We start from the raw sequence: 57671 nt of genomic DNA, 5'->3' as shown, positions 1-57671 counted from the left end.
GGAGGTTCGGAGGTGGATTCTTCAGGAGGAAGAAGGCCGTCAGACATCCAATCATGACAAAGGTCTGGGCCATCAGAGCCCCTGTGGCAAGGCCTGCGACGAGGAATGACATCAGCCTGACTCAACGTCGGGCCATGCTCTGGAGATGATCGACGGCCAGCCTTTGATCCTCTCCATGACAAGGTGGACTGCGGTTGCTACCTCCTTGCGTTCGACAGCGGCGTACACCGTTGGGCCACTGCCAGCTACGTGAATCTCACGTGCGCCTGCCGCGTACATATCTGACCAGCACCGCCCAACGTCCGGCTCAACTTCTCTTGCGACCGTGTCGAATGCGTTGAACAGGAACTGTGCGGGAATGTCCCCTTTGCTACGTATGCGGGCTTCCAGCTTCCTTGTAAGTCCACCTCGGGTGTAGTTCTCCTCTGTGATGGACTTGTACATGAAGGCAGTCTTATCCCGTCTCGTGGACGCAGGAAGTGCGAATACGAACCACGGTAAGGGAGCAGTGGGAAGCGACCGGATTCTCTCTCCCCGTCCGAGTGCAATCGCTGTTCCGCCGTCCACCAGGAATGGCACATCCGAGCCGAGTTCGGCCGCGAGAGCTCGTAATTGGTCGGGAGACAGCCCGAGGCCCCACAGCGAGTTAAGGCCCACCATAGTCGTCGCGGCGTCGGCGCTACCACCTCCCAGACCTGCTGACTCCGGGATATGCTTCTCAATGGAGATACGGGCGCCGGTTGCGACGCCATATTCCCGACGAAGAAGGTCTGCGGCTTTCCAGGACAGGTTGGACTCATTGTCGAGGTCGGGCGCCGAACACGTCACTATCAGACTGTCACAGGGCTCGACAGTTACTGTATCGGCCAGTTCGAGGGTCTGCACAATAGACGCTGTCTCGTGATAGCCGTCAGGTCTCTTACCGAGGACCTCAAGAGTGAGATTTAGCTTGGCTCTAGCCTGGAGGGTCAGCATTCGGGAATAACCGTGACGGCCTGTTCTTGCCAAGCCACATAGAGGTCTCCCCACTCGGGTAGGCTGAGGGTCGCTGGTCGTCTACTGCCCCCGATGCTGGCACTGGAGAGCGCACACGAAACGGTCTGAGTTTGCGCCTGTAGTCCCAGCTTCAAGCTGTTGTGTATCTGCTTTCGAGGAGCACGGAAGCCGGCGGCCACGAAAGAGATGAAGTCGTCTGCGTCATCCACGGGAACTGCGAGATCCATTCGGGGCTCCAGACTGACGACGGCCGAAGCGACCCTGGGTCGAGGGCGGAAGGCCTTCGGTGGCACTGAGAACAGGATCCTCGCTGAAACGTAGAGTTGCACCATGACGGAAAGCAGGCCCATCCGCCCGGGTCTGGCGGTCATATTGTCGGCTACTTCTCTCTGTACCATGACGATGAGTTCACTGGGCCTTTGTTGGAGGGCCAGAAATCGCCGGACAAGTGGCGTGGCTACGTAATAGGGAAGGTTTGCCACTAGCTTGAAGGGGCCGTGAAAGTGGAGCGACGGCTCGAATTCGAGAGCGTCCTGTTGCACGACTGTCAGCGCATCAGAGTTTCCGACTCGTGGGGGGAGCTCTCTTGCGAGAACATCGTCGAGCTCAACTGCAACGACCCGCGACGCCTTCTCAACGAGCAGTTTGGTGAGTGCACCACGGCCTGGGCCGATCTCCAGCACCTCATCATCGGGTTCGATTGCGGCTGCGGCAACTATACGTCGAGCGACATTGCGATCAGTAAGGAAATTCTGGCCCAATCGACTGTGGCCGTCTGATGCTCGTCTCAAAGTGTTGCGCTGAGTCGGCATAGAGAGCCTTCAGTGATGGCGTGAAGAATTGGTTTGAAGGGTCGTGCACCACCCGTCGATCCCTTCCGCCGACATATCGGGCGGGCCCGACTCAAGCCAGGTAGTCCCACGTCGCCCGGAGATTACCGCTTACCGCTGCTTTCTTCCGAATCTGACGGGGTTCACAGCTCTCCGCCGCATGGGGCCCAGCTCTCAACATCGAAGCTCGCCGACAGTGGCCGACGGTACAGAACCTCTGGGAGGAATTCAGCCTCGCTAGAGCGGATTGCGAGTACAGGGCACCGCTATCTCCCCGCCTAGCACGACCTCTATTTCATGTTAGGTGAGCCCACTGACCGTGTCAATTAAGGATAGAGGGCCAGCTGCTCAAGACCTGCGGTCTCATCGAACCCGCACATCACGTTCATGTTCTGAACGGCACCACCCGCCGCACCCTTCACGAGGTTGTCGAGGCACGCGATGACGATCAGACGATCGGCTCGCAGGTCGACTGTAGGGAAGATGACGCAGTCGTTATTCCCTGAAGTGTGCTTGGTCTGCGGCGCCTGTGGAACTACCTTGGCGAACGGCTCACCGTCGTAGAAATCGTTGTAGACGTCGCGTACAGCCGCCCTACCCTCTTCTCCTCCAGGTACGGCCCCGGACTTCAGGGGAGCGTAGCAACTGACGAGAATGCCGCGTGTCATGGGCACAAGGTGAGTCAGAAATGTAAGTCTAAGGTCCGAGCCACCATTCAGTTCACCGAGCTCCTGGGTGATTTCAGGGTGGTGACGATGACCGTCGAGGTTGTAGGCCTTGAAGTTCTCGTTGACCTCTGAGAAGTTGAGGTCGACCGAGCCGCCTCTGCCCGCTCCAGAAACCCCGGACTTGGCGTCTACGACGACATCCCCGTCTATGATGCCTGCTTCAACAGCAGGCGCCATGGCCAGGATTGCGGCGGACGGATAGCAGCCCGGATTGCCGACGAGATTGCTCTGTGCAATCTCATCACGGTGCAGTTCCGTCAGACCGTACACGGCAGTCTCGACGTACTCTGGGCACGGATGGGTAATCTTGTACCATCCAGTGTATTCTTCGAGGTCCTTCAACCGGAAATCGGCAGAGATGTCGACGGTCTTGACGCCTTCGTCTATGAACGGCTCCAGTCTCTCCGCGCTAGCAGCATGTGGAAGCGCAGAGAAGACGAAGTCAACACTCTCTGTGATATCCGGTGTTATCTCGACATCACAGGCGGACAGGTGCGGGAAGACCTCCCCGAGTCGCTTTCCAGCCTGGCTTCGACCGGTGGCAGCCGTGATCTCAACTTCGGGGTGGCGGTGCAGAATGCGCGCCAACTCCATGCCGGCGTATCCGGTCACGTTGATAATCCCTACCTTCACCGGTCAACCTCCTGGGTACTAAAATGGCCTAATCCTTCGCCACTAGAATTGAGGCAAAGGTCACTCCAAGTATAGGCATCGTGACAGAGGAGTAACAAGGCAAGCCACCTCGACCTGCCTCTCAGACAAATTGGAATCCTGCGACCCTAGTGGTGGCAGCCTCTTGCCAGTATTGGCCAGACGTCCTCGACGACTCCATTGCGAATCCCGATGAACTGGTCCCAACGGTTAACAAGGATGTCCTGCTGGGCACTCAGGAGAAGGAACTGGTCGCCCACATTCAGCGGCATCTGTCCGTCGGACTTCAGAACGATGTGATCAGGTGCGAGGGACTCGACAGAGACGCAAGGCTCGTTCTCAACCGACGGCAAGACGCCGTTTGGTGCTGCCAAAGCGCGATAGCCTACATCCCCGATAACTGTGTTGCCGTCTGGCCGGCTCACAACCGTAGACAGTACCTTTCCGGCGAATTGGAATTCTTCCATATAGGCGCTGGTTGTGTTCATAAGGGCGTAGGTACCGCCCTGCACCTCGTTAACCTCAGGCATCTCAGGGGCGACGTCGATAGTGTAGGTCTCTCCAGTCGACACGATCTCAACTGGGAAACCCGCGTCCTCAATTGCGCGCTTGGCATCTACGCACACCTGCATCCAGTGCCTACCATGGCTGAAACGAGTCTCTCGATCCGGCTCACCAGTGATGGACTGATGGCTCATGACACCCTTGAAGTTGACTCCAGGCAGGTCAGTGGCCATGCGGGCAAGGTTGATGCCTTCATCAGGGCCCCTTATGCCCGCTCTGTTCATCGAAGTATTAACCTCAATCACAAGCCCGACGTCTGTTCCAGACCGGCTTGAGATATCCGAAATCAACTGGACGTTACGAGGGTCGTCAATAGCCACCTTCACGTCAGCAGCGCGCGCCATAGAACAGATGCGAGCGATCTTGTCTTCAGTCACGGCTTGGCTCGTGATGAGAATGTCTGTGATGCCGCCTTCGACCATGACTTCAGCCTCGGACACCTTGGCCGCACAGACTCCACCAACGGTGCCACCAGCCTCGATCTGCTTGCGTAGAATCGCTGGAGTCTTCACGTTCTTGGCGTGCTCACGCATCTTGCACACGGTGTCAGCGTAGAGGCTCGCGATGTACTCGTAGTTGTGCTCAAGAGCATCGAGGTCAAGGACGAGCGCGGGTGTCTCAAGCTCGGAAATCGGAGTACCCAGTGTTGGAATGTACGAGGTCATGGTTTCACCCTGCTACTTTCGGTCAGGTGTCAGTTGTAGCGTCCCCTGGCAGAGACTTCCCAGATGGCCTCCAGTCGGCCATCTCTTGTTGCGTGAATGTAGTCGTAGACGTTGGCGGTGTTAGCGACGTCGTGAGGGACGAGCCAGACCTTGGAACCCACGTCCAGGTCCCAGCGATCCCCGGCTTCGTTCACGATGGCCCCGTGCTCGGCGCTCATCCTGGGCACTGCCACGCCGTCTACATTGTCCACCGCAGGCAGTCCGGTATCGATGCTTGTGGCCTTCTGACCAGCGTCCACCCACACCAGGCCATCGTCCTTGTTGCTGACGACGGTGGCAAGAATGCGAACGGCCTTCAGGAGCTCGGGTCGGCGCGAGGCGAGCGAATTGTCGTTGAGTGCGTACGAGCCTGCGAGAACGTCTGTGACTCCGCCAGATGCTGCATCTGAGTCGTAAGTTGCCGAACCCCCGGCAATTACCTTGGGTACGTTAATGCCGGACGCCCTGCAATTGTCGACTGCCTCAAGCAGGTGGTCGAGGTTGGAAGAGCCAACAAGCCCCGCCAGGTCCAAGTTTGGGGATCCAGAGATTTGAGCAGCCAATGGAGCGGCATCCGCGGGAGTCACTCCTAAAGTAGGGGCATCCGTCCTGACGGCCACGGCGACGCCCAGATTCGAACCTGCCGACGTTGCCGCTTCGGACAGTTCATCGACGCCATGCGAGCTATCCGCCAGAACGGCCAGTTTGATCCGACGCCCCAACGCCGCAGCCCGGGCCAACTTTGAACGAGTCACAACGAGATTCGTCACAAGAATGTCATTGAAGCCATGCTGACTGAACACTTCCGCCTGTCCAAGTGTGGACACCGCAACTCCACTCGTTCCCGCAGCACCAAGTTGAATGTGTCCAATTGCGGGACAGAGATGGTAGTCCAGCCTCGGCCTTATGCTGACGCCACTGTCCCTGATGGCACTGTGAACGAGTCTTACATTCGCGTCCAGGGCATCAAGATCAACGACCAGGGCGGGAGTATCGAGCTCCTCTGAAGGGGTGCCGATTGGCTTGAATGTCGGGCGTTCCATACGACTCCTCTAGCGTCCGCGCATGGCGGATTGTAACCAGCCTGAGACTATCACAGGACTGTCATATCGTCTATTGGAACTCCGACAGAACAATATAGGACGTCTGCTACCATACAGGTGAAACGACTGTACGCAGGAGGTCCTCGCTTGCAGCAGGACGAGAACCATTTTGAACAGCTTGAACTGATGGATGGAGAGAAGATCGAAAGATCCATCAGCGCCAGGTCCCAGAGGGGAAGAAACTCTGGCAGGGGCACCGATTCACTATTGCTCACGAACTACAGGATAATTCACGTCGCGGGCACCGGCAGTGGAACTGACGTCGTCATGGCCTCAGTGGAAGACATTGACACGGTCGAGTTCGTAGAAATGACCGAAGGTTACGGAGCCTTCCTGTGGGCGGGCCTCTCGGTGGTGCTCAGCGTCGCCCTCTACGGAATCCTTGAGAACCAGATAGCGCAAGTAATCGTACCCCTCTTGGTACTGGGAATGGGAGTCTACCTAGTCGTGAACCGGATCTTCTTCTCTGGCGGACCCGCAGCACTGTTCCGCACAGGGGGTTCGGCCATTGCCTGGTCGTTTAGGACGGCAGACGAGTCGGATGAAATCCGAGACTTGATCAACGAGTTATATCGACTGAAGTCCCTCAGGAATGCTGAAGGACAGGCGTCGTTTGCTCCCCGCTAGCCGAGGCGCAGGCTTGGGACCACATCGAGGTCCCACTGGTAAGAGACTCCGTTCCTGAGAGTGAAGTAGGCGGCAGCCCCTATCATGGCGCCGTTATCTGTGCACAGCCCTGGACGAGGAACGATGACCTCGATAGGCGACCGGGCAGTCATCTCCTTACGCAGCTGTGCATTGGCGGCGACTCCACCACCAAGAATAATGCCCTTGACGCTGTGCTGTTTCACTGCCTCCAGTGTCCGCGTCACCATGCTGTCCACGATGGCTTCCTGGAAGGCGTGTGCGACCTCTGAGACCTCGGTCGGGTCTAGGTCCTCGTCTTCTGGGGGCGGATACATGCCCTTTAGCTCGGCGCGTCTAAGTACGGCAGTCTTGAGACCACTGAAACTGAAGTCGAGGGAGTTCCTGATCCTGGGACGAGGCAGGTCGGGTTCGAGGCCGACAGCGCCTTCTGCAACTCGCTGGATTTCAGGCCCGCCGGGGAATCCGAGACCCAGGACCCTGGCAGCCTTGTCGAAGGCCTCTCCTGCCGCATCGTCTCTCGTACGCCCGATGAGACGGTACTGTCCGTGTCCCTCCATGAGGATCAGATCCGTGTGCCCACCCGAGGTGATAAGGCACAGGATCGGGAAGCCTGGTCTGGTTTCAGGATCGACAATGTCCTCGAGCCACGCGGCGTATACGTGCCCCTCGAGGTGGTTTACTCCAATGAACGGCAGGTCGTGCGACAGAGCCATCCCCTTTGCCGTGTTGACTCCCACAAGCAGAGCCCCCGCGAGACCGGGCCCGTGGGTTACGGCCACACCATCGAGTTGGTGCATTTCGAGTCCCGCTTCTTCAAGTGCGCGATCGACTACTGGAATGATCGTGCGCATGTGCTGCCGAGACGCAACTTCAGGCACAATTCCGCCATACTGGGCGTGCATTTTGACCTGGGTTGCGACGACGTTTGAGACTATGTTGCGACCGTCTTCGATGACGGCAGCCGCGGTCTCATCACAGGATGTTTCAATTCCGAGGATCTTCATGCGTCAGATGCCTCGCTCTCCGATTCCCAGTGGCATGTAGGGATGTGCGTCGGCGACCTCTTCGTTGAATGTTAGGCCAAGTCCTGGACCGGTGGGAAGATCAACGTACCCATCTCTCTGCCTGGGTAGGCCGTCGAATACCTCGAAGTAATGAGGCTCGTAGAACTCCGCGTGATACTCCTGGATGAGGAAGTTGGGAGTGGCTGCGTCCAGGTGGAAGCTGGCAACCGTGCCGACAGCGGCGTTGGTGTTGTGTGGCGCCATCAGTACATGACGAGGTTCAGCAATGGCGGCTATCTTCTTCAGCTCAGTGATTCCGCCAGCGTTGCACATGTCAGGCTGAAGGATGTCGACTGCGTCCGCCTTTACCAACTCATAGAATGGGAACTTCAGGTAGAGGCGCTCACCGGTCGCGATTGGGATGTTCACCTTCTGGCGCACCTGCGCCATTTCGCCAACGTTCTCCTGCGAGACTGGCTCTTCAAACCAGAAGGGCCTGTACTTTTCGAGTCGCTGTCCCAGGTGGACAGCTGTGTAGACGTTGAACTTGGCGTGTACTTCGACAAGTGTCTCTACGTTAGGGCCGACCGCCTCTCTGACCGCGGCGACACGATCCTCCGCTAGCTGGGCTTCTTCGGGGGAGATCGTGTAGTAGTTGTGCTGGCCGAAGGGATCGAACTTCATTGCTGTATAACCCATGTCGACGACCCGGAGGGCTTCCTCAGCGTTCTGCTCCGGCGTACCCGGGTTCGTATACCAGCCATTTGCGTATACACGTATCTTGTCCCGGATAGGACCTCCCAACAACTGGTATACGGGTACACCCAAGGCCTTGCCCTTGAGGTCCCAGAGAGCAATGTCGATGCCGGATAGCGCTGTCGAGAAGAGGCGCCCTCCCCTGCCTCCATTGTCCTGGTGCATTCGCATCCAGTGGAGCTCATGGGCCATTGGGTCTTTGCCTACAAGATAGGCTTCGGTCCAGCGTTCGAGCAGATCGGAGACCGTTGGGTCGTATGACAGCATCGACGCCTCGCCAATGCCTTCCAAACCCTCGTCAGTCTGCAGCCGGAGAATCAGCCAGTTTCGCTTGGCGTTATGGTGCCGCGAGGAAAATATGTTGGTCTTTATACCTGTAATCTTCATTGTCCAGACCACCTGTCCTTATGCACCGTAGGAGTTTACAGGTGGATTAGTGCACGGGCAACTTGGTGCCTTTCCCAGAATATGCGCCATAAGTTAGATAGATAGACCCGCATTCTTCCTTAATTCCGCGGACGAAGCCACAAATTGGTTGTGCACCTCCATTGGCTTAGCATATAATAATATTGCATAAGGCTATGTTTCGGATAAATGTTACTATATCTATGGCCTTATCGCGGGACGACAGACTTCTGGCGACCATCGGTTGAATTTCTACCGAATGTCATGAACGCGTACACGAACGCTTTTGGAGGAGAAGCAAAGTGGCCACGTATCAGATCAAGCAAGCAGGCACGCATGTTAACACCACTCATCACCATTCCGACCACGATCATGCCCACGATTTCAGACAGACAGGCAAGCGCAGTCTGTATGTAGTCCTTATGCTTCTCGGGTTTCATATGGTGGTGGAAGTGATCGGTGGGATTCTATCTGGGAGCCTTGGACTTCTTGCCCACGCCACCCACATGATGACCGATGTCGTTGCGATTGGACTTGCAATTTTCGCCATGTGGGTCGCTGAGAGACCAGCAACGGTATCTCGGACCTTCGGCTACCACAGAATGGAAGTCCTGGTGGTTATGGTCAACGCTGTTGCGCTGACATTGCTGGCGAGCTGGATTCTCTTCGAGGCCTATTACGGTTTCCGTGAGAGTGCCGAGGGGCATTCTCACGATGTCGAGGGATGGATCATGCTTGGCGTAGCCTGCCTGGGCTTGGCCATTAATACGATATCCGCCTGGATCCTGTACAAATCCTCTCGCCATAGCCTGAATGTAGAGGGCGCCTTCTGGCACATCATGGCTGACATGATGGGAAGCGTTGCCGTGCTACTGTCAGGGATCATCCTGTTGGTTTTCGACTGGGATGTAGTCGACTATGTCCTCAGTATTGCCCTGGCAGGTCTCATCCTGTTCAGCGCTGGGCGCCTTGCTCTTAAGGTGTTTCACGTACTCTTGGAAAGTGTGCCTGAGGGCCTAGATATGTACAGGCTTTGCAGCAGGATCGAAGATGTAGAGGGTGTGACGGTTGTTCATAATGTACATGCTTGGACGATCACGTCAGGCTACAACGCCCTGGCCGCCCATATTCTCGTCGACCCGGAATACCCCCGCGACAATAAAGTGCTAATGCGCGAAATTCGTAGGTTAGTCGAGGACGAATTTGGGATACACCATGCGACCCTGCAAGTGGAGCGGTCTGCGGGTGAGTGCTCTGAGTCCCATCACGTCGACCACTTGCATGCCAGGGCACTCACCGAGCTAGATTGAAGAGGTAGCGTCGCCGCGACGCTTTAGCATCCCAACGTAACTCTGGTTGGACAGCGGGTTGCTACACAGTTGCGTCGTTGCCCGTGAGTAGGGCCCGTGCTAGAATCTCACGAGTGTTCAGAGCCGTTTCTGGACGCTCCGTGGCCTGTCCAACTGACGCACACTGAAGGGATCCCTCATGGCTCTACCCGACCGCATGAAGTTCGGAATCTTCATGGCTCCGTTCCACTGGCAGAATGAGAACCCAACTGTCGCGTACGAGCGGGACTTTGAGCTCATCGAGTGGTTGGACTACCTCGACTTCGATGAGGCGTGGATAGGAGAGCACCACAGCGCAGGGTGGGAGACGATAGCCTCTCCTGAGCTGTTCATGGCGGCAGCGGCAGAGCGCACGAAGCACATCAAGCTCGGGACCGGTGTCATCAGCCTGCCATATCACCACCCCCTTATGGTTGCCAACAGGATGGTCCAGCTAGACCATATGACTCGCGGCAGGACTATGCTGGGGGTCGGCCCAGGGGCCCTTTCGACCGATGCATATATGCTTGGAATCGACCCTGTGGACCAGCGTCAGCGCATGGACGAGTCGATGGGAATCATCAAGCGGCTCCTGACCGAGCGCGATCCGATCACCTATGTGAGTTCCTGGTTCACCCTGCGTGAAGCACGACTGCATCTCAGACCATACACTCAGCCGCACTTCCCAATGGCAGTTGCGGCAGCACAATCGCCTTCTGGCATGGTGCTAGCTGGCAAATACGGACTGGGAGTACTATCAGTCAGCGTAGTACGCGGAGGTTCCTACGCGCGCGACATGAAGGACTTCTGGAAGATCGCCGAAGAGACTGCTGAGCAGTACGGAAACACAATGGACCGTAACGAGTGGCGGCTAGTTGTTGTCAGTTTCCTTGCCGATACTAAGAAAGAGGCGCTCGAGCAGGCACGAATCGGTGCTGGCCGTTTCCAGCGGGAATACTTCGAGCAGACTCTCGGGGCGCCTGTTACCGACTGCCCGCAGGATAAGATAGTAGACCTGATGGTTGAAAATGGAGCGTGGTGCGTCGGTACTCCGGATGACCTGATCGACTTCATATATCGCATGGACGAATCAACAGACGGATTCGGTGGTCTGCTGATTCAGGCGACCGAGTTCGGCACACGAGAGCAGGTGCTACACAGTTACGAGTTAATGTCACGCTACGTTATGCCACACTTCCAGGGTTCGATCGACAGCCTTAAGGCATCTCAGCAGTACGCAAAGGACGTCCGTGAGGAGCTTGCAGGCCGGCGGGACCAGGCCATGCAGCGCGCGGCCTCTGACTATGACAACCTCAGGGCCACACGCAATTAATCAGCTTCGTGACCACCTCTACAGGACTCGGCTTGCCTACAGAAACGACGGTTCAGGGCGACGTCTATCCCTTATCTTTGTCATGAAATAACACCGGTTGTTTAGTTTCTACTAATCAGATTTAACGCCAACACGAAATAGGAGACTGTAGAAAATATGCCTGTTATGACCGGGGGTGAAGCCCTCGCACGATCACTCTACAGGGAGGGCGTCCGCGTGATATTCGGGCTTCCCGGTGTACAGCTTTACCACGCGCTGGACGGACTTGCCCAGGAGCCAGGTATCAGGTTCATAACTACGAGGCACGAGCAGGCCACGGCCTACATGGCTGACGGCTATGCTCGCGCATCCGGTGGTGTTGGCACGGCGATGGTCGTTCCGGGTCCGGGCCTTCAGAATGCCAGCGCGGCGATCGGGACAGCATACTCGGCGTCGTCTCCCGTACTGGTCGTTGCCGGACAGGTACAGCGCGAACTCATCGGCGTCGACAGAGGAGCGCTTCACGAGATCAACGACCAGATTGATACGATCAAGCCGGTGACGAAGTGGGCGCACAGAATTCTGGATCCTGCCGAGATTCCGGCGGCCGTGCACGAGGCGTTCCGACATCTGAAGACGGGCCGTCCCCGGCCCGTAGAGATCGAGATTCCCCCTGAGACCCTCGAAGATCAAACCAACGTTGACCTGTTCGAACCCGAAGGGTACCCAGCGAGTCCGCCCTCCGACATGGACGTTAGCAGCGCGGTCAGACTGATCTCTCAGGCCAAGAATCCTCTCCTGTTTGCTGGTGGCGGGGTGATAGCTTCCAACGCCTCGGAGGAACTCACGGCAGTCGCCGAATACCTACAGGCGCCGGTGATGATGACCTCCGAAGGCAAGGGTGCGATCTCCGATCGGCACTACCTCGCGCTGGGTGGGATGGGCTTCCGCGGCGATCCCTACTCGGAAAGAATGGCTGAACACGACCTGGTGATCGCAGTCGGCACTCGAAATGCCTATCCGAACATCTTCTCTCAGAAAGTTCTGCAGATCGACATAGACCCAGAAGAAATAGGTCGCAACTACGAAGACACTGTCGGCGTCGTGGGAGACGCTAAGCGTACACTCGCAGAGCTGCTGAGGGCGCTGAACGCCGTATCTGATCCGAGGGAGAGTAGAAGAGACGAGTTGGAGGCTGCCAAGAATGCGCGTCTGGACGCGCTTCCCAAGATCGAGCCGCAGCACTCGTTTACACTGGCGATCAGGAACGCGGTCCCAGACGATGGAATTGTGATTTCAGGCATGACCCAAATCGGATACTACAGCCGGGTCAACTATCCTGTTTACGAGCCGCGAACGTATCTAACTAGCTCGTATTTCGGCAACCTGGGCTACGCTTATCCGGTCGCCCTGGGAGCCAAAGTGGCAATGCCAGACAAGGCCGTGGTTGCTATTTCGGGCGACGGCGGTTTCATGTTTGCGTCGCAGGAGATGTCCACAGCCGTCAAGTACGGCATCAATGCGGTGGCGGTGGTCTTCAACGACAATGCCTATGGGAATGTTCTTAGGGACCAGGTAACAAAGTTCGACGGCCGTTCTATAGGGGCGGACCTCCACAACCCAGACTTCATGAAGCTGGCAGATGCTTATGGCGTTAGGGGCGTCCGTGTACACGAAGCTGACGAGCTAGAGGCTGCTCTGGCGGAGTCGCTGACAATCGAGCGCCCGTCGTTAATCGAGGTCCCAGTCGGGATGATGCCAAACCCGTTTGGCTAGGGAGTCAGAGAGCGGGGAAGGCAGCGAACGGAATCGTCTTGACCGTCGACACGCGCACGCGGGAACCGGCGGGGAGAGTTGAGAAGGACCTTCGGCGGACCCGGATAGTCTCTCCTGAATTAAGCTGCACGCTGAGAATTACCTGATCGCCACGGAATTCTCGGGCTACAACCGTGCCCTGCCCGTCGGCATCAGGAATCACTTCGAGGTCGTCCGGCCGAATCAGTACTTCTGCTTCATCACCTGCCGGTAGTTTGTCCGTTGTCAGTCTACATCCCAGAGTGCCGATACCGGTGTCCACTTTACCGTCTCCAACCACGTGGCCAGGAATGAAATCGCACGGTCCCGTAAGCTGAGCAACCTCCTGGCTTGCGGGAAAATGGTAGATCCGTTCTGGAGTATCTATCTGCAGCAGCCTACCGTCGATCATGACCCCAACTCGGTCTGCGATCGCAAATGCCTCTTCCCGGTCGTGTGTCACCAGAACTGCTGAAGTTCTCTGTGAACGCAGGATGGCCTCTACCTCCTGTCTGAGCAGTTGACGCATGGAAGAGTCGAGGTTACTGAATGGTTCGTCCAGCAGAACCGTAACCGGACTAGGGGCGAGTGTGCGTGCCAAGGCGATCCTCTGCTGCTGCCCGCCCGAAAGTTCGTAAGGGTACCTTCCACCGAGTTCTTTCAGGTGGACCAGGCCCAGGACTTCGTCGACCCTCGCATCCCGGCTGTGACCATCCAATCCCCTGAGCCCGAACGACACATTGGAAACTGCAGTCATGTGGGGAAAGAGTGCGTACTCCTGCACCACCATTCCAAGGCCGCGTTGTTCCGGTGGACGGACGTATTCAGGTGAAGTGGCCTCCTCGCCCTCAATTTCTACAAAGCCCTCAGAAGGCGTTTCGAGTCCAGCTATCAGTCTGAGAAGAGTGGTTTTGCCACAGCCGCTCTGCCCCAGGATCGCAATGACCTCTCCCGGCCAGATCTCAAGATCAACTGAATCAACAGCAAGGACCGAGTCGAAGCGCTTGGTGAGTTCCCTGCACCGGATGACCGGAGCGCTCATTGGTCTACCTTACGCTCCCTGACTATCAGAAGCGCCATGGGAATGGACGATACCAGGATGATCATCAGCGCCGGTGCGGCGGCCTGGGCGAAGAAGGCCTCCTCGGATGCTGACCAGACTGCAGTCGCGAGTGTCTTGAAATTCAGGGGACTCAGGATCAGAGTAGCCGTCAGCTCCTTGACCGTGATTAAGAAAACCAGTGCACCGCCCATCAGGAGTCCAGGTCTCAACAAAGGACCAGTGACTGTCAGCATAGTACGCAGTTGACCGCTGCCGAGAATCCTGGCTGACTCTTCCAGCCTGGGGCTGATCTGGACAAGCGAGGAGCGAACTGCGCCCAGGGTCGCAGGCAGATGGAGTACCACGTAACCAAACAGCAGCAGCCAAAGCGTCTGGTACAACGGAGAAGCAAGGCGGCTTGCAAAGAACACCAGAGCGAGTGCGACTACAATTCCCGGCATTGCGTACCCTGTATGGCTGAACCGGTAAACGGCGGCAGCTACCAGACCGGGTTGCCTGACCGCTTTGGCTGCCACGGGGACTGCGAGTACGGTTGCCACGACGGCTGCCAATGTAGAGACACTGACAGCATTCCAGGTCGCGCTCCACAGTATGAAGAATGGCTCACCTGCAATTAGACCGTTGACCAACCAATAGCCCAGCATAGCTGCCGGCAGTCCAAGTGCAACGACCACTACAAGCCATGCATATGTTCCAAATGCGCCTCGCCACCGATTCAATGGGACCAGCGGCTGCCGGCGCTCTGACCCTGAAGACGAGCGATAGTATCGACTCTTGCCTCTGGCCAGGCCTTCAACAATCAGAACCAGGGAGGCCATCCCGACCAGACCGAGTGCGAGCATCGCGGCGACGGTCCTGTCGAACGAACCAAGGTACTGCTGATAAATAGCCCACGTGAAAGACTCGTATCTCATGAGGGAGACGGCCCCAAAGTCACTGAGTGTGTAGAGGGCGACCAGTAGTGAGCCCGAGACCATGGCCGGGCGGAGCTGTGGGAGAGTGAGTTTCAGGAATGTGCTGAGTGTCCCATGTCTAAGAAGGCGTGCCGACTCCTCCAGGCTAGGGTCCATTCGAAGAAGTGATGCCCTTACGGTCAGGTAAACATAAGGATAGCTGAGTAGAATCAATGTCAGCGCCGCACCGGGCAGTCCGTAGATCTCAGGCAGTCGTGTGACACCCAGTGGGGCGAGCGCTTCCTGAAGCAGACCTCTGGGGCCGAGCGCGGAGATGTAGAGGAATGCACCAACGTAGGTCGGAACCACAAGAGGCAGCGCACAGAGCACGGCCAGGAGGCGCCTGTTTGGCAAATCAGTCCTCGTGGTGAACCATGCAAGGGGAACACCAACGAGTAGACAGCCCGCCGTGACAACGAAAACCAACTGCACAGATCGCCACAGAATCTCTGCGGTCCTCGGACGGAGGAAGAGTTCCCAAGCGTCCGTCGACGCACCCAATCCCCTGATGGCAAGATAAACGAGTGGGAGAGCCATTGCTGAGCCGACCAACAAGGCGGCCGTCGTTAGCAAACTGGGAGGCTGAAGTCGCCCACCGGTCGACGCAAGGTTTGGGAGTCGGAGAGTTTCTAGCAAGACTGGTACTTGGGCCCCACTCGAGTCCCTACTGGATCGCTCCAAATTCATGCAGCAGCGCCATGGTTGCAGTTGTTTCGTCACGGTAGGCGGTCAGCGTGACTTCCGATGCACGGCGAGCCGCGATAAGGATGCCCACAGCGCGTGTTGCCACGTAGAACGGTACAGGTCGTGAACTCCTAGCACGGCACCCTACCAAGACTGACAACGTGAGTACTAACCCCATCATAGCTTCAGTGTGCGTTCGGTCTTAAAACCGCGATAAGTGTGACCTAATCAAATAGGTGTGTCAACACTAATACTGGATGTTAGACGCTTCTCAGCGATGCCGATCTGCACTCAGCATCAGGCGTCTGTTGCACCCGAGGACGGGTCAGAATAGAATTCGTTTTGCCAATTCGAAGAACAATTCACAAACTGGAGGACGCACATGCTAGAACATTTCAAGGTACCAGCGGATGAGGCGGTCCACGTTCAGGAAGCGCCGCTGAGAGAGACAGTAGCGAGCATCTTCAGGAAGATGGGAGTAAGCGAGTCAGACAGCGAGCTCGCAACAGACGTCCTGGTGATGGCCGACATGCGCGGAGTTGAGACTCATGGAGTCTCTAACATGCTCCGGTCATATGTATCCGGTTACGGCAGTGGGGAGTTGAACAATGATCCGAACTGGAGGATCACCAGAGAGACACCGGCTACCGCTAACGTCGACTCTGACCGCGGTCTGGGCATCATCGTCGTCCCCAAGGCAATGGAGATAGCGATCGAGAAGGCCAAGAACGTCGGAGTCGGGATGGTCACGATTCACAACTCAAGGCATCTGGGAATGGCGTCTTACCACGCTATGATGGCGCTCGAACACGACCAGATAGGTGTGTGCGTCACTTCCTGCCCTCCGGGCGTGCTGCCCACTTTTGGAGCTGAGCCACGGCTCGGGACCAACCCGATTGCCGTCGCGGCACCTGCGGACCAGGAGCCACCGTTCGTCTTCGACGCAGCGACTTCGACGGTTGCGGGCAACAAGCTGGGCCTGGCACGCAGGCTCGGCAACACGCTGCTCCCCGGCTGGGTTGGGGACCAGAACGGAGTGCCAATAATGGAAGAGGTGGACCCGCCAGTGCCCGGCTACGAGGGACGCGCTTCCTCATTCCTGCTTCCAGTTGGGGGCACGCGTGAGTCTGGTTCCCATAAGGGCTACGGGCTCGCCTGCATCGTCGACATACTCGGAGGAGTACTTTCAGGCGGTGGATTCGGAGCCGTACCAGGTCGTCCTAATTTCGGCCACATGGTCGCTGCCTACAACGTTGAAGCATTCATGGACACCGCCGAGTTCAAGCGGACGATGGACGACTTCCTCCGGATGTTGAGAGAGACTCCGCCCGCCCCTGGTCACGATCGCGTGCTGTTCCCTGGTCTTCCCGAGTCGGAAGAAGAGGAATTGAGGGCCGTACAGGGCATTCCATTCCACCCTGAAGTCATCGAGTGGTTCCAGGACATCACCAGCGAGTTGGACATCCCGTACAATCTGACCTAAGGACGAGTTTGCACCAAGTGCGATTGGAGACGCTCTCCGTTCCTAGGAGTGGCTGGGTGTCTCCAACGATCTAGGCAGCCCGTTCATGTAAGCGTCAGTCAAGTCTGCAACATCGGCGGAGACGGCGTCACCGATTACTAGCTCGGAACCGCCAACAACGCCGATTTTCACGTAGGGGACGCTCTCCGACTCGCACACAGTTCGCAGCGTATCGAGATTGGCAGGACTCACGCTCACTAGAATTCTGGACTGTCCCTCGCTGAACAGTGAGACATCCCATCTGTCTCCGACTCTCGCACTTATGTCGGCCCCCAGTTCACCGATGATGGCACTCTCTGCCAGAGCGACGGCAAGGCCGCCATCTGAGCAGTCGTGGGCTGATTTCGCGATGCCTGAACCGATCAACGAGCGGCAGGTCCTCTGAACGGCAACCTCAAGGCCTAGGTCAATACTGGGTCGACCGGCGACGGTCCCGTGAAACAGGCTCAGGTATTCGCTGCCAGCAAGCTCGGAAGCATCAGCATCTAACGAGTGCCTTCCTAACAGGACGATGACATCGCCCTCGTCTTTGAATCCAGCGGTCGTGTGCGAAGAAACATCTTCCGTCAAGCCAAGAGCGCCAACTACCGGTGTTGGGTAGATGCCCTCCCCTTGCGCTTCGTTGTACAGGCTGACGTTGCCGCTGACGACTGGGGCATCGAATCGCCTACTGGCTTCCGCCATGCCTGCAACCGCTTCGCGGAGCTGGAAGTAGATTTCGGGCTTTTCGGGGTTTCCAAAGTTCAGGCAGTCGGTCAGGGCAATAGGAGTTGCCCCTGCACAAGAGACGTTTCGGCATGCTTCTGCGACAGCTATCATGCCCCCAACGTAGGGATCCAGGTAGCAGAAACGGCCATTGCCGTCGGTTGAGACGGCCAGGCCCTTGGTCGTGTCCTTGACTCTGAGAAGCGCTGCATCGCCACCAGGAGCTACGACGGTGTTGGTCTGGACCTGGTGATCGTACTGTCTGTAGATCCACTGCCTCGATGCAATGTTGGATGAAGCAAGAAGAGCCTTCAGAACGTCTGATGGAGTGGCTTCTGGGCGTGGCAGAGATTCAAGGTCGAACGACTGGAGGTCATCAAGCCAGGAAGGTTTCATGGCAGGGGGTTCATAGAGCGGAGGGTCGGTCAGCAGCTCCACTGGGACAGCCGCTTCAACCCGGCCCGACTCAGAAATCGAGGCTAGCCCGTCGTCCATGACCTCCCCTATGACATCTGAACGAAGGTCCCAGCGGTCGAAGATGGCCTTAACTTCAGCCTCCCGGCCAGGCTTCACGACAACGAGCATACGCTCCTGTGACTCGCTCAGCATAACCTCGTACGGAGTCATGCCGGACTCGCGTCGGGGGACCGCGTCTATGTCGATGTGTATTCCGACTCCTGAATTGCTGGCGCACTCCACGCTCGAACTGGTTAGACCCGCAGCTCCGAGGTCCTGTATGCCTATGACCGCATCACTCTCGGCAGCTTCCAGGCACGCTTCGATCAGGACTTTCTCAAGGAACGGGTTTCCGACCTGGACGGTTGGACGAAGCTCCCTCTCTTCCTCGAAAGTTCGAGAAGCGAGCCCTGAGGCGCCGTGTATACCGTCGCGTCCCGTATCTGCGCCAACCAGCATTATCAAATTGCCAGGACTGCCTGCCGTTGCTCGCCGTAGATCTTCATGACGAAGTATTCCAACGCACATCGCATTGACGAGAGGGTTACCCGAGTAGCAGGGGGCAAACTGGACCTCACCACCGACGTCAGGTACTCCTATGCAGTTCCCGTAGCCGGAGATGCCGGAGACCACTCCCTGGAAGAGGTATCGGTTACGGCTTTCAGTGAGGGGTCCGAAACGAAGCGAGTTCAGCAGCGCGATCGGACGGGCGCCCATGGCGAAAATGTCTCGTACGATTCCGCCTACGCCAGTGGCCGCACCTTCGTAAGGTTCAATCGCTGACGGGTGGTTGTGAGACTCGACCTTCATGACTACGGCCAGGCCTTCTCCAATGTCCACCACCCCTGCGTTCTCACTTCCAGGAGCTACCAACATACGGCCGCTCGTTGTGTTGAATGACTTCAGCAGCGGCTTGGAGTGCTTGTAGCCGCAGTGTTCGCTCCACATTGAGCCAAACAGCCCGACCTCCAGGTGATTCGGCTCACGGCCCAATCGCTCGACTATGGCCTCATACTCGCCCTGAGATATGGCGAGTTGGTCAAGTACTTCCTGTGAGATGGGCACAGTGCTACAGACCTCCAGGGTCAAGAGCGCTAGACAGTTGAAGCACCTGCAATGGGCGACTTGGAAAGGGATTGTACGATCGACTGGAAAATCGTGAGACCGTCTGTTCCGCCCATGAGGGGATCGCAGCACCTTTCAGGATGGGGCATCATGCCCAGGACATTCCTTTCGGCGTTCGTGATTCCCGCGATGTTCCTCAGTGAGCCGTTTGGATTGGCTTCCGACGTTACATCGCCGGCGTCGTCACAGTATCTGAATACGATCTGCCCGCCGTTCTGCAAGGTTTCCAGTGTAGCGTCGTCGGCATAGAAGTTGCCCTCACCGTGGGAGATGGGAACGGCCAAGACATCCCCACTATGACTGGCGTTTGTGAAGGGGGTGACAGTCGTCTCAACGCGCAGATTCACCCATTGGCATCGGAATTGCAGGTGGTCGTTGCGCATCAGGACGCCTGGTAACAGACCGGCCTCGCACAGGATCTGAAACCCGTTGCAGATACCAATAACCAAGCCACCGCCTGAGGCGAATTCTTCGACGGATTTCATAATCGGCGAGAATCTGGCTATTGCCCCGGCACGAAGGTAATCGCCGTACGAGAAGCCGCCCGGAACGATCAGGCAGTCAACGCCGGAAACGTCGGTGTCTTTGTGCCAGATGTAACGTGCCTGCTCTCCCAGATTGTCGGTGACTGCTGTGTAGCAGTCGCCGTCGCTCCACGTGCCAGGGAACACGATAACGCCGAATTCCATCAGCCTGCCTCAGCGATCCCCAAGTTGTACAACTTTTCGACCAGTGCAGTCCTCATAGGCCGCGTAGGATCTCCATAACTATGGAACTCACCTCTCGGCCCTCGGCCCGGCCGCGAACCTGGGGCATAATCTGCGACATTACTTTGCCCATGTCGCCGGGGCCCGAAGCTCCGACTTCAGCGACGACCTCCTGGACCAAGGAGGTGATCTCATCGCTCGTCATCTGCTGGGGCATGTACTCCATGATGATCTCGAGTTCGGCCTGTTCCTTCTCGACAAGGTCACTGCGATTGGCTTCGGTGAAGGCCTCGATACTGTCCCGACGCTGCTGCGCCTGGCGCGACAGGACCTGGACCACACCGTCATCATCGAGATCTTCTTGGACCTTAATCTCCTGGTTCCTGATCTCGGACCGCAGGTATCTAATGACGTCACGCCGGGCCGCGTCACGGCTGCGCATCGCCTGTTTGAGATCGTCTTCGAGTCTTGTTTTCATAGTCATGATGTGTACCTGACAAGAGTTATTTACAGCTGCTCAGCGGCCTTTTCTATCAACTCAAGAGATCGATCTCTGCCAAGGACTTCAAGAGACTCGAATATTGGTGGAGACACCTTTTGTCCCGTCGTGGCAACCCTGAGGGTACCAAGCAATTGGCCCACCTTTACTCCAAGTTCGGCTGCCATCGGCCTGAGGACTGACTCAATGGGGCCCGTCTCGAAGCACTCCAAGTCGGCTAAGCTCTTGTGGGCCGCCTCCAGAATGCGTCGGGTTCCCTCAGGGTCCATTCCTCTCTGAACGACCTGCTCAGGGTCAAGGTGAATGTTTTTCGAGAAAACGAACTTGACCAGGGGCGCAGCGTCGTCGAGGGTCTTCAGACGCTCGACGATCAGTGGCACAACTTCGGCAACACTGTCGGCGTCTGGCTGGATGTCAAAGTCAGGTGGAGCCGCCTGCCAGTAGTGTGCCAGTGCCTCAGCGACTTTTCCTTCGGGGGAGTTTCTTATGTGCTGACCGTTGAGCCAGACCAACTTGTCGAAGTCGAAAACAGCGTCTGACCTGGATACGCGGTGGGGATCAAAGTTGCTTATCAACTCATCTGTAGTGAAGAACTCGGACTTGTCGTCGAGAGACCATCCCAGCAGGGTGAGGTAGTTCATCAGCGCCTCGGGCAGGACTCCCATATCGCGATAGTCCATAACCGACGCCGCGCCGTGGCGTTTGCTCAGCTTGGTCTTATCGGGAGCAAGGATGACAGGCAGGTGAGCGAACTCAGGCATGTCCCATCCGAGCGCAACGTAAAGTTGAACGTGGCGCGGGACGCTTGACAGCCACTCTTTACCGCGCATCACGTGGCTGATCCCCATGTGGTGATCATCGACAACTGACGCGAGATGATACGTTGGGAAACCGTCTGATTTGATAGCGACGAAGTCATCATACTGGCGGTTTTCGAATTCAACGTGGCCAAACACGATGTCGTCGAGTTCAGATACGCCATCATCGGGCATCTTGAAACGCACAACAGGCCTGTTGCCGGCAGACTCAAGGCGCGAGGCCTCTTCAGAAGACAGGCCCAGGCAGTGGCGGTCGTAGCCAATCGTGTCGACGCCAGCCTCTTCCTGTTCTTTCCTGATCCGATTGAGTCGGTCAGGCGTGCAATAGCATCGATAGGCTTGCCCAGATTCGATGAGCCCTTCGACCACGCTGTGGTAGAGCTCCAGGCGTTCAGATTGAACATACGGAGCGACCGGGCCACCGATGTCGGGGCCCTCGTCCCAGTCCAGTCCGATCCATCGGAGGGAGTCCAGCATGGCTTCGACAGCACCTTCAGTGCGACGGTCCTGATCCGTGTCTTCAACACGAATCATGAAGTCCCCGTGGTGCCTTCGTGCAAACAACCAGGCGAAAATAGCAGTCCTCACGTTTCCAATGTGAGGGTTGCCGGTGGGACTGGGGGCGAATCGGACCCTTACGTGATCAGTTCTGGTCATCAGTGTTCCCGTCAGCCGCCAGCCTGACGAGGCGATACTGACGCGCCCCTCGGCGGAGGACAATTACCCTGCCATCTACTGCGTGTTCCAGCTTGACCATGTGTCTACTGTTAGACACGCGTTCGCTGCCGACAACAATTCCGCCGCCTTCGATCAGCCTTCTTGCATCGCCTCGTGATGATGCTAGACCTGTATTTGCCACCAGGTCGCGCAGACCCACGCCCTCGCCTTCGAAGGCCTGCTTGGGCATGGTCATTGAGGGAACATCCTGGAAGATGTCTAGAAGCTCGTCAGCGCCGAAGCCTGCGATGTCGCCCCCGAACAGCACCTCCGTTGCGGCCAGTGCGGTCTGAAATGCGGATTCACCGTGCGTCATCCGAGTGACCTCTGAGGCGAGCAGCCGTTGGGTCTCACGAGCTTCGGGGCTGGTCGCTACTTCGTGCTCGTACTCCTCGATCTCGTCTGGAGACAGCAATGTGTAGTACTTCAGGAACCTGACAGCATCGGCATCAAGTGTATTGAGCCAGAACTGGTAGAACTGGAAGGGAGACGTCTTGTCAGCGTCGAGCCAGACTGCGCCACTTTCAGTCTTCCCAAACTTTGTTCCTGCTGCAGTAGTGATAAGCGGCGTTACGAGCGCGTGTGCAGGCTTCTGCCTTGCGCGTCTGATCAGGTCCACGCCGGCTGTAATGTTTCCCCACTGATCGCTTCCCCCCATCTGCAGGGCACAGCCATATCGATCGAATAGTGTCAGGTAGTCGTAAGCCTGCAGCAGCATGTAGCTAAACTCTGTGTAGGAGATCCCGTCAGCCATCCGACTCTGGACGGACTCCTTTGCAAGCATGTAATTGACTGTGAAGTGTTTGCCAACGTCGCGCATGAAGTCGATCGAACTGATCTCTTCGAGCCAATCGGCATTGTTCACGAGAAGTGCCGCGTTATCTGCGGCATCGAAATCCAGGAAACGTGCGAGCTGCCCTCTGATCCCTTCGAGATTGTGTTGAAGCTCGTCCCTAGTAAGCAGCGGGCGCTCTTCCGACTTTCCTCCGGGATCCCCAATCAGTCCAGTGCCGCCTCCTGCTATGGCAATCGGGCGATGCCCGCTGCGCTGCAACCGCACGAGCACCATGATTCCGAGCAGGTTGCCGATGTGGAGGCTGTCTGCAGAGGGATCGAAGCCGATATAGGCCGTGATCCTCTCTCTTCCCAAGAGGTCCTCGAGGCCGGGCGTGAGCAGTTCCTCTCCATCGTCAGTAACATGGATAAGTCCACGCCATCGAAGGTCATCAACGACCGACTGAGTCGCCTGCATGGTTCACGTTCTCCTATGGGAACACGGGACCGGTCAGGTATCAGCCTAGTAGACTCACAAGCAGCCGGTCAATGGGAAGCAAGAGTGCCGCGGCAGACCGGGATTCCAGTCTTAAGTCCTCATCTGGGGAAAGAGGACAACCTCGCGTATGGTGCGTTGCCCTGACAGGAGCATGGCTAGCCTGTCCATGCCCATGCCCAGTCCACCGGTGGGGGGCATGCCGTACTCGATCGCAGTGAGAAAGTCCTCATCGAGCCTGTCCCACTCTTCCTGAGGAAGGGCGGCCCGGAACTCCTCCTGTTCTTCGAACCGTCCGCGCTGATCGACTGGATCGTTCAGCTCTGTAAAGGCGTTGGCAATCTCCATACCTGCGGAGAACGCTTCGAATCGCTCTACCAGCCGGGGATCATCGGGAGTCCGCTTGGCGAGCGGCGACACTTGCACAGGGTAGTCGATCAGGAATGTAGGTTGTACCAGTGTCGGTTCCACGGCAGTCGAAATCAGCTTGTCCACCAGGCCCGCCCAGCTAACCTGGTTCTCGATCGGAATCCCCTTCGATGCCATGGCATTCTTCAGACCGTCGACGTTCTGATGTTCCAGAATGTCGATGCCGGTGCACTCCTTGATCTTGTCGACTAGTTTCACCCTCGGCCATGGTGGTGAGAAGTCTATAGTGTGATCACCGTACGCCACTGCGGAGCTTCCGGCCACCTCGTTGGCGACGGTACTGACAAGTTCTTCGACGAGCGCCATGATGTCGTTGTAGTCGGCGAAAGCTTCGTAGGACTCCATGGTGGTGAACTCTGGATTATGGTTGGCGTCGATGCCCTCGTTACGGAAGATTCTCCCGATCTCGTAGACCCTTTCAAGGCCTCCGACTATCAGGCGCTTCAGGTGGAGCTCAGTTGCAATTCTGAGGAAGAGATCGCGGCTCAGGGCGTTATGGTGTGTCTCAAACGGGTGGGCCATGCCCCCAGCGGCCACCGGCACCAGCACGGGTGTCTCAACTTCCATGTAGCCGCGCCCCTCCATGAATCGGCGTATCGCGCTCACCATGCGACTGCGTAGAACGGCGATGCGTCGGGCCTCCGGGTTGGAGATCAGGTCGAGGTACCGCTGACGGTAACGTATCTCGGTGTCAACAAGGCCATGCCACTTCTCTGGGAGGGGTCTCAGCGACTTGCAAAGGACCGTAAAGTCACTGGCCTGCACGGTGACCTCGCCGGTTCGGGTGCGGATCATCTGGCCGGTTACGCCAATCCAGTCTCCAATATCAAGGTCACGGAGAGTGGCGTAGTCATCTCCGAGGGTGTTGCTCCGGAACATCGTCTGGATGCTTCCGGTACCGTCTAGAATGTCGCAGAAAGTGACCCGGCCCATACCGCGCATTCCCGTGATACGCCCACCAATGGATACCTGGTCCAGGTCGAACTCGTGGTCGCCTGAGAATTCAGCCGACTCAAACTGCTGCACTGCGTCGGTCGCTGTGTGCGTCCGCTCATAGTTACGCGGATAGGGGTCTATGCCCTTACTTCGAAGGTTCTCGGTCTTCTCAAGCCGGACTCGCACCAACTCGTCTAAAGGAAGCGTCATATTTTCTGTCCTCCTCTTAGCGAGGCTTCGGTCGATGCTGGTGTGCTATTGGTGTAAATGGTGAGTCCGGTGTGGAAAACTGGGTCTTACTCTATGGCCACTATAGTAAGTTTCTGGACTCCTGAAGGGGTGGATACTTCAATCACATCCCCCACGCGACGATCGAAGAGAGCCTGTCCTACTGGAGACTCATTTGAGATCTTCCCCTCAAGGGGACGCGCCTCTGCACTTCCAACCAGTTGGTAGCTCCGGTTCTGGCCTCTTTCTGTCTTCACGGTTACGGCGGACCCGAACTGGACCTGGCCCTCCGACTCAGGACTTCGCTCGGCCACGATTGCGTTGTTCAATAACTGTTCGAGGTCCCTGATGCGCCCCTCGACAAATGCCTGTTCGTTCTTGACTTCCTCATACTCGGCGTTGTCAACGGTACCGCCGCTTTCAGTTGCCACGTGAATGCGGGCGGCGACATCAGGACGACGTACGGTACGGAGCTGGTGGAGTTCCTCCTGTAGTTGGTCGCGACCTTCTGGAGTGAGGAATTGCTGGCGCTGAGTCATTGGGACGCTCCGACATAACCAAAGCGACTGAGAGGCGATGCACAGATTAGACATCTCTCAGCCGCGTTCGTATATGGTAAAACACGGCGGGCATGTCGACAAGCTGTGATATATACTCACGCAACGAGGAACAGGACGAATGACGATCTCGATCTCACTCCGGGTGACCAGCATTCAGACGCGTGTTGTGACCGCGCGAAGAAACAGGGGTTGATTCATGGGCAACGGAGGCGAAAGACAGGATGTTGTAATCATAGGGGCCGGCGCTTCGGGCGCGGCGTTCGCCTGGAGCCTGGCGAAAGATGGGTTCAGCGTTCTGTGCCTGGAACAGGGAGGGTGGACAAATCCATCCAACTATCCGTCCAACCAGCAGGACTGGGAGATACATCGCCAGACTGACTTCAATCCTGACCCGAACTTCAGGAACCTTCCGGAAGACTACCCTGTCAATGACAAAGACTCTCCGATAGCGCCACTGATGTACAACGCTGTTGGAGGCAGCACAATCCACTGGAGTGCTCACTTCCCGAGGTTCCATCCGTCGGACTTCAAGACGAAATCTCTTGACGGCGTCGGGGACGACTGGCCGGTGACATATGCCGAGTTGGAGCCGTACTTCGACACCAACGACCGCATCATGGGCGTGGCCGGGATGACAGGTGACACAGCATACCCTCCTAAGTCCGAGCGGCAGACGCCTCCCATTCCACTCGGCGTTCTGGGCCAGACAATGGCGAACGGCTTCGACAAGCTGGGCTGGCACTGGTGGCCTTCGGATTCCGCAATTCTGACTGCCCCGTATGACGGACGTGCGGCGTGCAACAACTGCGGCCCCTGCGACATTGGGTGCAGCAGAAGAGCCAAGGCTTCCACTGACGTCACTTACTGGCCCAAGGCCCTCGCCATGGGCGCTCAACTCAGGACTCACTGCCGCGTGCGTGAGATCACGGTCAACAAGGACGGTCTTGCAGACGGGGTCGTCTACTACGACGCCGACGGACAGGTCCGGGAGCAGAAGGCGAGTGTAGTGGTGCTTGCCTGCAATGGGATCGGTACTCCGCGGCTGCTTTTGAATTCGGCCACTCCTGCCTTCCCTGATGGTCTCGCGAATTCGTCAGGTCTCGTTGGCAAGAACTTGATGTTCCATCCCTACTCGATGGTCACGGGGGTCTTCGACGAGATGCTTGAAGGCTATAAGGGTCCAATGGGAGCCAGCATTGTCAGCCAGGAACACTACGAGACAGACCTGTCCAGGGGGTTTGTACGCGGTTACGCCTTCCAGGTAGCTCGAAGTACTGGACCGGTAGCTGTCGCAAGAGGAGGAGCCGGTGGACAGAGACTGCCGTGGGGCAACGAGCATCACTCGGCGCTGGCCGAACGGCTAGGTCATACAGTCACAATTGCGGTCATCGGAGAGGACCTACCGGAGCTTCACAATGAGGTGACGCCCGACGACGAACTGACTGACAGCAATGGCATACCGGCGCCCAAGATTAGCTACACGTTGAGTGAAAACAGCCGCAAGATGATGGACCACGGCATAGGGTCCGCGACGGAAGTCCTAGAGGCGGCCGGTGCGCACACGGTGACGGCAAACCCCTTACTTCGTCCGGCAGGATGGCACCTGCTCGGGACCGCGAGGATGGGTGAGGACCCATCCGGCAGTGTGGTCGGTAGGTCGGGCCAAACTCACGACGTGAAGAACCTGTTCATCATCGACGGGAGCGTTTTCGTAACCGCGGGAGCAGTGAACCCAACGTCAACCATCCAGGCAGTGGCGCTGCTCATGGCGGATGAATTCAAGCAGAACGCAAGGCATCTTCTGGATTAGCCGGCAGGAGTCTGAATCATGGCAATTTTTCTCAGTGCCGATCAAAGGGCATTGCTCGACGTGGTACTTGACCGACTGATTCCGCCTTCAGGCACAATGCCGGGAGCTGGTCAGGTCGGCACCGCCGACTACCTTGACACCGTTGCGGGAGAGTCTCCTCGACTAGCCAGGCTGTTTGCGGCCGGACTACGCAGCATAGAGACTGCTGCAGTTCGACGCGACTCCAGTTTCGTACAAATGAGCGGCGATCAGCAGGACGACGTACTCAGGCACGTTGAATCCAGCAAGTCTGCTTTCTTCGAGATGCTACTCTTGCACACTTATAACGGGTACTACTCAAACCCCGAGATAGTTGAGGCGCTTGGACTTGAGCCGCGACCGCCGCAGCCTCGAGGTCATGAAGTCGAGTTTGGAGACTTCACTGCACTCGAGGCTGTGACTTCGAGAGGTCAGGCTTACAGAGAAGCGTAAACCTCTAGGTTGGACTTCTAGTAGCCCATCCGGCCTTCGCGAGCAAGCCACGCGAACTGCTGCGGTCGTCGGCTAGCGCCCGGGTCCATAATTACGTTTACGAGCGCTGCCTTCCCCGAGTTGAACGCCCGCTCAAGGGCCGGCCTGATCTCGTCCGGTTTTTCGACGTACTCCCCGTGGCCGCCAAACGCCACCATCATGAGATCGAACCTCATGCTGGGTGTGAAGTCATTCGGATTCTCTTCGCCATCAACGTATTCGCGGACCCATTTGTCGATGTTGGCGTTCTGGAACACTACCCAGACGACGGGCAGTTTGAAGCGGACGGCGGTCTCGATGTCCATACCGTTGAAGCCGAAGGCCCAGTCACCTTGCAGGCAGACGACGGGCTTGTCGGGATGGACTACCTTGGCGGCGATTGAGAACGGGACGCCGACGCCGACACATCCCGCAACCCCAGCGTCGACGCGCTGCCTGGGATTCCACACGGGAATTACCTGGCGAGAGATGTCCATCGTGGAAGCTCCGTCGGCAACCAGGATCGAGTCCTTTGGCATGTAGTCACGGATCTCTTTGAGGATCCGATAGTAGCCAAGGGGCATGGTATCGGTGTTCAGCATTGGTTCGATCGTCTCCCCATTCTGGGCCGCCTTCTCCTGCAGGCCTCCCAGCCAGGGGGTCTCGCCAAACTCGACTGGAGACGTCTCAAGCGCCTCTACCAGCTGCCCTACTACCATCTTGGCATCGCCCACAAGGCCCACGTCTGCCGCATGGTTGATGCCGATTTCCTCCGGTTCTATGTCGACCTGAATGAGCTTGTAGTCTTCAGCGAACCTTGGAGGCTGGCCGAAGTGGAAGATCCAGTTCAGTCTGGCTCCTACGAGTACCACAGTGTCGGCGCCCTGAAGCGCCTGGGTTCGTGCCGCAGAGACGTTCATGGGATGATCTGGGGGCAGGACGCCCGCTCCCATTGGTGAGGTCAGGAACGGGATCTGCGTCTCGTTGACGAATTGCAGGAGTTCATCCTCAGCCCATGACCATGCCGCACCTTTCCCTACAATCAGCAGCGGTCGCTCGGCCTCTCTGAGGATGTCCAGCGCTTCCTGTATCTTCTGGGGCTCGGCAAGGGGTCTTGCGGCTTCCGGAGCTGGGGTAGGAACGGGAACTTCCGAGTCGTCCACGGAGCCCGATATCATCTCGGCAGGCAGGTCGAGGTAGACGGGACCAGGCCGTCCGGCCAATGCCTTGCGAAGGGCTATGTTGATGAGAGTGGGGATTCTCTGAATGGACTCGGCGGCGTAGGCCCACTTGCAGAGGGGCTCGGTGGACTCCACCTGTGCCAATTCCTGGAAGTCGCCCATGTTTCGGCGGCGGAGCTCTGCAGAGCCACCGATCACCAGCATCGGCCAGCAGTTGACCTGCGCGTTGGCGATAGCTGTCAGAGTGTTAGTCTGTCCTACACCAGAGGCCGCTATGCACACGCCCACGCCCCTCGTGAAGTACGAGTGAGCCTGTGCGGCCATTGCCGCGGCCTGCTCATGGCGCACTGTGATCACTCGCAGGCCGGCCTCAGCACAGCCGTTGACTATCGGACCGACGGGGTCCCCCGGTAATGTGTAAACGGTATCGATGCCTTCTCTTTTGAGCGAGTCAACGACCAGTTCGGCCCCTGTCACGTCTGCCATTTCGTTTGCCTCCTTGTCCTACTATGGGACTGCGGCAATTGTATCTTCAGGCCAAGCACTGTCAAGTTGGGCTCCGGTGGTAGAATGGGCCCGCACTTCGCGAACAACCCCAGGAGGTTAAGAGTGGCAGATAACTTTGTACCGTCTTTCGTCTGGAGAAACACCACGCGCATCGTCTTTGGGACAGACACCCTCGATCAGCTGCCAAACGAAGTCCGGGATGTAGTTGGAGAAGGGTCCAAAATCCTGTTAGTTACAGGACGTTCGTTCCTGAGATCGAGGGGAATTCTCCAGAGAGTACTGAACCTCCTCGATGGCTTCGACGTGGTGCTGCACGACCGTGCGGACCCTTTCCCGACTCCAGCAGATGCAGATGAAGCAGCTGCCGTATGCAGAGAGTCCGGTGTGGACATCGTCGTCGGCATCGGAGGCGGGAGTGCGCTGGACCTCGCAAAGGCGGCGGCAGTCCTTGCCACACACGAGGGGCCTGCTAAGGACTATTCCAAAAGGATTGCCAAGCTCGAAAATGCGAGCCTGCCATTCATCGCCGTGCCCACTACATCGGGCAGCAGCAGCGAGGTGACCTCCGGGTCTGCTCTCTGGGACTGGGACTCACATTCTCAGTTCGGACTAGGGGACGTTCGGATGTTCCCAACTGTGGCAATTGTGGACCCGAAACTTGCCATGACGATGTCGCAGAGCCTGGTCGCAAACACGGGCATGGATGCATTCACCAGCGCCTTCGAAAGTTACTGGAACGTGAATTCGGAACCGATATCAGATGCCTACGCCCTAGAAGTTATGCGGCTGTACTCAGGGAACCTGGTGCGATCCGCAATCCAGGGAGACCTGGAGTCACGCGCGGCCTGTGCCCTTGCTGCGACGATGTCAGGAGTGGGGTACAGCAACAGCACACCAAATGCGTGTCATGGAGTGGGAAGTCCACTCACCCTCTACTGGAGGGCGGAGCATGGGCAGTCAGTGTCGATAACGCTGACTTCCTTCCTGAAGTGGTCAGCGCCCGCTATCGCAGACCGAATTCCGGCACTGCTGTCTGCCGTGGGTGTAAGCACCATTGAGGAAGCCTCCGACAAAATCGAACGAATCATGTCGGACTGCGGTCTTGAGACGCGGCTGTCAGGGCTCGGCATCCAGGAAGACGACATAGACAAGATTGTCGAAAATACGCGGTGGGACCGACTTGCACTGCTTCCCAAGCCAATGGAAAGGGATGACCTCAGAAAGATGCTGACGGAGATCCTCTAGGCACTCAATCTAGGGGAGGGGCCGCTAGGCTCTAGACATCGAGTGGAAACCCTTCCGGTTCGTATCACATCAGAGCCAAGCTCTAGGAGGCGTCAGGTTCGGACTCCTCCTCGAGCAGTTGGCGGAGCTTCTCCCTGGCCTCTCTAATGACACGAGTCTGCTCGGCTATCTTGTCATACAGGTCCGACCGCGCCTTTACGCCTTCGCCTATCAGGAAGGCAGCAGCTTCGGAGCGGCTGTTGGCAACACCGCAGTCGACGAGTTCGTCCAGCCTCTCCAGGCTGTCCCTGCTGAGCCTGACCATCACTACGCTGTCTCGGGTAGTGCGCACGGCCTTTATGGAGTCTCGAATCGAGTCGCCCACCGAGGTTGCGACGTCTCGGCCTTTCCCCAGCGCGTCGCGGACCACTTTATCTACGTCTTCGAGATCGTCCAGAGTGATCGTGATTGTCCTCGCCCGCTTCCGAGCCTCACCATCGTGACTGTCGCGTGTCTCTTCTTGGCGATCACCGTTCATTGACATTGCATTACCTTCCTGAATGTAACTTACTTACATGTAAGTATAACACAGAGACGGCATTGTGCTAGTTTCGGCTCGGATCTTCTGGGAAATGCCGGCTGGTCAGTCCGGCAGTTGTTTGGCGAGCGTGCCTAGACCTTGTAGCAGGCTGCGAACTGGCCTGCACCCTTGTCTTCAAGTGGGGGATGGACATTGTCCCGGCAGAAGTTGTCTGCAATGGGACACCGATCGTAGAAGCGACACCGAGGGGGTGGATCCACCGGCGTGGTCACGCCGCCCTTGATGTTGACTGGGTCCCGGGTTGAGGCAGGGTCGGGAACCGGCACTGCCGACAGCAGAGCCTTTGTGTATGGGTGCTGGGGGTTGCTAAGAAGCTGCTCAGTCTCTCCTACTTCCACGATCTTGCCCAGGTACATCACGGCGATGCGGTTGCACATGTATCTGGCAACGGCCAGGTCATGCGTAATGTACACGTAGGTGATGCCCAGCCGGTCGCCGAGGTCGTCCATAAGGCGCATGATGCCAGTGCGGACCGACACATCCAACATTGACGTCGGCTCGTCAGCGACCACAAAGGTAGGCTCGACCACCAGTGCCCTGGCAATTACTACACGCTGTCTCTGCCCACCTGAAAGCTCGTGCGGATACCGGAACAGAAATGTCGATGGCGGGGAGAGTCCGACCAGGACAAGCATGTCTGACACTCGCTCGATTCTCTCGGCTGGCCCGCCAATGTTCTGTACCCTGAGCGGCTCCGAGACCGCATCGAAGACGGTCTGCCGTGGGTTCAGGGACTCGTACGGGTCCTGGAAGACCATCTGGGCCTTCTTTCTGAACGCCTTGAGAGAGGCCCCTTTGAGGATCGCAATGTCCTCTGAATTTCCGGTCCCATCATCAAACTGGATGTGACCCGCAGTAGGTTCTATCAGTCGGACGAGCAGCTTGCCGGTGGTGGTCTTGCCGCAACCGGATTCTCCTACGAGTCCGAGACTCTCGCCGCCCATCAGGTCGAAAGAAATATCGTCAACAGCGTGCACGAAGCTCTTCTGCCCGCCCAACCATGAGTGCGAGACTGGGAACAGCTTGGTTAAGGCCTGGGCACTAACCACAGGACGGCTCCCAGATGGTTCGTTTCTCAATGGATCTGCATTCGCCTCGTTACTCATTACGTGGATTCCAGCAGACGGCCCAATGACCGTCTCGGTTGACTATCGGTGGCTCCGACGTCATACATTCATCTGTGGCGTAGGGGCATCGCGGATGGAAGCGGCAACCAGCCGGTGGATCCGCCAGGTTGGGAGGCTCTCCAGGTAGGGTGGAAAGGTCCTTCTTCTCCCCCACAACGCTTGGGAAGGCTGACATCAGTGCCTGTGTGTATGGATGAATCGGTCTATCAAACACCTCGGAAGTCGGGCCGAACTCCACTATCTTTCCTGCATACATAACTCCAACGGCGTCGCTGACCTCCGCAATGACCGCCATGTCATGGGATATGTAGATCATGCTCATATCCAGCTTGCGCTGGACTTCCTTCATCTCACGGAGGATTCGGTCCTGGACAATTACGTCGAGCGCGGTGGTGGGTTCGTCGGCGATAATCAGGTCCGGCTCGCACGCCAGGGCCATCGCTATTATGGCCCGCTGCTTCATGCCCCCGCTGTACTCATGGGGATACCTGTCCATGAACTCCGGATTGAGTCCCACGAGTTCGTACAACTCCTGGACCCTATCGTGAGACTCCTGACGAGTTTTTTCGTAGTGTGCCTCGAGAGCTTCGACGATCTGGTCGCCGACTCTGTAGACGGGGTCGAGTGAGTTCATTGCAGCCTGAAATACCATCGAGATTCGGTCCCAGCGGTACTCCCTCATTTCTCGCTCACTCAGCGGCAGCAGGTCCACGCCATCCAACAGCACACTCCCGGCCAAAAGTGACGCGTTGTCAGGAAGAAGCTTCAGCAGCGAAGTCGCAATTGATGACTTGCCGCAGCCTGACTCACCGACCAGGCCCAGCGATTGGCCGTGTTCCACTGAGAACGACACTCCATCCACAGCGCGAACCGGTCCTTCCCGGGTCATGTAGTGCATGGTGAGGTTATCGACGGTGAGTAGAGCCACGAGCTACCTGCGCCTTAGCCGTGGGTTGACGACTTCGTCCAGCGCCCTGCCCACCAAGTAGAAGGACGAACAGAGCAGCGTTATGGAGAGACTCGCCGGGAAGATCAGCCACCAGTACTCGCCCACCTGAAGGAGGTAGCCCGCTGACTCCGTTGTGTGAATCATGAGTCCCCAACTCATACGAACGTCGAGTAGTCCGAGGAAGCTTAGGACGGCCTCTGAGAAGATCGCGCTCGTGACCGTAAACATCATGTAAAGGAACGAAAGTGGAAGTAGATTAGGGACCACGTGAACGAGGATTATGTGAAACGGGCTGCCGCCGGCAATCCTGGCAGCCTCGATGTAGGGTTTGTTCACCACCGACAGCGCCTGGGACTTTACGAGTACACCTGTCCCACCGAAGCCGGACAGGATCCCGATTATCAACGCCAATTCAAAGTGCTCGACGCCGATCAGTGCACTCAAAACGACAAGCACACTTATAGCGGGCATCATAATCATGATGTCTGCCAGCCTCATTAGGATCGTATCTACTACACCTCCGAAGTAGGCCGAAACCGCTCCAACAGTCGTGCCAATCGTGACAGTTACGACTGCTGCGAGCAGCCCAAGTAGAAACTCTGACCTCGCGCTGAACATGAGCTGGCTAAGTATGTCCCTTCCGAGAGGATCGGTCCCCAATGGATGGCTCAGACTCGGAGGAGCCGGCTGCCTCGTTTCATCCATCGCGTATCCGATAACCGGATCATACACATGTGGACTCCAGACCGTTTTCAGCATTACGGGGTGAGCTAAAGCCAGAACAGCGTAGAAGACTATGATGGCGAGGCCAACCATCCCTATCCTGGCGCCCATAAACAGGGACCAGTTTTCCCGCAGGCTTCTAGAGGCGAGGCGGAGCCGTACCCGCCACATAGCTTCCGGGAGTTCGGTATGGGGACTCTGAACTGCCATCAGTACCTGATCCTCGGGTCGAGGAATACATAGAGTACATCTGCTGCCAAGTGGGCCAGGAGTACAAAGATGCCCACGAATACGAATGCGCCTACGGCGAGTGGCAGGTCCTCGGACAGGGCCGCCGAAACCAACGTCTGACCCATCCCAGGCCATGAGAAGATGGACTCTATGATGATGCCGCCATCAACGGCGAATGCGAGGCTGAATACCAGGCTCGTCACCACGGGAAGGAGCGCGTTTCTGGCCACGTGCTTGTCCCGGACGTCGCGTTCGGGCAGGCCCTTCGCCCTTGCTGCCATCACGAAGTCTTCCCGCATGGTCTCAAGCATGCTGTTGCGGGTCAGCAGCATGGTGCCGGCGAAGCTGATGAGAGTAAGCGTCACGACTGGCAAAATCATGTGCTTCACGATGTCCCAGGCCAGATACCCCACGCCAGATGCAAGCCAGGCGAGCAGTATGGCAGCCAGAATGCATGGGATGCTGGCCAATCGCAGGAGTATCGGTAGCTGGCCGTGCCGCCTCGATGTGATTACGAACAGCGCGAAGACTGTGATGGAGGCGACAGTCGCCGTCACGATCATGCGGAAGAAGACTGTGTTAGCGTCGACCTCGGCATCCCGCCACAGGACCGGATCGAGGAATTTACCTATTGGGAACCACCCGGCCTTGAACGAAAACAGCCAGATCATCATCAGGGCAAACCAGGGTGTGAACACAGTGTAGAGCGTCACACCGCCGATGGTGCCCGCATATTCGGTCCACCCTCCCCTACGCCAGGCGATGATCTTGCCGAGAGCGAATCCAAGGTAGAACGAGACAACCGTCGCAGTTGCGAATAGGACTATGGTCCGAGGCAGTCGCTCCTTGATAACATCTGCCACTGACCTAGGGTAGTAGCTGAATGAGGTCCCGAAATTGCCCGTGAAGGTATTCTTGATGTGGACGAGGTACTGCTTCCAAAGCGGCTCGTTTACACCGAACAGTTCCTGGAGCCGCTCCCTTGTTTCAGGTGGAACATCGGGGCTCAACGCGTAGAAATTAGTGACGTCGCCCGGCTGCGCGTTGACTATGAAGAAGACGAGGGAGAGGAATACGAAGAGCGTAACAAGTATCTGGATGGACCTTTTGATCAGATATCGCGCCATCTCTTCGTCCGCCAGGCAGAGCTAGGAGTTGGGCTCGGCCCCAACATGTGGCCGAGCCCTCTAGCCATCACATCGTGCGCTGGACACTCCTGAATTAGGCTCAGTCGGAGTGAGCGCAACTTCGGTAGAGCGTCCCTTGACTACTTGATAACGACCGAATGCTGCATACCGCCCTGCTGTTCGATGCCGCCAAGAACGTCCGTGTAAGGGAATTCGAGTCGCGATGGTCTGTACGCATCCAGCTTGGGAGTCGTAAACAGCGTCACGTAAGGAAGCTCCTCCGCGAGCAGGGCTTGTAGCTGGAATGCCTTGTCCCGAGCGCCTTCGATGGTCGTCTCAGTCAGCAGGCCAAGCGCGTTCTCGTCGAACTCATTACTTGCGTAACCACCCCAGTTGTAGCCACTACTGACTTCCGGAGAGTGCCTGCTGTGGAAGAAGTTCTCCAGGTAGTCCGGGAAGATGCTCAGACCCCAACCCAGCATCCACATGTCCAGATCCTCGGCGACGGTGTCGCTGAACAGCTCATCAACTATCACGTTGAAGCCGGTAAGATTCGCGCGGACTGGTATGCCAATGTCGTTGAGCCATCGTTCGATCCAGATGGCGAAAGTCGAACGCATAGGATCATATCCAGCGCTGGGAGCAATGAGTGCCATCTCCGGAACTGGAGACCCATCCGGCATCTTCAGACCTTTACCGGGCTTGGCGACGAAATTGCCGTCCTCGCTGATCTCAGGCTCCTGCTCGAAAGTAAAGCCCGCGCCCTTGAGTATCTCCACCGCCTTGGCCAGTCGCTCTTCACGAGTCAGGTTTTGACCGTACTTCGGGACGTCCGGGTTGTGCCAGAAGCCGTTGCCCTCGGGCACCATTGCGTAAACCGGTATAGCGGCGTCCTGGAGTATCGTACGAGCTACGAATTCCTTGTCGATGACGGTTGCGACGGCCTGTCGAAATTCCTTGATGTCCATGGGAGGCTTGCGGACGTTGAATCCGAGATACCTCACGCCGTTGTTGGCGTTAGTCACGACATCCAGGTCAGGTGTGCTCTGCACCCGGTCCAGGAAGCCCTTCTCCAAGCCAAGAGGGTTGAAGACGAAGTCGATATCGCCCTTTGTAAGTGCAAGGATCGCTGCGTCCTGGTTACCGTAGATGCTGAATATTTCTGACTCTACGTGTGGCCCGACAGTGTACTCGAGAGACTTGGGTCCCTCTGGGTCTCCGTAATAAATATCGGTCTCGCCCGTTCTGGCGTTTGCTTCAGAATAGGCTCCACTCTCGTAGAGAGAAATCTCTGTGCCCATGCTGTGGTAGTTGGGATCAGTATCGTTCTCGAAGAACGCCCCAGGTTCCCACTTGCTGAACACGAACCCACCAAGTGTAGGTTCACCATCTGGAACATGGGCAAAGAGAGCCTCATGCTGCTGCTCTATTTCGCCAGCCTGCTTTGCCTCCTCAACGACGGGCGCCCAATAGTGTTCGGCCAGGACAGGCATGAAGCCAAGCCCAAACTGCCAAACGCTCAGACCCGGAGTCTGCGGGTTGCCCTCAGCGTCGACTGTCTTGAAGTAGACCTTCAACCTATGACTGTCCAGCGCCTCAACCCGGTCGAGGAATGCTGGATCGACTGTTGAGGCGAAGTTGGATCCAATATTCATTTCGAGCACTGTGTTTACAGTGAAAACAAAATCATTGGCATCAAGTTCCTCGCCGTCGCTCCACATGACGCCCTTTTCGATTGGCACCTCGGCAGTCCAGTACTCGGCACCGCCAACGTTCTCCCTTGTCAATGGAGTTGGGAAGTCGTCAGCCAGGGACGGCACCCAGTCAAATCGCTGATCAGAGTAGCCGTAAAGCGAGCCCGAGACACCAGACAGAACGTACTGGGTCCAGACCGACCCGCCAGGGCCACCGTAGTAGTTCCAGAAGTTACGGGTTATGGGTTCTTCGAATATCCCCATCTGGTAGATCGCGGGCCCCATCATCACTTCGGGAACCGGTGTCGGTTCGGCCTCCCTGACCACCTCAACGACCTTCTCGACTTCGACGATCTTTTCTACCTCTACGATCTTCTCAACCTCTACAGGGACCTCTTTGGTCACTTCCTTGAGAACCTCCACCGGTACCTCTTTGGTCACTTCCTTGATGACCTCAACAGGCACCTCTTTGGTCACCTCTTTGATGACCTCGACAGGTACCTCCTTGGTCACTTCCTTGATGACCTCGACAGGCACCTCCTTGGTGACCTCTTTAATGATTGTCTCGGGTTCAGCCTCATCCGAACAGGCGATTGCCACGAAGACAAGTAGAACGCCGAGTGTAAGGCATATTGTTGTAAGTCGTGCTACTGAAGACATCGATAATCCTCCAGTCAATATGCGGGTATTTCCAACTAAGTCGAGCGGGTAGGTTCTCATACGTACATCAGTCTGTCAATCTAGGCCGCAGATGTCCCAGGCAGGCGAATTTCAGCCGCACTTGTCCAATACGCAGTTATGAGTAACGAAACGAGACGCGTGATAGAATGCGGACAGCCAGCGTGTTGAGGTACGACATTGAAGCTAGAGGCCCCTCTCGAACCTGCTCTGGTAGAAGAGCTGTTTGAGTTCTGGCTTCCCATATTTGGACTTCCGAACGACCTCAATCCTGAGACGCTTCTCGGGCTGGAGAATCCACAGTCTCTCATATCTGCTTATACGAGCAGATTAGAGGAAAGGATGGCAGGCACGTGCCTCGTGATCCGATCTCCAGTTATGCCTGAGCTCGGTGGATTCAGCGAGGTGGCCACTAGTCCACACGCGAGACGAACGGGAATAGCCACGACACTTTCGCGGAGGGCACGCGATGACTTTCGTGAAGCGGGCGGTGAGGCGCTCTTTCTGGGTACCGTGAATCCTGACGCGGCCCGGATCTACTTCCGACTTGGATGGCGGAAGTTCGCGGGCGCAAACGTGATGGTGAATGTGACCAGCGACGAGTCTCCGGAAGAGTACCTGGTGAATTTCTTCCGAGGCCTGGGGCCTGCAACAGTAGGACCCGCTACCCCCGGCGACAGGGTACCAATGATCCCTCAGCTGCTGTCCCCACATGACTGGCAAGGTTTGGACCTGAACGTGGACATTCTGTCCACACGATACGCGGTGCAGGACTCCTGCCTCGGCCTATACAGACGTTACTCAGCGATGGCGAAGAACGGCCCAGGCGCCTGGTTCTGTGCGCGAACTAAGGCAGGGCACGTGGTTGGGATATCGAGCGCACTTGTCGTAAGTGACGATGGATTCCGTGTGGACGGCTTTGCCCACTTGGACTTTCTAGATTCGTGGACCCCATTGCTCCAGTCAGCCATAGAGTGGTGCACAAGTCAATACGCATCTTCCGTCTGGACCACCGTGTCGTTCGAGGACGAAGAGAAGCTGGCCCTACTCGAGTCGATTGGATTCAGGCACACGGGTCAGGGTGAGCCCATCGACCTGGGAGTCAGGCAGGTGCGCACACTACGCTGCGAGCTGGCGTGACGCGCGCCCAGCGTACACCGAGGCGGCGGGGGCGTTCGGGCCGAGCCGACCGGGACCTCACCAAGGGCAGCATCCCGGGAAACTTATGGTACCTGGCGTGGCCGCAGGTCACGGAGAGTTTCCTCAGCGTCGTCGATCAGCTAGCCGACCTGGTTTGGGCTGGAAGGATAGGCTTCCAGGCTCTGGCGGGCCTCGGCGTCGCGCAGACATTCCTGATGTTGCTCATGACGGCGCGAATGGGACTGGACGCCGGTATGCGTTCGATGATCTCCCGTGCAGTCGGCGCACGAAAGATCGCCTACGCGAACCACGTGACTTTACAGGCCATCACACTCACGACAGCTTACTCCATCGTCCTGGTTACCTTAGGGATGATATTTACGGAACCACTGCTGAGACTGATGGGGCTCGGAGACGAGGTTGTCAGGCAGGCCAGTGGCTATATGCGGTTCCAGTTCTTCGCGATGTCAGTGATGGGACTTCAGAGGCTCACGGCAGGGGCGCTCCAAGCTTCAGGAGACAGTGTAACGCCCCTAAAGGCGGCGTTTGTTTCCCGGGTAGGGCACCTGGTGCTCAGCCCATTCCTCATCTTCGGGTGGTGGTGGTTCCCTTCACTGGAACTGGCTGGAGCCGGGGCAGCCAACCTGATATCGCAGACCGCAGGGACCTCCATGAACTTCTATGCGCTATTCAGGGGAACATCCAGGCTCAAGCTGAGCCTGAGCGGGTACTACGTGGACTTTCCCCTGATCTGGCGGCTACTCAAGGTCGGCCTTCCGGCGTCCGTAACCGGAGCTCAGAGGGCTGTGTCGCAGCTGATCGTGGTTTTCATCGTCGCACCGTTTGGAGACGGCGCGCTTGCGGCCTTCGCACTGTCCCGAAGGGCTGAGAATACAGTCAACCATGCAAGCAGAGGTCTAGGTCGGGCCGCAGGAGCACTGGCGGGCCAGAACTTGGGAGTTGGTCACACCGAACGGGCGAGGCAGGCGCTATTTTGGGCCTTGATCTACGCTGGAGTCGCCAGCCTTGTGGTTGCGGCCCTGTTCTTTGCTTTTTCCAACCAGGTTGCGGGATTCTTCAACTCTGACCCTGAGTTTGTGTCGCAGGCCGCCACTTGGCTTCAGATACTGGCAGTCGGCTACTTCTCCATGAACGCCGTGCAGGTGTTTACACAGGGGTTCAACACGACTGGAGCAACGTTTGCTCCAATGGTAATAGTGCTGTCTACGATGTGGCTGGTGGAGATCCCTCTGGCGTTCGCGCTGTCCCAGTTCTCCCCTCTCAACGAGTACGGAGTCCCATGGGCCATCGTCATAGGAATGAGCATCAGGGCGATCGCGTTCGGTGTGTACTTCGTGCAGGGAAAGTGGCTGCGCACGGGCCTGATATGACAATGCCCGGATGAGCCTGTTTCTGACCCTATGCTATGCTGAATTCAGACTTGCAAGCCGCCTGACCGACTCAACATGCTGACCCAGCCTGACCAGAAACCAGAGACATCCTTAAGCGATTTCTTCAACCGCGAGATCGGAATTCCAACGATCTGGATTCTGGTCGGCATCGCGACGGCTACTCTGATAGCCGACCAGCTAACCAAGTACCTCATCAGGGAGAACTTTGCATTAGGCGAGTCCTGGCCGCGAGAGGGCTTCTTCAGGATCACTCACGGCACCAATACAGGAACCGCCTTCGGTCTATTCCCGGACCAGACGCTGCTGTTGACGATCGCGTCGGTTGTTGCCATCGGTTTCATCATCTACTTCTACAAGGCCCACGGCAGGCAGACATGGCTGACGGGACTCAACATAGGTCTCCTGCTTGGAGGCGCGTTCGGTAATCTCATAGACCGGGTGATTGCGGGGAGAGTCACCGACTTCATAGATGTGGGTGCGTGGCCGATCTTCAATATCGCTGACTCAGCAGTCGTCGTTGGTATCACTCTTCTGATAGCGAACATGCTGCTCTTCGAGGGTCGGGAAGACCGCGTCCCGGACCAGTCCGACGCCGAGACGACCAATCACGATCCAAAGTGAGTGACGTGCGCCAGTTTGTGTGCACGAACTCCGGGGAACGTGTCGACAGGTTCCTGGCTGGCATGTGTACCGATCTATCCAGAACGAGGATCAAGCGTCTGATCGTCGACGGCGAAGTCACAGTAGACGGCGGGGACACGAACGCTGGCTATCGACTTCGCGTGGGGCAATCTGTCAGTATTCGAGTCCCTGACCCAGTTCCGTCGCACATTTTGGCGCAGGAGATTCCTATATCTGTGGTGTACGAGGACGAACATCTGCTGTTGGTGGACAAGCCGGCAGGCATGGCAGTACATCCAGGAGTTGGGCACCCTGACTCTACGCTATTGAACGCAATTCTGGGACTGCACTCTGACATTGGGAGTGTTGGTGGACAGTCGCGTCCCGGACTGGTCCACAGGCTGGACAAGGACACATCCGGTCTGATGCTGGTTGCCAAGAATGACGAGTCTCACGAGCATCTGTCCGCGCAGTTCAAAGACAGGTCCGTCAAGAAGGGCTATTTGGCGCTTGTAGTTGGACACCCTGAGCCTGCCGAAGCGATCATCGACGCGCCAGTTGGGCGCGACCCCCACGACAGGAAGAAGATGGCAATAGTAGATGATGGTCGCTCCGCGTCCACTCTCTATCGCACTATCCAGAATTTCAGCGGCTACTCGTATATTGATGTAAGACCAAGAACGGGTCGAACTCACCAGATCAGAGTGCACTTTGCGTCGATTGGCCACCCGGTTGTTGGCGACGTGACTTATGGCCAGGCTGATCCGAGACTCAGTCGGCAGTTCCTGCACGCCGCTCATCTTGATTTTCAACATCCTGCAACAGGAGAACGACAGGTGGTCGATTCTCTGTTGCCAGACGAGCTACAGACGGTCCTGGACGAGTGCCGAGAGTAGATACGAGGTGAATAGCTGTCCTCGTCCTCTTGGACTTGGTGCGGGCTGCTGCAGTCATTCATCCCGACTATAGTCCTCACCGGTATGGGAAGGGCGTCTATAGGCTGCTGTACCAGGCTCCTGTACGCTCCTGCCTGCGCCAGAAACCATAAAGGGACGAGGCTTAAGAACTCTCCACTACTGAGGCTTGTGCTAGCATTACGGCGCACTTTCTATCAGGAGCAATCCACCATGACATCAGAAATCAACCGGCGAGTAGTGCTCGCATCCAGGCCAGCCGCCTATCCTGAATCTCAGCATTTCAGGATAGAGGAGGTCCCAATTCCTCGACCGCGAGAGGGCGAGGTTCTGGTAAAGGTCATCTGGCTATCGCTAGACCCATACATGAGAGGCCGAATGCGCGAGGGCCCATCGTACGCGACACCCGTTGCAGTGGGCGGAGTGATGACGGGCGGCGTTGTAGGCAGAGTGGTCGAGTCGCGATCGCCTGAGGTCGAAGTCGGCGACATCGTAGAGGGTTCTCTAGGATGGCAGGAGTACGCGGTATCCAGGCCAGGGGCCTTACGAAAAGTAGACCCTGATCTCGCCCCGATTTCGACAGCGATCGGCGTACTGGGAATGCCTGGGATGACGGCATATCATGGATTGTTAGAGGTGGGCCAACCAGAGGTTGGCGACACAGTCGTAGTATCTGCGGCATCCGGGGCTGTTGGGCAAGTTGTAGGGCAAATTGCCCGGATAATGGGTTGTCGCGTGGTCGGCACCGCCGGGAGCGACGATAAGGTCGACTTCATTGTGAACGAGCTTGGTTTCGACGCTGGCATTAACTATAAGACTGAGGATGTCGATGCCGCCCTAGCTACGGCCTGCCCCGACGGCATTGATGTGTACTTCGACAACGTTGGGGGCTTCGTGACCGATGCCGTAATGCAGCAGATTAACATTCACGCACGCATCTCCGTGTGCGGTCAGATTTCCCAGTACAACCTTGCTGAACCTGAGATGGCTCCTCGAAGTATGGGGCTGTTGATCCAGAAACAGGCTCGGATGGAGGGATTCCTCGTATTCAACTTCGCGCACCGGCACGACCACGCGCGTCAGCGGATGGCGGAGTGGATTCGGAGCGGCGAACTCCGATACAAGGAAGATGTCGTAGAAGGCTTGGAAAACGCCCCGAGGGCGTTCGTAGGCATGATGACGGGAGAGAACTTTGGAAAGCTGCTCATCAAGGTAGGTTCAGAGAGCTAAGCCCTTCCCTAAGAAACTTAAGGCGCCCGGGCTTGATTAACCGGGCGCCTTTTACTTGGTCCGATAAGTTACTGCTGTTTGACCGAGTCTAGACGGCTCCATGCTCCTGAAGAGCCTTGGTCACGGCTGGCGGATTCATGGGCAGTTCCCTCATCCGTACACCAGTCGCGTCGTAGATGGCATTTGCCAGCGCTGCCAGCGGCGGGACCAGGGGAACCTCGCCGACCCCTCTCACCCCAAACGGATGGTTGGGGTTCGGGACCTCAACGACCACTGTGTCGATCATGGGAAGATCGAGCGATGTGGGCATTCGATAGTCCAGCAGGCTGCTGTTCATCATCTGGCCGTTGTCGTTCATGTAGTACTCTTCGTTGAGCGCCCAACCGATTCCCTGGACCACGCCGCCCTGGATCTGTCCTTCGACGTAGCTCGGGTGGACAGATGTGCCGGAGTCCTGAGAAGCGGTGTACCGAAGAATCTCCACTTTACCGGTCTCGGGGTCGACTTCGATGTCGACTACGTGCGTTGCGAAGGCGCTGCCGGCTCCTCCCGGGTCCATGTTGGCGCTGCCCACGATCGGTCCGCCCGTCTCCACCGCACGTCCGGCCAGTTCCTTGAAAGTCATGGTGAGTTCAGGATCAGACTTGTGACTGAAAACTCCGCCCTCCAAATCAATGTCACTGGCCTCTGTCTCCCATAGCATGGCGGCGCGGTCGAGCATCTGGCGTTTCACGTCCTGTGCTGCCTCGTAGCTTGCCCAGCCAGTCTTGAATGCTGCGCCGGACCCACCTGTCATCGACGTGTATCCGATGGAGTCGGTATCGCCGACCTGCGGGTTAACGTCCTCGACTGGAATTCCGAGCACTTCAGCCAACTGCTGCGCCGCGGCTGGGCGGGTGCCGCCGATGTCCATAGAACCGATCGTGAGGTTGACGGTGCCATCGTAGTTGAGATTGGCAGTTGCACATGCGGGTCCAGTTCCGTTGATCCAGAAGCCGGAGGCAACTCCCCTGCCCCTCCACTTGCCCTCGACCGGCTTGGAATAGTGGTCGTGGTCCTTGGCGGCCTGAGCAGTTTCGATAGCTCCAATTGGTGGGTTGATGATGCCTGTGGCTCGGCGGGTACCCTCTTTGGCACCGTTCAGTATGCGGAAGTCGATTGGATCCATGCTGAGCTTCTCGCAGATTTCGTCGATGATTGTCTCAGCGGCAAAGGAACCAATAGGCGCACCAGGAGCGCGATAGGCAGTCGTCTTCGGCTTATTGTCGACGACGTCGTAGGCATCGATCAGGATGTTTGGGATGTCGTAAGGAGAGAAGATGCAGTTGGCCGCGGCTCCGACTGGTGAACCGGGGAACGCACCGGCTTCGAAGCGAAGGTCGGCATAAGCTGCGGTCATTCTTCCATCACTTGTCACGCCGAACTTAACGTTCATGTAGGAACCGGACGTCGGGCCCGTGGCCTCCATGACCTCGGTCCGGGACATGGTTATCTTGACTGGCAGTCCAGCCTTCTTCGACAGGGCAACAGCTACCGGTTCGAGGTAGATGGTGGTCTTGCCTCCGAATCCACCGCCAATCTCCATTGGGACGACCTTGATTGAGGAGAATGGCACACCAACGACTGCGGCAGTCAGGTCTCGAATCTGGAAGTGACCCTGAGAGCTTCCCCAGACGGTAATGCGGTCCTGAGGCGTCCACCACGCCGTTGCGGAGTGGGGCTCGATGTAACCCTGGTGTACTGTCTTGGTACGGAATTCTCGCTCGACAACGAGGTCGGCCTGTTCGAAGCCCTCGTCAATGCTGCCGATCTCCAATCGGGAGTGGCTTGCAACATTCTTGGCGAACTCAGGGTGAAGCAGCGGGGCCCCGTCAGCCATTGCGTCTTCTACCGTGGTAACCACCGGCAGGACCTCATACTCGACGTCAATCAGGTCGAGAGCCTCTTCTGCTTCGTGAGGACTGTCCGCGGCGACTGCGGCGACTGGATGGCCCTTGAAGAGCACCTTGCCGCGAGCAAGTATCTTGCTGCTGACATGGTATAGGTTCTGTGGAGGCCCGCCCGCAGCCCCAACGACGGCCTTGTTCTCATACTCGGGTAAGTCAGCGCAAGTCAGCACTGCCCTCACCCCTGGAGCGGCTTCCGCCTGAGAAGTGTCGATCGACTTGATGTTTGCGTGGGCGTGCGGGCTTCTGAGGAGCTGGGCGTACAGCATCCCAGGAAGTGAAACGTCCGCGCCATAGGCGGCCTTGCCGGTTACCTTGTCGTATCCGTCGTGTCTTATCGGGCGGGTACCCACCGCCGTATAGCCTTTGGTCTCCGTCGTCATTGGCAGATAACCTCCCGGTTTGATACTAGGTGCTAGGAACGGCGCAATTGTAACACAGGAAGAAGATTGCATCTGTTACCGGGAAGTTAACAAAGCTCAGCCATTCTTTATCGCTTTCTTGGCCGTATGCTATACTGCCGTAGCCGTTCAAGGGTCGAATAACCGGAGGGTTATGTGTGTCTTCGACGGTGCAGTCACCAAAGGAAGATCGCATGGCATCGGACGTCAGCACAGTTGAAGGTGGATCAGTAACTTCTCCCAAGGGCTACAGGGCGGGCGGCGTTTACGCAGGTCTGAAGACGCAGGCAGAAGGTGTTCTTGACCTTGGAGTACTGGTCTCCGACCGATCAGCCACAGTTGCGGGCACTTTTAGCAGGAATAAGATTCTGTCGCCCTCGGTGACGGTTACACAAGGCCGCGTGCCTTCATCAACTGCCAGGGGCGTTATCGCAAACAGCGGATGCGCAAACTGCTCGGTCGGCGAACAGGGAGTCGAGGACGCCCTCGACATGACGCGCCTCGCTGAGGCTCATGCCGGGGTTGAAACCGGCTCGATGATGGTTGCTTCGACAGGCGTAATAGGCGTCGAACTTCCCATGGCGCTTATTCGAGGCAAGATCGGCGACGTCGAACTTACTGACGACGGTGGCCCAGCATTCGCACGCTCCATCATGACAACGGACACGCGCGCCAAGCATATCGCCGCTCAGTTCAATGTCGGCGAAACGACATACACTGTCGGAGGCGTAGCTAAGGGTGTGGGTATGATCCACCCTGACATGGCCACGATGCTGTCTTTCATCACATGCGACGCTGAGATCCCACAAACGTTCCTGCAAGAGTCGTTGAGCGCCGCGGTTGACCTGAGTTTCAATATGGTAGATGTGGACGGGGACCAGTCCACGAACGACACAGTACTGCTCTTCGCCAACGGCGCAGCTGGAGGCGAGCCAATCAGCAGTGCAGACTCCCCAGGAGCGGCGGAATTCCAGCAAGCTCTGACCGAAGTCTGCATATACCTCGCCAAGGAACTCGTCGGTGATGGCGAAGGCGCCGGGCACATCATGGCCGTGACGGTCGAGGGTGCAACTACCATGGCCGACGCCCGGTGCGCCGCACGTGAAGTCTCATCGTCCAACCTCGTCAAGGCGATGGTGCACGGCAATGACCCCAACTGGGGCCGCATCATGATGGCGCTTGGTAAGAGCGGCATCGAACTTCAAGAATCGAAGATAGACATCTTCATCAATGGCATCCACATTGTTCACGAGGGCAAGGCAATACCGTACTATGCCGATGCTGTGGTCTCAGGAATGACCGCGCACGAGGTTTCGTTCAGGGTCAACCTGAACATCGGAGACCATTCGGCGACCGCATGGGGTTCAGACCTCACGGAAGAGTACGTTACCTTCAACTCGGCGTACACAACGTAAGTCGGACTTGCCCAAGGAGCATTCCCCAAATGGGACGATCGTAGTCAAGATCGGTGGCAGTACCCTCGGAGAGCACGATACTACTCTTGAGGACCTCGTTACTCTTCAAAGAGAGGGCGCCAGTCCTATAGTTGTCCATGGAGGGGGGAAGATCATCTCTGACTGGATGGCTGCCCAGAGCGTGAGGCCCGTTTTCAAGGACGGTCTGCGCGTCACCGACAAGGACAGCCTTCAGATCGTTGTTGCCGTACTCGCGGGGCTAATCAACAAGGAGCTTGTGTCACAGCTCATATCTGTTGGCGCCAGGACACTCGGTCTTAGTGGAGCTGACGGTGGTATGCTCGTAGCATCGGTCAAGGATCCTGCTCTCGGATACGTCGGCGAGGTCGCCCAGGTCGATACTGCACCCATCCTGGCAGCAACCCAGGCGGGATACATACCAGTTATTGCGCCAGTGGCCAGATGCCCGTCGGACGACCCCACATACCCCAACTCGCTAATGAACATCAACGCAGACACCGCGGCGGGTGAAATCGCGGCGGCCCTGCGGGCTGACCAGATGTACTTTCTCACAGACGTTGAGGGAGTGCTCGACCGTAATCACAGGTTGATTTCCAGAATTACCGAACGCCAGGCGGAGGCGCTGACTTCAGCCGGAACGATTTCCGGCGGTATGATTCCGAAGATCGAAGCGTGCGTACGCGCGTTGAAGTCAGGCAGCGAATCCCACATCATCGACGGTAGAATGCCGGGAGCGCTTCGCCAATCCCTAAACGGCGCAGTGCTAGGCACGCGCATAGGATGAGGTCTCAGGAGCACCATGGCTGAAGATTTTCCACGTAACGGCGGAGACTCGCCCCCAGAACAGGCTATCGGGCCACCAACCATGTCCCCTTCATTCATGAAGTGGAGCCTGGTGATCATTGGCCTGATCGTGCTGTTTGGCATTTTCTCCTTTGGAAGGGGTGTCTACACGGACCTTCTATGGTTCGACTCGCTCGGATTCAGGGCAATCTTTGTGAAAGTGACAGTTACCCGCATTGCGCTGTTTGCGATTGGCGCGGTTGTTACTGCCATTGTTCTCGGAGTAAGCCTGAGAATTGCTCACATGCACTCCTCTGGCGAGGTCAACCTGCCAATTCCACCTGAGGTGGTCCCCACGATAAGGCGGGCCGTGCTCTGGGGCGCAGTCATCGTCATCATCATACTGAGCCTGATTTTCGGATCCGTGCTCGCCGCACGGTGGGAGCTGTTCCTGAGGTTCACCAACTCTGTACCGTTTGGGCAGGTGGACCCCGTCTACAGCCAAGACTTGGGATTCTACATCTTCAACCTGCCCCTGTACTCATTCATCCAAGGATGGATTCTCGGCCTTGGCGTCGTCACGCTTCTGGCCACTGTTGGTCTGAACTTCATTAACTACAGCCTTCGCGGATCCAGCTATTCGCTGAACGGAGCGCGTCTGGCACACATTTCGGTCATTGCTGCCGTGCTCATGCTGACCTTGGCAGTCGGACATTGGTTGGATCGTTGGGCACTAGTGCTGTCCGAGGACGGCGCGGTGTTCGGAGCGACTTATGCAGACTTGAATGCCCGGAGGCCGGCCCTGCTGATCATGACAATCGTCGCGGTAGCTGCGGCGATTCTGATGGCAGCAAATGTGTACCTCCGTGAACTTCGCATGGTTCTCGGCGCGGTTGTGCTGTGGGTGGTCCTTGGCCTTGTCCTGAACTCAGCATGGCCCGCCTTGATTCAGCAGTTCTCAGTGACACCAAATGAGTTCGTAAGAGAGAGCCCGTATATAGCGCGCAACATCGACCTGACGCGGCAGGCGTTCGCGCTCGACAGGATCGAGGAAGCGTTCTTTCAGGCGGAACCGGACGTTGGTGTCGACCTCATCGAGGACAACATCATTACGATCAACAACATACGCCTTTGGGACTACAGGCCGTTGTCGAGCGTTTACAGGCAGATACAGCTAATCAGGCCGTACTACGATTTCAAAGATGCCGACGTCGACCGGTACTACATCGACGGCGAATACAAACAGGTACTTCTGTCCGCGCGTGAGGTCGCGCCTGAGAAGTTAAACCCGCAGGACCAGACCTGGGTTAACAACACCCTCTCGTATACGCACGGAATTGGAATTGCGATGAGCCCGGCCACAGAGTTCACTCCGGAGGGCAGGCCGGAATTCTACGCGCAAGACATACCGATCGATGGAGCTATACCCATCGGTCGCAAAGACGGTGAGACGCCTCCTGACTTGATCGTCGACAACCCACGGATCTACTACGGTGAAAACACAGTCAACTACGTGATAGTCAACTCAAATACTCAGGAGATCGACTACCAGACAGAATCCGGAGAACTTTTCAGGAATCACTACGATGGTGAAGGAGGAGTGAGGCTTGACTCGTTCTTCCGCCGGCTGGCCTACGCATGGCAGTTCGGTGATGTGAACATTCTGATCAGCGGGGAGATCGAACCTGACAGCCGCCTTCAGTACCGTAGGCATATCCAGGAGAGGGTGACTTCAGTTGCTCCGTTCCTACAACTGGACAGAGACCCATACATAGTAGCTGCGAACGGGCGACTTTTCTGGGTTCAGGACGCTTACACCACTACCGACCATTATCCATACTCGGAGCCTACTGAGATTCCTGCCGGTGAAGGCGGATTCTCCACTCACTTCAACTATATGCGCAACAGTGTGAAAGCTGTCATCGACTCCTATGACGGGACTTTGACGTACTACATCTGGGATGAAAGTGATCCGATGATCCTCACCTACGAGCGGATCTTCCCGGACCTCTTCGTCAGTGCCGACCAGATGTCCCCTGAACTGAGGTCGCACGTCAGGTATCCACAGGACTTCTTCTCAGAGCAGGCTGGAAAGTACATCAAGTACCACATGCAGGACCCACAGGACTTCTACAACAACGAAGACTTGTGGGCGATTCCACAGGAGAAGTTCGGGCAGGGCGAGACCCTTCAACCTGTTGAGCCGTACTACGTGATCATGAGGCTTCCAGGTGAGGAAACCGAGGAGTTCGTGCAGCTACTCCCCTACACTCCCAGCGAGAGGCAGAACCTGATCGGCTGGCTAGCGGCACGAAGCGACGGGGAGAACTACGGGAACCTCGTAGCGTTCAACTTCCCGAAAGACCGCCAGATCGACGGGCCGGAGCAGGTAGAAGCGAGGATCGACAACGACCAGGCGATATCGGCCTGGTTCACCCTGAGATGCTCAGAGGGTTCAACTTGTATCAGGGGCAACCTCCTTGTCATCCCGATAGGCAATTCGTTGCTCTACGCTGAGCCCGTATACATCCAGGCTGAAGGCGTGGTATTCCCTGAGCTCAAGCGTGTAATACTGGCCACCGCCGGCAAGGTGGTGATGGAGGACTCTCTGGGTCTTGCCCTTGCAGCGCTGACTGGTGAGCAGTCACTGGTCTCTGTGGGCGATCCCGCCACGCCACGAGATGTGGAAGCAGCCCCGTCAACTACTACAACAGTAGTTGAAGAGGGCGGCGAGCTGCAGATGCAGATTACGATCGTGTCCGACTCGATCGAAAGTATCAAGAACGATTTGACCGCGCTGGAAGAAGCGCTCGAGAAACTCAAGGAAATCACCGGAGGTGAATGACGTGACAACCAATTGGACAGAAGTAGAGAGCAAGTACTACATGTTCGTAGTGCGCCGGCAGCCCGTCGTAATCGTCAAGGGCGATGGCACTAAGGTATGGGATGTAGACGGCAAGGAGTACCTGGACTTCACCTCAGGATGGGCTGTCAACAACGCTGGTCACGCAAACGAGGCGATTGCAGACGCTATTGCAGAGCAGGCCAGGACCCTGCTCCAGACATCCAATCAGTTCTACACGATTCCGCAACTTCAGCTTGCGGAGATACTGGTTGAGAACTCTGCGCTGGACAAGGTCTTCTTCTGCAACAGCGGGGCCGAGGCCAATGAGGGAGCAATGAAGCTTGCCCGCAGGCACGGAGCGAAAAACAAGGATGGCGCGTTCGAGATCGTAACTGCTCTGAATTCGTTCCATGGCCGCACAATGGCCAACGTGTCCGCCACAGGGCAGCCCCACTACCAGGAACTGTTCCAGCCAATTCCTCCGGGGTTCTCCCACGTCGAATTCGGAGACATCGAAGAGTTGCGGGGATCCATCACAGACAATACGGTCGCTGTGATGGTCGAACCTGTTCAGGCTGAGGGCGGCGTCAACATCCCGCCTGAAGGCTACCTGGAGAACGTCAGAGAGCTCTGCGACCGGGAGGGTCTGCTGCTGATCTTCGACGAGGTCCAGACTGGAATGGGTCGGTTGGGATCCCTGTTCGGATACGAACGGTTCGGTGTTGAGCCGGACATCATGACGCTGGCCAAGGGACTTGGTGGTGGCGTGCCGATTGGTGCGTTCATGGCCAAGGACGAGGCTTGTGCGTTCGAGCCCGGCGACCACGGCTCGACGTTTGGCGGCAACGCGCTGACCTGCGCGGCTGCTTACGCATCCACCAAGTACATCATCGACAACGACGTATCCGGAAACGCCGCCGCAATGGAGACACACATGGCTGAAGGCCTTGCGAATCTTCAGTCCAAGTACAGTCAGATCCAGGAAGTGCGCGGAATGGGACTGCTGTGGGCCGTACTGTTCGAGTCAGACATTGCTCCCGACGTGGTGGCCAACTGCAATGCCGAAGGTTTGCTCACCAACCCTCTCAGGCCCAATGCAGTTCGGCTGATGCCGCCGCTGACGGTCTCCAAAGAGGAGATCGACCAGGCGATGGAGAGGCTGGATGCGGCTATAGGCGCTGTAAGTAGCTAACTGAGTTGAAAGCTGAGAGGGCGTTCGGGATCTACGGGCGCCCTCTCTTCATGTACAAAAAGACACAAGGAAGTAAGGGCCACTATGAACTGGCGGGAGCTGAGAGAGAAGAGTGTAACCGTCGTCGGGGGGGCCGTATCTGGCGGTCTCGATAGCTGCACTGTAACCCACTGGCTTAGAGATAAGGGTTTCGAAGTACAAGCGTTCACGGTCGATCTCGGCCAGCCGGACGAGGAGAACCTCTCTGCCATAGCGGACAGAATGCTGGGCTGTGGTGCGGCAGGAGCGGCTATCGTTCCAGGCAGAGCAGCACTTGCGGAAGCAGGCCTAAGGGTCATCCAGTCTCAGGCCCGGTACGAAGGGGGCTACTGGAATACAACAGGCATCGCCCGTCCCGTAACGGTGGAGGCGATTCTGGCTGAGCTCCAAGAGCGGGACATCAATGTGATGTTCCACGGTGCCACAGGCCGGGGAAACGACCAGGTCAGATTTCAGCTTGCCTCCAACATGATCGATCCTGAGACAGAGGTCTACGCTCCCTGGAGAGACCCAGAGTTCATCGAGCAGTTCCCCGGACGGCAGCAGATGATCGAGTACTGCGAGGCTAACGGGCTTCCCATCAGGCCCGCACGCGAATCCAGGTACTCGACTGACGCGAATTTCCTCGGTCTTACCCACGAGGCAGGCGACCTTGAGGACGTGACGATCTCGCCGACATTCGTGGAACCAGGGATGGGAGTGTGGCCCTGGGACGCCCCTGACAGAACGGAACTGGTGACCCTCAGGTGGGAGCACGGAATTCCGGTGGCACTGAACGGCGAGAATCTAAGCCTCGAAGAGGTTATCGAGACCGCCAACAGGATTGCAGGAGCACACGGTGTCGGAATCGGCACACACGTGGTTGAGAACCGATTCGTTGGCGTAAAGTCGAGAGGTATCTACGAGTCACCTGGTATGGAACTGCTGGGACAGAGCTACGAGTTTCTCCTCCAATTCGTACTCGATAGGCGCGCCCGGGAGCTGTACGAACATCTGTCAAAGGTAATCAGCGTACAGATTTACCAGGGATACTGGCTGGATTTGGCAACGCGGGCTGCGCTGGCTGCCCTAGAGCCGATAACACAACTGGCGACAGGCACAATCACTCTGCGGCTACATCGCGGGAACGTATACTTCGACACCGCAGAGGATACCTCGGAAGCGATGCCTCACTCGCTGTACACCGATGACAGCTCAATGGAGGCGATGGGTACTTACGACCATACCGACGCCGAGGGATTCCTCAAGGTTCTTGGGATTTCAGCTAAGAACCTGGGGAAGCGACAACAGGCGGGCACTGGACACTGAGCCGTTCCGGTCTGGGAGCAGTATAGTAATGGGATTTCCTACTCGACCATCCGAATTGACCCCTGCGTGGCTGAGTGAAGTTCTCAGTGCAGACGTAGCGGACTTCAGGGTCGAACCGATTGGTGTCGGCTCTGGCTTCGCGGGTTCCATATACAGGGTACACCTGAATCCGCACGCTTCTACTGAGGCAAGTGTTCTACCAGAAACGCTGATTTGGAAAACCGTCTCCACACATCCGTCCACGCATGAGCTGCTAACACAGCTAGGCATATATCAATCAGAAGCAGATTTCTATGCCAGACTGGCCGGGCATGCGAGAGTAGCTCCCAGGGCACACTACTATGACTACGATGACGACAGTGGCTCGGTCTGCCTGCTCCTTGAGGACTTGACCGGGATGGAGGCTGGCGACCAAATCGAAGGCTGCACACCCAAACAGGCGAGGATGATTGTGAGCGCCCTGGCAGGACTGCACGCCAAGTTCTGGGAGGGCGGCAGGGACGACTCTCCACTGGGAGTTCGAAAGTTCGATTACGAGGCGAGTATTTCAAGGCGTATGCACAGCGCATCATGGGGTCGTGTTCGTGAGTCGGCCTTGACAGTTCCACAGGGACTATTGGATACCGCCGAATTCATCCAACCGTTCATAGGCACAATCAGGAATCGGCTAGGGGCCTCGCCTACCACACTACTCCATGGCGACGTTCGCGCCGACAACGCCTTCTTTGACGCAGACACCGTGAAACTCATCGACTGGCAGGCCGTCCGTGAAGGACGCGCCGCGTACGACCTCGCCTACTTCATATCCACGTCTCTAGACGAGGAGACAGGCCGTCAGCACCAGAACGAGCTGCTCGACTTGTATGTCGAGACCCTCGCGTCACAGGGTGTAAAGGGCTACGGTATGTCTGAATGCCTGGAGGACTTTCGCTGGGCACTACTGGACGTGGTTTCATTCGTCGGAATAATCGGAGCGGCTCTGGACTTCAGTGAGGGTCGAGGCTTACAGTTAGCTAACCTAGTGATGTCTCGTTTGTGGTCGTCATTGGAAGAAAATCGTGCGATCGATCTCCTGGATCGCGTCTCGCCCAACAGTTAGAGGGACTCGCATGGCAACAGCGGCAAAATCAGAAATCAGAAATCAGGTCACCACTCTTGTCAGGGATTTCGTCCGACGTGAAGTAGAACCAATCGCGCAGCAATATGACAATCTGGACATCTACCCCCAGGAACTGATCGATCCCATGCGCGAGATGGGTCTGTTCGGTATCACGATTCCAGAGGAGTATGGTGGGCTCGGACTTGATTACACAACTTTCGCGGTGATCTTCGAGGAACTCAGCCGGGGCTGGATGAGCGTAAGTGGAATCATCGGGACACATCACGTCCTGGCCCACATTGTGACCAACAACGGCACCGATGAGCAGAAGGAGCGGATTCTACCCCGCCTGGCCAGCGGCGAACTAAGAGGCGGCCTCGCGCTCACGGAGCCCGAGGCTGGCAGCGACGTGCAGAACATCAGCACCACTGCGACGCAGGACGGTGAGGAATACGTCATACGCGGCACCAAGATGTTCATCACGAATGCTGAACACGGAAACGCCTTTGCGGTGCTCGCTAAGACTAACCCGGACGCTCAGCCGCGTCACCGTGGCATGAGCTGCTTCTTCGTCGAAAAACCCAATGAGGGGATCAAAGTAGGCCAGCATCTCGACAAGCTCGGCTACAGGGGTCTGGACTCGTCTGAGCTCATCTTCGACGACTGCCGGGTTGGAACAGAAAACCTCATTGGAGAAGTCGAAGGTTCGGGTTTCAGGCATGTGATGTCTGGGCTGGAAGGTGGCCGCATTAATGTAGCGGCACGTGCAGTAGGCGTTGCGACCGCGGCCTTCGAGGCGGCGATTCGATACGCTCAGCAGCGCGAGGCGTTTGGACAGCCAATTGCGCAGCACCAGGCCATTCAGATCAAACTGGCCGACATGGCAACCAAGATCCAGGCTGCCAGGCTGCTTACGTATGACGCAGCCGCCAAGAAGGATGCTGGTGAGCGCGTGGACCTTGAGGTCGGAATGGCAAAGCTGTTCGCATCGGAGACCTGTGGAGAGGTCGCTATGGAGGCCATGAGAATCCACGGCGGATATGGCTACATCAAGGACTTCGACGTAGAAAGATACTATCGTGACGCCCCCCTCATGATTATCGGAGAGGGCACAAACGAAATCCAGCAGTTGCTCATCGCAAGGCGGCTACTAGAGAGATACGCGGTCTAGCCGGCTGCTGAGAGTCCCTGAGATGAAGTCCAACCAAGCTGAGAAGGAAGCATGATTCACGACAGACGAGATACATTCGGAGGCTACCTGGAGGACTTCGTTCCAGGCGACATTCACAAGCACTGGCCCGGCAAGACGATTACAGAGATGGACAACCACCTGTTTTCGCTGCTCACAATGAACCACAATCCGCTGCACATCGATGAACAGTACATGTCTGAGCACCAACATGGCAAGATTCTCGTCAACGGCGCGCTCGTCCTGAGTCTCGTAGTAGGAATGAGCGTGCCGGAGATGTCCGGCAAGGCGATTGCAAACCTCGAGTACGAGAAGATTGTGCACACGGGCCCTACATTCCACGGCGACACTGTGTACGCGGAGAGCGAGATTCTCGACGTCAGGGAATCGAACTCAAGGCCTGACCGGGGACTCGTGTACATTGAAACACGCGGCCGCAACCAGAGGGACGAGCAGATCCTGACAATGAGACGCACGTTCCTGGTCCCGAAGCGCCCGGACTGAAGTCTGCCATGGGGCTCAGGGAAGTCGTTTCTGACTACACGGTCTCACTTCACTACGACCGCCGGCTGTACAGACAGGACATCGCCGGGTCGATAGCCCACGCCAGCATGCTTGCTAAGCAGGAAATCATCTCCCATGGAGACTGCGAAGCAATAGTCGACGGATTGGGAAACGTCCTGAGTGAGATTGAGCAGGACACTTTCCCGTGGCGCCCGGAACTCGAAGATATCCACATGAACATCGAGCGCCGGCTCTTTGAACTGATCGGGGAACCGGCACTCAGGTTGCACACTGCCAGATCGCGTAACGACCAGATCGCGCTCGATGTCCGGATGTACGTCAAGGAAGCTATTCGAGACGTGGTCGCCGCTCTTCAAGGTGTACGCTTAGCTCTAGTCAGCCTCGCTGAGGAGCATCCAAAGTTACCAATGCCTGGATACACGCACCTGCAGCGCGCGCAGCCTGTGCTCTTCGCTCACCATATGCTGGCCTACTATGAGATGTTCAGCCGAGATACCGAACGATTCGAGCAGGCCTACGCGCGAGCCGACGTCCTACCGCTGGGAAGCGGGGCGTTGGCTGGACTGCCCTACCCCATCGACCGCGAATTCGTCGCGGATAAGCTTGGATTCTCTCGCATCTCATCCAACAGCATGGATGCCGTCTCTGACCGGGATTTTCTGCTCGACTTCCAATCAGCTGCTGCGATATGCGCGATGCACCTCTCTCGGCTGTCGGAAGAGTTGGTGCTGTGGTCTTCAGAGGAATTCGGTTTCATCCGGATGCCCGACGAGTTCACAACCGGCAGCAGCATCATGCCGCAGAAGCGCAACCCGGACTTCGCTGAGATCGCAAGGGGCAAAACTGGGAGAGTGTACGGCAGCCTGATGGGGCTGCTCACGACGCTGAAGGGGCTGCCGCTGACATATAACCGGGACATGCAGGAAGACAAGGAAGGCTTCTTCGACACGCACGACACGATACTGGCCACGCTCGGAATCTTTGGCGACATGCTTGCGGGTATTGAGGTAAACGTGGAAGTGCTGCGACAGTCGGCGAGTGGCGGCTATGTTCTGGCGACTGACATCGCAGACTATCTTGTCGCAAAGGGCGTCCCCTTCCGCGAGGCGTACCGTGCCGTCGCTGAGTTGACTGAACAGGCAGCCTCGCGCGGGTTGGGATTTGAGGCCCTATCTCTCGAGGAGTACAAGGGTACTTCTGAACTCTTCGAAACTGATGTCCTCGAAATCACTGTGGACTCGTCGATCGCGGCCCGGGACGTTCCAGGAGGTACGGCACAGGGACGCGTACGGGAGGCGATCCAGGACGCGAGAGCGACGTTGGAGGCCGAGCTTGAACAGCGGTAGAGCAATAAAGATTGCCCCGTCCATTCTGTCAGCCGACTTCGCCCGATTGGGCGAACAGGTTGCCGAGGCCGAACAGGGTGGCGCTGACTGTATCCACGTCGACGTAATGGACGGACACTTCGTGCCGCCAATCACGTTTGGTCCGCCGATAGTTAAGGCGATCAGACCTCACACCAACCTTCCACTCGAGATCCACATGATGGTCGAGAAACCCGAGAATCACTTCGACCAATTACGCGACGCCGGCGCAGACCGTCTGATCGTTCATAGGGAGGCTTGCCCTCACCTTCACCTTTCAGTCGGACTGATCAGAGATGGGGGCATGGAGGCCGGAGTCGCAGTGAATCCCGGCACCAGTCTTGGATCTATCGAGGATGTTGTCGAAAACCTTGACCTTTTACTCGTCATG

General features: G+C 57.2%; 48 protein-coding genes and 1 other RNA gene (1 of these 49 running past the window's edge). 23 read left to right on the top strand and 26 right to left on the bottom strand.

Annotation, left to right across the window (positions count from 1 at the left end; all coding sequences use genetic code 11):
• The 7 genes from J4G14_02305 to J4G14_02275 all read right to left on the bottom strand — a co-directional run.
• Positions 1-112: the 5' portion of a hypothetical protein gene (locus tag J4G14_02305; GenBank protein MCE2456636.1), read on the bottom strand. The gene continues 302 nt to the left of window position 1, outside the view; 112 of the gene's 414 nt are visible here — the first part of the coding sequence; the start codon lies at positions 110-112; its stop codon lies off the left edge, out of view.
• The gene (gene ispE / locus J4G14_02300) at positions 112-975 is read right to left on the bottom strand and encodes a 4-(cytidine 5'-diphospho)-2-C-methyl-D-erythritol kinase (protein MCE2456635.1); all 864 of its coding nucleotides are present in this window, start codon (positions 973-975) and stop codon (positions 112-114) included. The genes J4G14_02305 and ispE overlap by 1 nt, the downstream gene beginning before the upstream one ends.
• Positions 969-1808 (bottom strand): ribosomal RNA small subunit methyltransferase A, encoded by an 840-nt coding sequence (gene rsmA, locus J4G14_02295; GenBank protein MCE2456634.1) that lies wholly within the window; start codon positions 1806-1808, stop codon positions 969-971. The genes ispE and rsmA overlap by 7 nt, the downstream gene beginning before the upstream one ends.
• Positions 1809-1849: 41 nt before the next feature.
• Positions 1850-2113: signal recognition particle sRNA large type (gene ffs, locus J4G14_02290), an RNA gene on the bottom strand.
• A 39-nt stretch (positions 2114-2152) separates the two neighbouring features.
• Positions 2153-3148, bottom strand: a complete 996-nt coding sequence (locus J4G14_02285) for an N-acetyl-gamma-glutamyl-phosphate reductase (protein MCE2456633.1) — start codon at positions 3146-3148, stop codon at positions 2153-2155.
• 185 nt (positions 3149-3333) lie between these two features.
• Positions 3334-4434 (bottom strand): alanine racemase, encoded by a 1101-nt coding sequence (locus J4G14_02280; GenBank protein MCE2456632.1) that lies wholly within the window; start codon positions 4432-4434, stop codon positions 3334-3336.
• A gap of 29 nt (positions 4435-4463) precedes the next feature.
• Positions 4464-5516 (bottom strand): alanine racemase, encoded by a 1053-nt coding sequence (locus tag J4G14_02275; GenBank protein ID MCE2456631.1) that lies wholly within the window; start codon positions 5514-5516, stop codon positions 4464-4466.
• Between the two features lie 147 nt (positions 5517-5663).
• Here J4G14_02275 and J4G14_02270 point away from each other — a divergent pair, with 147 nt between their 5' ends.
• On the top strand, positions 5664-6203 hold the full coding sequence (locus tag J4G14_02270) for a hypothetical protein (GenBank protein ID MCE2456630.1): 540 nt from the start codon (positions 5664-5666) through the stop codon (positions 6201-6203).
• Here J4G14_02270 and tsaD read toward each other — a convergent pair.
• Positions 6200-7228: a tRNA (adenosine(37)-N6)-threonylcarbamoyltransferase complex transferase subunit TsaD gene (tsaD, locus tag J4G14_02265; GenBank protein MCE2456629.1), complete on the bottom strand. Its 1029-nt coding sequence runs from the start codon at positions 7226-7228 to the stop codon at positions 6200-6202. The two genes, J4G14_02270 and tsaD, sit on opposite strands and share 4 nt — an antisense overlap.
• A gap of 3 nt (positions 7229-7231) precedes the next feature.
• On the bottom strand, positions 7232-8371 hold the full coding sequence (locus J4G14_02260) for a mandelate racemase/muconate lactonizing enzyme family protein (protein MCE2456628.1): 1140 nt from the start codon (positions 8369-8371) through the stop codon (positions 7232-7234).
• 320 nt (positions 8372-8691) lie between these two features.
• Between J4G14_02260 and J4G14_02255 the strand changes: the two genes are divergently transcribed.
• From J4G14_02255 to J4G14_02245, 3 genes are all read left to right on the top strand, one after another.
• Complete coding sequence (locus tag J4G14_02255; GenBank protein MCE2456627.1) at positions 8692-9699, top strand: cation transporter; 1008 nt, start codon at positions 8692-8694, stop codon at positions 9697-9699.
• Positions 9700-9877: 178 nt separating this feature from the next.
• Positions 9878-11050, top strand: a complete 1173-nt coding sequence (locus tag J4G14_02250) for an LLM class flavin-dependent oxidoreductase (protein ID MCE2456626.1) — start codon at positions 9878-9880, stop codon at positions 11048-11050.
• Between the two features lie 156 nt (positions 11051-11206).
• On the top strand, positions 11207-12805 hold the full coding sequence (locus tag J4G14_02245) for a thiamine pyrophosphate-binding protein (protein ID MCE2456625.1): 1599 nt from the start codon (positions 11207-11209) through the stop codon (positions 12803-12805).
• 4 nt (positions 12806-12809) lie between these two features.
• Here J4G14_02245 and J4G14_02240 read toward each other — a convergent pair whose 3' ends face one another.
• Both J4G14_02240 and J4G14_02235 read right to left on the bottom strand, forming a co-directional pair.
• Entirely contained in the window at positions 12810-13865 is a 1056-nt protein-coding gene (locus J4G14_02240) for an ABC transporter ATP-binding protein (protein MCE2456624.1), read from the bottom strand.
• A complete protein-coding gene (locus tag J4G14_02235) occupies positions 13862-15526 on the bottom strand; it encodes an iron ABC transporter permease (protein ID MCE2456623.1) in 1665 nt (554 codons plus the stop codon). Before J4G14_02235 ends, J4G14_02240 begins: the two co-directional genes overlap by 4 nt.
• A gap of 379 nt (positions 15527-15905) precedes the next feature.
• On the opposite strand from J4G14_02235, the gene J4G14_02230 reads away from it, so the two are divergent.
• The gene (locus J4G14_02230) at positions 15906-17006 is read left to right on the top strand and encodes an Ldh family oxidoreductase (protein MCE2456622.1); all 1101 of its coding nucleotides are present in this window, start codon (positions 15906-15908) and stop codon (positions 17004-17006) included.
• Between the two features lie 42 nt (positions 17007-17048).
• On the opposite strand, the gene purL is transcribed toward J4G14_02230, so the two are convergent.
• The 7 genes from purL to greA all read right to left on the bottom strand — a co-directional run bounded on the left by purL (position 17049) and on the right by greA (position 25474).
• The gene (gene purL, locus J4G14_02225) at positions 17049-19265 is read right to left on the bottom strand and encodes a phosphoribosylformylglycinamidine synthase subunit PurL (protein ID MCE2456621.1); all 2217 of its coding nucleotides are present in this window, start codon (positions 19263-19265) and stop codon (positions 17049-17051) included.
• A gap of 35 nt (positions 19266-19300) precedes the next feature.
• Positions 19301-20020 (bottom strand): phosphoribosylformylglycinamidine synthase subunit PurQ, encoded by a 720-nt coding sequence (purQ, locus tag J4G14_02220; GenBank protein ID MCE2456620.1) that lies wholly within the window; start codon positions 20018-20020, stop codon positions 19301-19303.
• Between the two features lie 52 nt (positions 20021-20072).
• The gene (locus J4G14_02215) at positions 20073-20522 is read right to left on the bottom strand and encodes a GatB/YqeY domain-containing protein (GenBank protein MCE2456619.1); all 450 of its coding nucleotides are present in this window, start codon (positions 20520-20522) and stop codon (positions 20073-20075) included.
• Between the two features lie 23 nt (positions 20523-20545).
• Positions 20546-22012 carry a glutamate--tRNA ligase gene (locus tag J4G14_02210; protein MCE2456618.1) on the bottom strand — a complete coding sequence of 489 codons (1467 nt, stop codon included), beginning with the start codon at positions 22010-22012 and terminating at the stop codon, positions 20546-20548.
• A complete protein-coding gene (locus tag J4G14_02205; protein ID MCE2456617.1) occupies positions 21999-23324 on the bottom strand; it encodes a tyrosine--tRNA ligase in 1326 nt (441 codons plus the stop codon). The genes J4G14_02210 and J4G14_02205 overlap by 14 nt, the downstream gene beginning before the upstream one ends.
• A 111-nt stretch (positions 23325-23435) precedes the next feature.
• A complete protein-coding gene (gene lysS, locus J4G14_02200; protein MCE2456616.1) occupies positions 23436-24917 on the bottom strand; it encodes a lysine--tRNA ligase in 1482 nt (493 codons plus the stop codon).
• Between the two features lie 86 nt (positions 24918-25003).
• Positions 25004-25474 carry a transcription elongation factor GreA gene (gene greA, locus J4G14_02195; GenBank protein MCE2456615.1) on the bottom strand — a complete coding sequence of 157 codons (471 nt, stop codon included), beginning with the start codon at positions 25472-25474 and terminating at the stop codon, positions 25004-25006.
• A gap of 217 nt (positions 25475-25691) precedes the next feature.
• Between greA and J4G14_02190 the strand changes: the two genes are divergently transcribed.
• Both J4G14_02190 and J4G14_02185 read left to right on the top strand, forming a co-directional pair.
• On the top strand, positions 25692-27305 hold the full coding sequence (locus J4G14_02190; protein MCE2456614.1) for a GMC family oxidoreductase: 1614 nt from the start codon (positions 25692-25694) through the stop codon (positions 27303-27305).
• Positions 27306-27323: 18 nt separating this feature from the next.
• Positions 27324-27776, top strand: coding sequence for a gluconate 2-dehydrogenase subunit 3 family protein (locus J4G14_02185; GenBank protein ID MCE2456613.1), 453 nt, complete (start codon positions 27324-27326; stop codon positions 27774-27776).
• Positions 27777-27793: 17 nt separating this feature from the next.
• Here J4G14_02185 and J4G14_02180 read toward each other — a convergent pair whose 3' ends face one another.
• Positions 27794-29461: an oxalyl-CoA decarboxylase gene (locus J4G14_02180; protein MCE2456612.1), complete on the bottom strand. Its 1668-nt coding sequence runs from the start codon at positions 29459-29461 to the stop codon at positions 27794-27796.
• A gap of 123 nt (positions 29462-29584) precedes the next feature.
• Between J4G14_02180 and J4G14_02175 the strand changes: the two genes are divergently transcribed.
• Positions 29585-30727, top strand: a complete 1143-nt coding sequence (locus J4G14_02175) for an iron-containing alcohol dehydrogenase (protein MCE2456611.1) — start codon at positions 29585-29587, stop codon at positions 30725-30727.
• Positions 30728-30809: 82 nt separating this feature from the next.
• Here J4G14_02175 and J4G14_02170 read toward each other — a convergent pair whose 3' ends face one another.
• The 6 genes from J4G14_02170 to J4G14_02145 form a co-directional block, all read right to left on the bottom strand.
• Positions 30810-31250 carry a hypothetical protein gene (locus J4G14_02170; GenBank protein MCE2456610.1) on the bottom strand — a complete coding sequence of 147 codons (441 nt, stop codon included), beginning with the start codon at positions 31248-31250 and terminating at the stop codon, positions 30810-30812.
• Positions 31251-31378: 128 nt separating this feature from the next.
• Positions 31379-32413, bottom strand: a complete 1035-nt coding sequence (locus J4G14_02165; GenBank protein MCE2456609.1) for an ABC transporter ATP-binding protein — start codon at positions 32411-32413, stop codon at positions 31379-31381.
• Positions 32406-33362, bottom strand: coding sequence for an ABC transporter ATP-binding protein (locus tag J4G14_02160; GenBank protein ID MCE2456608.1), 957 nt, complete (start codon positions 33360-33362; stop codon positions 32406-32408). The genes J4G14_02165 and J4G14_02160 overlap by 8 nt, the downstream gene beginning before the upstream one ends.
• A 3-nt stretch (positions 33363-33365) precedes the next feature.
• A complete protein-coding gene (locus J4G14_02155; protein ID MCE2456607.1) occupies positions 33366-34316 on the bottom strand; it encodes an ABC transporter permease in 951 nt (316 codons plus the stop codon).
• Positions 34316-35464, bottom strand: a complete 1149-nt coding sequence (locus J4G14_02150) for an ABC transporter permease (GenBank protein MCE2456606.1) — start codon at positions 35462-35464, stop codon at positions 34316-34318. Before J4G14_02150 ends, J4G14_02155 begins: the two co-directional genes overlap by 1 nt.
• Before the next feature lie 140 nt (positions 35465-35604).
• Positions 35605-37818 carry an ABC transporter substrate-binding protein gene (locus J4G14_02145; GenBank protein MCE2456605.1) on the bottom strand — a complete coding sequence of 738 codons (2214 nt, stop codon included), beginning with the start codon at positions 37816-37818 and terminating at the stop codon, positions 35605-35607.
• 198 nt (positions 37819-38016) lie between these two features.
• Between J4G14_02145 and J4G14_02140 the strand changes: the two genes are divergently transcribed.
• The 5 genes from J4G14_02140 to J4G14_02120 all read left to right on the top strand — a co-directional run bounded on the left by J4G14_02140 (position 38017) and on the right by J4G14_02120 (position 43153).
• Positions 38017-38976 (top strand): GNAT family N-acetyltransferase, encoded by a 960-nt coding sequence (locus tag J4G14_02140; GenBank protein ID MCE2456604.1) that lies wholly within the window; start codon positions 38017-38019, stop codon positions 38974-38976.
• Positions 38973-40367, top strand: a complete 1395-nt coding sequence (locus J4G14_02135) for an MATE family efflux transporter (protein ID MCE2456603.1) — start codon at positions 38973-38975, stop codon at positions 40365-40367. Before J4G14_02140 ends, J4G14_02135 begins: the two co-directional genes overlap by 4 nt.
• A gap of 75 nt (positions 40368-40442) precedes the next feature.
• The gene (gene lspA, locus J4G14_02130) at positions 40443-41009 is read left to right on the top strand and encodes a signal peptidase II (GenBank protein ID MCE2456602.1); all 567 of its coding nucleotides are present in this window, start codon (positions 40443-40445) and stop codon (positions 41007-41009) included.
• Positions 41010-41014: 5 nt separating this feature from the next.
• Entirely contained in the window at positions 41015-41905 is an 891-nt protein-coding gene (locus J4G14_02125) for an RluA family pseudouridine synthase (GenBank protein ID MCE2456601.1), read from the top strand.
• Positions 41906-42136: 231 nt separating this feature from the next.
• A complete protein-coding gene (locus J4G14_02120; GenBank protein MCE2456600.1) occupies positions 42137-43153 on the top strand; it encodes an NADP-dependent oxidoreductase in 1017 nt (338 codons plus the stop codon).
• Between the two features lie 88 nt (positions 43154-43241).
• On the opposite strand, the gene J4G14_02115 is transcribed toward J4G14_02120, so the two are convergent.
• Positions 43242-45482 carry a xanthine dehydrogenase family protein molybdopterin-binding subunit gene (locus J4G14_02115; protein ID MCE2456599.1) on the bottom strand — a complete coding sequence of 747 codons (2241 nt, stop codon included), beginning with the start codon at positions 45480-45482 and terminating at the stop codon, positions 43242-43244.
• A gap of 212 nt (positions 45483-45694) precedes the next feature.
• Here J4G14_02115 and argJ point away from each other — a divergent pair, with 212 nt between their 5' ends.
• From argJ to J4G14_02065, 10 genes are all read left to right on the top strand, one after another.
• Complete coding sequence (argJ, locus tag J4G14_02110; GenBank protein MCE2456598.1) at positions 45695-46915, top strand: bifunctional glutamate N-acetyltransferase/amino-acid acetyltransferase ArgJ; 1221 nt, start codon at positions 45695-45697, stop codon at positions 46913-46915.
• A 7-nt stretch (positions 46916-46922) separates the two neighbouring features.
• On the top strand, positions 46923-47720 hold the full coding sequence (argB, locus tag J4G14_02105; GenBank protein MCE2456597.1) for an acetylglutamate kinase: 798 nt from the start codon (positions 46923-46925) through the stop codon (positions 47718-47720).
• 15 nt (positions 47721-47735) lie between these two features.
• Positions 47736-50564: a UPF0182 family protein gene (locus tag J4G14_02100; GenBank protein MCE2456596.1), complete on the top strand. Its 2829-nt coding sequence runs from the start codon at positions 47736-47738 to the stop codon at positions 50562-50564.
• 40 nt (positions 50565-50604) lie between these two features.
• The gene (locus J4G14_02095) at positions 50605-51756 is read left to right on the top strand and encodes an aspartate aminotransferase family protein (protein ID MCE2456595.1); all 1152 of its coding nucleotides are present in this window, start codon (positions 50605-50607) and stop codon (positions 51754-51756) included.
• An 84-nt stretch (positions 51757-51840) separates the two neighbouring features.
• Positions 51841-53103, top strand: a complete 1263-nt coding sequence (gene argG / locus J4G14_02090) for an argininosuccinate synthase (GenBank protein ID MCE2456594.1) — start codon at positions 51841-51843, stop codon at positions 53101-53103.
• A gap of 28 nt (positions 53104-53131) precedes the next feature.
• On the top strand, positions 53132-54202 hold the full coding sequence (locus J4G14_02085; protein ID MCE2456593.1) for a phosphotransferase: 1071 nt from the start codon (positions 53132-53134) through the stop codon (positions 54200-54202).
• A gap of 10 nt (positions 54203-54212) precedes the next feature.
• Positions 54213-55373, top strand: coding sequence for an acyl-CoA dehydrogenase family protein (locus J4G14_02080; protein MCE2456592.1), 1161 nt, complete (start codon positions 54213-54215; stop codon positions 55371-55373).
• Between the two features lie 51 nt (positions 55374-55424).
• Complete coding sequence (locus J4G14_02075; protein ID MCE2456591.1) at positions 55425-55895, top strand: MaoC family dehydratase; 471 nt, start codon at positions 55425-55427, stop codon at positions 55893-55895.
• Positions 55896-55903: 8 nt separating this feature from the next.
• On the top strand, positions 55904-57262 hold the full coding sequence (gene argH, locus J4G14_02070) for an argininosuccinate lyase (protein MCE2456590.1): 1359 nt from the start codon (positions 55904-55906) through the stop codon (positions 57260-57262).
• Positions 57249-57671: ribulose-phosphate 3-epimerase (locus J4G14_02065; protein MCE2456589.1), on the top strand; the 423-nt coding region annotated here is incomplete at its 3' end. The genes argH and J4G14_02065, both read left to right, overlap by 14 nt.

Source organism: Dehalococcoidia bacterium (assembly GCA_021295915.1).
In the GTDB taxonomy this organism is placed as follows: domain Bacteria; phylum Chloroflexota; class Dehalococcoidia; order Lucifugimonadales; family UBA1123; genus VXRN01.
The sequence above is the reverse complement of the archived record's forward strand: the minus strand, read 5'-3'. Positions and strand labels throughout refer to the sequence as shown.

Bases quoted from the DNA above. Each gene is read 5' to 3' on its own strand.
- J4G14_02275 (MCE2456631.1), bottom strand. From the start codon at position 5,516: ATGGAACGCCCGACATTCAAGCCAATCGGCACCCCTTCAGAGGAGCTC.
- J4G14_02190 (MCE2456614.1), top strand. From the start codon at position 25,692: ATGGGCAACGGAGGCGAAAGACAGGATGTTGTAATCATAGGGGCCGGC.
- J4G14_02240 (MCE2456624.1), bottom strand. From the start codon at position 13,865: ATGAGCGCTCCGGTCATCCGGTGCAGGGAACTCACCAAGCGCTTCGAC.
- J4G14_02100 (MCE2456596.1), top strand. From the start codon at position 47,736: ATGGCTGAAGATTTTCCACGTAACGGCGGAGACTCGCCCCCAGAACAG.
- J4G14_02145 (MCE2456605.1), bottom strand. From the start codon at position 37,818: ATGTCTTCAGTAGCACGACTTACAACAATATGCCTTACACTCGGCGTT.
- lspA (MCE2456602.1), top strand. From the start codon at position 40,443: ATGCTGACCCAGCCTGACCAGAAACCAGAGACATCCTTAAGCGATTTC.
- J4G14_02170 (MCE2456610.1), bottom strand. From the start codon at position 31,250: ATGTCAATGAACGGTGATCGCCAAGAAGAGACACGCGACAGTCACGAT.
- greA (MCE2456615.1), bottom strand. From the start codon at position 25,474: ATGACTCAGCGCCAGCAATTCCTCACTCCAGAAGGTCGCGACCAACTA.
- J4G14_02180 (MCE2456612.1), bottom strand. From the start codon at position 29,461: ATGGCAGACGTGACAGGGGCCGAACTGGTCGTTGACTCGCTCAAAAGA.
- purQ (MCE2456620.1), bottom strand. From the start codon at position 20,020: ATGGAATTCGGCGTTATCGTGTTCCCTGGCACGTGGAGCGACGGCGAC.
- argH (MCE2456590.1), top strand. From the start codon at position 55,904: ATGGGGCTCAGGGAAGTCGTTTCTGACTACACGGTCTCACTTCACTAC.
- J4G14_02205 (MCE2456617.1), bottom strand. From the start codon at position 23,324: ATGCAGGCGACTCAGTCGGTCGTTGATGACCTTCGATGGCGTGGACTT.
- J4G14_02115 (MCE2456599.1), bottom strand. From the start codon at position 45,482: ATGACGACGGAGACCAAAGGCTATACGGCGGTGGGTACCCGCCCGATA.
- J4G14_02185 (MCE2456613.1), top strand. From the start codon at position 27,324: ATGGCAATTTTTCTCAGTGCCGATCAAAGGGCATTGCTCGACGTGGTA.
- J4G14_02215 (MCE2456619.1), bottom strand. From the start codon at position 20,522: ATGACTATGAAAACAAGACTCGAAGACGATCTCAAACAGGCGATGCGC.
- J4G14_02165 (MCE2456609.1), bottom strand. From the start codon at position 32,413: ATGAGTAACGAGGCGAATGCAGATCCATTGAGAAACGAACCATCTGGG.
- argJ (MCE2456598.1), top strand. From the start codon at position 45,695: ATGGCATCGGACGTCAGCACAGTTGAAGGTGGATCAGTAACTTCTCCC.
- J4G14_02280 (MCE2456632.1), bottom strand. From the start codon at position 4,434: ATGACCTCGTACATTCCAACACTGGGTACTCCGATTTCCGAGCTTGAG.
- J4G14_02095 (MCE2456595.1), top strand. From the start codon at position 50,605: ATGTTCGTAGTGCGCCGGCAGCCCGTCGTAATCGTCAAGGGCGATGGC.
- J4G14_02150 (MCE2456606.1), bottom strand. From the start codon at position 35,464: ATGGCGCGATATCTGATCAAAAGGTCCATCCAGATACTTGTTACGCTC.
- tsaD (MCE2456629.1), bottom strand. From the start codon at position 7,228: ATGAAGATCCTCGGAATTGAAACATCCTGTGATGAGACCGCGGCTGCC.
- J4G14_02085 (MCE2456593.1), top strand. From the start codon at position 53,132: ATGGGATTTCCTACTCGACCATCCGAATTGACCCCTGCGTGGCTGAGT.
- J4G14_02250 (MCE2456626.1), top strand. From the start codon at position 9,878: ATGGCTCTACCCGACCGCATGAAGTTCGGAATCTTCATGGCTCCGTTC.
- J4G14_02260 (MCE2456628.1), bottom strand. From the start codon at position 8,371: ATGAAGATTACAGGTATAAAGACCAACATATTTTCCTCGCGGCACCAT.
- ispE (MCE2456635.1), bottom strand. From the start codon at position 975: ATGCTGACCCTCCAGGCTAGAGCCAAGCTAAATCTCACTCTTGAGGTC.
- J4G14_02080 (MCE2456592.1), top strand. From the start codon at position 54,213: ATGGCAACAGCGGCAAAATCAGAAATCAGAAATCAGGTCACCACTCTT.
- J4G14_02120 (MCE2456600.1), top strand. From the start codon at position 42,137: ATGACATCAGAAATCAACCGGCGAGTAGTGCTCGCATCCAGGCCAGCC.
- argG (MCE2456594.1), top strand. From the start codon at position 51,841: ATGAACTGGCGGGAGCTGAGAGAGAAGAGTGTAACCGTCGTCGGGGGG.
- J4G14_02230 (MCE2456622.1), top strand. From the start codon at position 15,906: ATGCTAGAACATTTCAAGGTACCAGCGGATGAGGCGGTCCACGTTCAG.
- J4G14_02245 (MCE2456625.1), top strand. From the start codon at position 11,207: ATGCCTGTTATGACCGGGGGTGAAGCCCTCGCACGATCACTCTACAGG.
- J4G14_02235 (MCE2456623.1), bottom strand. From the start codon at position 15,526: ATGAATTTGGAGCGATCCAGTAGGGACTCGAGTGGGGCCCAAGTACCA.
- J4G14_02210 (MCE2456618.1), bottom strand. From the start codon at position 22,012: ATGACCAGAACTGATCACGTAAGGGTCCGATTCGCCCCCAGTCCCACC.
- J4G14_02075 (MCE2456591.1), top strand. From the start codon at position 55,425: ATGATTCACGACAGACGAGATACATTCGGAGGCTACCTGGAGGACTTC.
- J4G14_02155 (MCE2456607.1), bottom strand. From the start codon at position 34,316: ATGGCAGTTCAGAGTCCCCATACCGAACTCCCGGAAGCTATGTGGCGG.
- J4G14_02285 (MCE2456633.1), bottom strand. From the start codon at position 3,148: ATGGAGTTGGCGCGCATTCTGCACCGCCACCCCGAAGTTGAGATCACG.
- lysS (MCE2456616.1), bottom strand. From the start codon at position 24,917: ATGACGCTTCCTTTAGACGAGTTGGTGCGAGTCCGGCTTGAGAAGACC.
- rsmA (MCE2456634.1), bottom strand. From the start codon at position 1,808: ATGCCGACTCAGCGCAACACTTTGAGACGAGCATCAGACGGCCACAGT.